47 protein-coding genes, 7 tRNA genes and 2 rRNA genes (2 of these 56 only partly in view) are annotated in these 57,671 nt (G+C 37.1%); 20 read left to right on the top strand and 36 right to left on the bottom strand.

Going from position 1 to position 57,671, the window contains the following annotated elements:
- From PK943_05270 to gmk, 5 genes are all read right to left on the bottom strand, one after another.
- Nucleotides 1–1,044: ribosomal RNA gene (locus PK943_05270) — 23S ribosomal RNA — on the bottom strand; its annotated part reaches 142 nt to the left of the window's first position; the annotation flags it as partial.
- 117 nt (nt 1,045–1,161) lie between these two features.
- A tRNA-Ala gene (locus PK943_05265) sits at nt 1,162–1,237 on the bottom strand.
- 58 nt (nt 1,238–1,295) lie between these two features.
- Nucleotides 1,296–1,372 (bottom strand) — tRNA-Ile (locus PK943_05260).
- A gap of 144 nt (nt 1,373–1,516) precedes the next feature.
- Nucleotides 1,517–3,061, bottom strand: a 16S ribosomal RNA gene (locus PK943_05255).
- A 297-nt stretch (nt 3,062–3,358) separates the two neighbouring features.
- A complete protein-coding gene (gene gmk / locus PK943_05250) occupies nt 3,359–3,937 on the bottom strand; it encodes a guanylate kinase (protein HRN78620.1) in 579 nt (192 codons plus the stop codon).
- A gap of 159 nt (nt 3,938–4,096) precedes the next feature.
- Here gmk and prfB point away from each other — a divergent pair, with 159 nt between their 5' ends.
- Nucleotides 4,097–5,188: a peptide chain release factor 2 gene (gene prfB / locus PK943_05245; GenBank protein ID HRN78619.1), complete on the top strand. Its 1,092-nt coding sequence runs from the start codon at nt 4,097–4,099 to the stop codon at nt 5,186–5,188.
- Nucleotides 5,189–5,303: 115 nt separating this feature from the next.
- On the opposite strand, the gene PK943_05240 is transcribed toward prfB, so the two are convergent.
- Nucleotides 5,304–6,902, bottom strand: coding sequence for an OPT/YSL family transporter (locus tag PK943_05240; GenBank protein ID HRN78618.1), 1,599 nt, complete (start codon nt 6,900–6,902; stop codon nt 5,304–5,306).
- Nucleotides 6,903–7,091: 189 nt separating this feature from the next.
- Here PK943_05240 and PK943_05235 point away from each other — a divergent pair, with 189 nt between their 5' ends.
- Nucleotides 7,092–8,030, top strand: a complete 939-nt coding sequence (locus PK943_05235; protein HRN78617.1) for a DMT family transporter — start codon at nt 7,092–7,094, stop codon at nt 8,028–8,030.
- Here PK943_05235 and PK943_05230 read toward each other — a convergent pair.
- From PK943_05230 to PK943_05215, 4 genes are all read right to left on the bottom strand, one after another.
- Nucleotides 7,988–8,782 (bottom strand): glycerophosphodiester phosphodiesterase family protein, encoded by a 795-nt coding sequence (locus PK943_05230; protein HRN78616.1) that lies wholly within the window; start codon nt 8,780–8,782, stop codon nt 7,988–7,990. The genes PK943_05235 and PK943_05230 overlap by 43 nt on opposite strands.
- Before the next feature lie 8 nt (nt 8,783–8,790).
- Nucleotides 8,791–9,132, bottom strand: coding sequence for an HIT domain-containing protein (locus tag PK943_05225; protein HRN78615.1), 342 nt, complete (start codon nt 9,130–9,132; stop codon nt 8,791–8,793).
- A 161-nt stretch (nt 9,133–9,293) separates the two neighbouring features.
- Nucleotides 9,294–9,380: transfer RNA gene (locus PK943_05220), tRNA-Leu, on the bottom strand.
- A gap of 102 nt (nt 9,381–9,482) precedes the next feature.
- Nucleotides 9,483–11,534, bottom strand: a complete 2,052-nt coding sequence (locus PK943_05215) for a hypothetical protein (GenBank protein ID HRN78614.1) — start codon at nt 11,532–11,534, stop codon at nt 9,483–9,485.
- 362 nt (nt 11,535–11,896) lie between these two features.
- Between PK943_05215 and PK943_05210 the strand changes: the two genes are divergently transcribed.
- Complete coding sequence (locus PK943_05210) at nt 11,897–14,359, top strand: leucine-rich repeat protein (GenBank protein HRN78613.1); 2,463 nt, start codon at nt 11,897–11,899, stop codon at nt 14,357–14,359.
- 26 nt (nt 14,360–14,385) lie between these two features.
- Here the strand turns inward: PK943_05210 and PK943_05205 are convergent, their stop codons facing one another.
- From PK943_05205 to PK943_05195, 3 genes are all read right to left on the bottom strand, one after another.
- Nucleotides 14,386–16,650, bottom strand: a complete 2,265-nt coding sequence (locus tag PK943_05205) for a hypothetical protein (protein ID HRN78612.1) — start codon at nt 16,648–16,650, stop codon at nt 14,386–14,388.
- Between the two features lie 121 nt (nt 16,651–16,771).
- Nucleotides 16,772–17,974, bottom strand: a complete 1,203-nt coding sequence (locus PK943_05200; protein HRN78611.1) for a type II secretion system F family protein — start codon at nt 17,972–17,974, stop codon at nt 16,772–16,774.
- Nucleotides 17,974–18,276, bottom strand: a complete 303-nt coding sequence (locus PK943_05195; GenBank protein HRN78610.1) for a DUF167 domain-containing protein — start codon at nt 18,274–18,276, stop codon at nt 17,974–17,976. Before PK943_05195 ends, PK943_05200 begins: the two co-directional genes overlap by 1 nt.
- Before the next feature lie 143 nt (nt 18,277–18,419).
- On the opposite strand from PK943_05195, the gene PK943_05190 reads away from it, so the two are divergent.
- The 3 genes from PK943_05190 (at nt 18,420) to PK943_05180 (ending at nt 18,829) form a co-directional block, all read left to right on the top strand.
- Nucleotides 18,420–18,511: transfer RNA gene (locus tag PK943_05190), tRNA-Ser, on the top strand.
- A 61-nt stretch (nt 18,512–18,572) separates the two neighbouring features.
- Nucleotides 18,573–18,649: transfer RNA gene (locus tag PK943_05185), tRNA-Arg, on the top strand.
- A gap of 88 nt (nt 18,650–18,737) precedes the next feature.
- A tRNA-Ser gene (locus PK943_05180) sits at nt 18,738–18,829 on the top strand.
- 80 nt (nt 18,830–18,909) lie between these two features.
- On the opposite strand, the gene PK943_05175 is transcribed toward PK943_05180, so the two are convergent.
- Entirely contained in the window at nt 18,910–20,631 is a 1,722-nt protein-coding gene (locus PK943_05175) for a cache domain-containing protein (GenBank protein ID HRN78609.1), read from the bottom strand.
- Nucleotides 20,632–20,645: 14 nt separating this feature from the next.
- Nucleotides 20,646–21,347 (bottom strand): Bax inhibitor-1/YccA family protein, encoded by a 702-nt coding sequence (locus tag PK943_05170; GenBank protein HRN78608.1) that lies wholly within the window; start codon nt 21,345–21,347, stop codon nt 20,646–20,648.
- A gap of 144 nt (nt 21,348–21,491) precedes the next feature.
- Between PK943_05170 and PK943_05165 the strand changes: the two genes are divergently transcribed.
- The gene (locus tag PK943_05165) at nt 21,492–22,163 is read left to right on the top strand and encodes a hypothetical protein (GenBank protein ID HRN78607.1); all 672 of its coding nucleotides are present in this window, start codon (nt 21,492–21,494) and stop codon (nt 22,161–22,163) included.
- Between the two features lie 73 nt (nt 22,164–22,236).
- The gene (gene trxA / locus PK943_05160) at nt 22,237–22,557 is read left to right on the top strand and encodes a thioredoxin (protein ID HRN78606.1); all 321 of its coding nucleotides are present in this window, start codon (nt 22,237–22,239) and stop codon (nt 22,555–22,557) included.
- 38 nt (nt 22,558–22,595) lie between these two features.
- Here trxA and PK943_05155 read toward each other — a convergent pair whose 3' ends face one another.
- Together PK943_05155 and cysS are read right to left on the bottom strand one after the other, a co-directional pair.
- Entirely contained in the window at nt 22,596–23,168 is a 573-nt protein-coding gene (locus tag PK943_05155; protein HRN78605.1) for a hypothetical protein, read from the bottom strand.
- Between the two features lie 23 nt (nt 23,169–23,191).
- Nucleotides 23,192–24,526 (bottom strand): cysteine--tRNA ligase, encoded by a 1,335-nt coding sequence (gene cysS, locus PK943_05150; GenBank protein HRN78604.1) that lies wholly within the window; start codon nt 24,524–24,526, stop codon nt 23,192–23,194.
- A 179-nt stretch (nt 24,527–24,705) separates the two neighbouring features.
- On the opposite strand from cysS, the gene bamA reads away from it, so the two are divergent.
- The 6 genes from bamA to PK943_05120 all read left to right on the top strand — a co-directional run bounded on the left by bamA (nt 24,706) and on the right by PK943_05120 (nt 33,795).
- Nucleotides 24,706–27,252, top strand: coding sequence for an outer membrane protein assembly factor BamA (bamA, locus tag PK943_05145; protein HRN78603.1), 2,547 nt, complete (start codon nt 24,706–24,708; stop codon nt 27,250–27,252).
- 57 nt (nt 27,253–27,309) lie between these two features.
- On the top strand, nt 27,310–29,634 hold the full coding sequence (locus PK943_05140) for a DnaJ domain-containing protein (GenBank protein ID HRN78602.1): 2,325 nt from the start codon (nt 27,310–27,312) through the stop codon (nt 29,632–29,634).
- A gap of 25 nt (nt 29,635–29,659) precedes the next feature.
- Nucleotides 29,660–30,883 (top strand): J domain-containing protein, encoded by a 1,224-nt coding sequence (locus PK943_05135; protein HRN78601.1) that lies wholly within the window; start codon nt 29,660–29,662, stop codon nt 30,881–30,883.
- A 104-nt stretch (nt 30,884–30,987) separates the two neighbouring features.
- Nucleotides 30,988–31,275: a hypothetical protein gene (locus tag PK943_05130; GenBank protein ID HRN78600.1), complete on the top strand. Its 288-nt coding sequence runs from the start codon at nt 30,988–30,990 to the stop codon at nt 31,273–31,275.
- Nucleotides 31,250–32,887: a penicillin-binding protein 2 gene (locus PK943_05125; GenBank protein HRN78599.1), complete on the top strand. Its 1,638-nt coding sequence runs from the start codon at nt 31,250–31,252 to the stop codon at nt 32,885–32,887. The genes PK943_05130 and PK943_05125 overlap by 26 nt, the downstream gene beginning before the upstream one ends.
- Before the next feature lie 11 nt (nt 32,888–32,898).
- Nucleotides 32,899–33,795, top strand: coding sequence for an aldolase (locus PK943_05120; GenBank protein ID HRN78598.1), 897 nt, complete (start codon nt 32,899–32,901; stop codon nt 33,793–33,795).
- An 81-nt stretch (nt 33,796–33,876) separates the two neighbouring features.
- Here the strand turns inward: PK943_05120 and PK943_05115 are convergent, their stop codons facing one another.
- Nucleotides 33,877–34,518 (bottom strand): hypothetical protein, encoded by a 642-nt coding sequence (locus tag PK943_05115; GenBank protein ID HRN78597.1) that lies wholly within the window; start codon nt 34,516–34,518, stop codon nt 33,877–33,879.
- A gap of 142 nt (nt 34,519–34,660) precedes the next feature.
- Here PK943_05115 and PK943_05110 point away from each other — a divergent pair, with 142 nt between their 5' ends.
- Nucleotides 34,661–36,133, top strand: coding sequence for a hypothetical protein (locus PK943_05110; protein ID HRN78596.1), 1,473 nt, complete (start codon nt 34,661–34,663; stop codon nt 36,131–36,133).
- Between the two features lie 75 nt (nt 36,134–36,208).
- On the opposite strand, the gene PK943_05105 is transcribed toward PK943_05110, so the two are convergent.
- The 4 genes from PK943_05105 to PK943_05090 all read right to left on the bottom strand — a co-directional run bounded on the left by PK943_05105 (nt 36,209) and on the right by PK943_05090 (nt 39,096).
- Nucleotides 36,209–36,382, bottom strand: coding sequence for a hypothetical protein (locus PK943_05105; GenBank protein HRN78595.1), 174 nt, complete (start codon nt 36,380–36,382; stop codon nt 36,209–36,211).
- A gap of 141 nt (nt 36,383–36,523) precedes the next feature.
- Nucleotides 36,524–38,164: a chaperonin GroEL gene (gene groL / locus PK943_05100; protein HRN78594.1), complete on the bottom strand. Its 1,641-nt coding sequence runs from the start codon at nt 38,162–38,164 to the stop codon at nt 36,524–36,526.
- 45 nt (nt 38,165–38,209) lie between these two features.
- Nucleotides 38,210–38,497 carry a co-chaperone GroES gene (locus PK943_05095; GenBank protein HRN78593.1) on the bottom strand — a complete coding sequence of 96 codons (288 nt, stop codon included), beginning with the start codon at nt 38,495–38,497 and terminating at the stop codon, nt 38,210–38,212.
- A 152-nt stretch (nt 38,498–38,649) separates the two neighbouring features.
- Nucleotides 38,650–39,096: a hypothetical protein gene (locus tag PK943_05090; protein HRN78592.1), complete on the bottom strand. Its 447-nt coding sequence runs from the start codon at nt 39,094–39,096 to the stop codon at nt 38,650–38,652.
- A gap of 100 nt (nt 39,097–39,196) precedes the next feature.
- Between PK943_05090 and PK943_05085 the strand changes: the two genes are divergently transcribed.
- Nucleotides 39,197–39,850 (top strand): ribulose-phosphate 3-epimerase, encoded by a 654-nt coding sequence (locus PK943_05085; GenBank protein ID HRN78591.1) that lies wholly within the window; start codon nt 39,197–39,199, stop codon nt 39,848–39,850.
- 58 nt (nt 39,851–39,908) lie between these two features.
- On the opposite strand, the gene PK943_05080 is transcribed toward PK943_05085, so the two are convergent.
- The 3 genes from PK943_05080 to PK943_05070 all read right to left on the bottom strand — a co-directional run bounded on the left by PK943_05080 (nt 39,909) and on the right by PK943_05070 (nt 43,058).
- Nucleotides 39,909–40,910, bottom strand: coding sequence for a hypothetical protein (locus tag PK943_05080; GenBank protein ID HRN78590.1), 1,002 nt, complete (start codon nt 40,908–40,910; stop codon nt 39,909–39,911).
- Between the two features lie 257 nt (nt 40,911–41,167).
- Nucleotides 41,168–42,400: a hypothetical protein gene (locus tag PK943_05075; GenBank protein HRN78589.1), complete on the bottom strand. Its 1,233-nt coding sequence runs from the start codon at nt 42,398–42,400 to the stop codon at nt 41,168–41,170.
- A 298-nt stretch (nt 42,401–42,698) separates the two neighbouring features.
- Nucleotides 42,699–43,058, bottom strand: coding sequence for an FKBP-type peptidyl-prolyl cis-trans isomerase (locus PK943_05070; protein ID HRN78588.1), 360 nt, complete (start codon nt 43,056–43,058; stop codon nt 42,699–42,701).
- Between the two features lie 295 nt (nt 43,059–43,353).
- Here PK943_05070 and PK943_05065 point away from each other — a divergent pair, with 295 nt between their 5' ends.
- The gene (locus PK943_05065; protein HRN78587.1) at nt 43,354–45,420 is read left to right on the top strand and encodes a hypothetical protein; all 2,067 of its coding nucleotides are present in this window, start codon (nt 43,354–43,356) and stop codon (nt 45,418–45,420) included.
- Here PK943_05065 and PK943_05060 read toward each other — a convergent pair.
- Complete coding sequence (locus PK943_05060) at nt 45,413–46,663, bottom strand: DEAD/DEAH box helicase (GenBank protein HRN78586.1); 1,251 nt, start codon at nt 46,661–46,663, stop codon at nt 45,413–45,415. The two genes, PK943_05065 and PK943_05060, sit on opposite strands and share 8 nt — an antisense overlap.
- Before the next feature lie 173 nt (nt 46,664–46,836).
- Between PK943_05060 and PK943_05055 the strand changes: the two genes are divergently transcribed.
- Nucleotides 46,837–46,913, top strand: a tRNA-Arg gene (locus tag PK943_05055).
- A 1,455-nt stretch (nt 46,914–48,368) separates the two neighbouring features.
- On the opposite strand, the gene PK943_05050 is transcribed toward PK943_05055, so the two are convergent.
- From PK943_05050 to PK943_05035, 4 genes are all read right to left on the bottom strand, one after another.
- A complete protein-coding gene (locus PK943_05050) occupies nt 48,369–48,548 on the bottom strand; it encodes a hypothetical protein (protein ID HRN78585.1) in 180 nt (59 codons plus the stop codon).
- A gap of 272 nt (nt 48,549–48,820) precedes the next feature.
- Nucleotides 48,821–49,462, bottom strand: coding sequence for a hypothetical protein (locus PK943_05045; protein HRN78584.1), 642 nt, complete (start codon nt 49,460–49,462; stop codon nt 48,821–48,823).
- A gap of 57 nt (nt 49,463–49,519) precedes the next feature.
- Nucleotides 49,520–50,212, bottom strand: a complete 693-nt coding sequence (locus PK943_05040) for a hypothetical protein (GenBank protein ID HRN78583.1) — start codon at nt 50,210–50,212, stop codon at nt 49,520–49,522.
- Nucleotides 50,213–50,232: 20 nt separating this feature from the next.
- The gene (locus tag PK943_05035; GenBank protein HRN78582.1) at nt 50,233–50,787 is read right to left on the bottom strand and encodes a hypothetical protein; all 555 of its coding nucleotides are present in this window, start codon (nt 50,785–50,787) and stop codon (nt 50,233–50,235) included.
- Between the two features lie 188 nt (nt 50,788–50,975).
- Here PK943_05035 and PK943_05030 point away from each other — a divergent pair, with 188 nt between their 5' ends.
- Nucleotides 50,976–51,656, top strand: a complete 681-nt coding sequence (locus tag PK943_05030) for a hypothetical protein (GenBank protein ID HRN78581.1) — start codon at nt 50,976–50,978, stop codon at nt 51,654–51,656.
- A 242-nt stretch (nt 51,657–51,898) separates the two neighbouring features.
- Here the strand turns inward: PK943_05030 and PK943_05025 are convergent, their stop codons facing one another.
- The 6 genes from PK943_05025 to PK943_05000 form a co-directional block, all read right to left on the bottom strand.
- Nucleotides 51,899–53,089, bottom strand: coding sequence for a toprim domain-containing protein (locus tag PK943_05025; GenBank protein ID HRN78580.1), 1,191 nt, complete (start codon nt 53,087–53,089; stop codon nt 51,899–51,901).
- Nucleotides 53,090–53,351: 262 nt separating this feature from the next.
- On the bottom strand, nt 53,352–54,926 hold the full coding sequence (locus PK943_05020; GenBank protein HRN78579.1) for a DUF5906 domain-containing protein: 1,575 nt from the start codon (nt 54,924–54,926) through the stop codon (nt 53,352–53,354).
- Nucleotides 54,927–54,984: 58 nt separating this feature from the next.
- On the bottom strand, nt 54,985–55,338 hold the full coding sequence (locus tag PK943_05015; protein ID HRN78578.1) for a hypothetical protein: 354 nt from the start codon (nt 55,336–55,338) through the stop codon (nt 54,985–54,987).
- Between the two features lie 66 nt (nt 55,339–55,404).
- A complete protein-coding gene (locus PK943_05010; GenBank protein HRN78577.1) occupies nt 55,405–55,539 on the bottom strand; it encodes a hypothetical protein in 135 nt (44 codons plus the stop codon).
- A 21-nt stretch (nt 55,540–55,560) separates the two neighbouring features.
- Nucleotides 55,561–55,830 (bottom strand): septation protein SpoVG family protein, encoded by a 270-nt coding sequence (locus tag PK943_05005; GenBank protein ID HRN78576.1) that lies wholly within the window; start codon nt 55,828–55,830, stop codon nt 55,561–55,563.
- A 102-nt stretch (nt 55,831–55,932) separates the two neighbouring features.
- Entirely contained in the window at nt 55,933–56,967 is a 1,035-nt protein-coding gene (locus PK943_05000) for a hypothetical protein (protein HRN78575.1), read from the bottom strand.
- A gap of 125 nt (nt 56,968–57,092) precedes the next feature.
- On the opposite strand from PK943_05000, the gene PK943_04995 reads away from it, so the two are divergent.
- Nucleotides 57,093–57,671 carry the 5' portion of a Bro-N domain-containing protein gene (locus tag PK943_04995; protein HRN78574.1) on the top strand. Its footprint extends 258 nt past the window's final position, so only the first 579 of its 837 coding nucleotides appear in the window; the start codon lies at nt 57,093–57,095; the stop codon falls past the right edge of the window.

The following is a 57,671-nucleotide window of genomic DNA, read 5'->3' as shown; positions in this document are numbered from 1 at the left end:
TTATCCCTCACAGTCTGTCTCCTGTCTTCAAATGTTATGGCATTCAGAGTTAGTAAGAATCCAGTAAGCTTGCGCCCCCGCAATTCCAACTGTGCTTTACCACCACAACAAATCCAACAAGGCTATACCTAAATGCATTTCGGGGAGAACCAGCTATTTCCGAGTTTGATTGGCCTTTCACCCCTATCCACACCTCATCCGAGCAGTTTTCAACCTACACCGGTTCGGACCTCCATCTCGTTTTACCGAAACTTCATCCTAGACATGGATAGCTCACTAGGTTTCGGGTCTATCACTTGTTACTAACGCCCTATTCAGACTCGCTTTCGCTACGGCTCCGTTCTTTCAAAACTTAACCTTGCAACAAAAGATAACTCGTTGGCTCATTATGCAAAAGGTACGTGGTTGCGCATACGTATATAGCGCTTCCACCGATTGTAGACATTTGGTTTCAGTTTCTATTTCACTCCCCTTCCGGGGTTCTTTTCACCTTTCCCTCACGGTACTTGTTCACTATCGATCATCAAGAAGTATTTAGCCTTACCCGATGGTCCGGGCAGATTCCCACGAAATTTCACGTGCTTCATGGTACTCGAGAATATAAATTATTGCTTAAATTAGATTTTTATTTACGAGGCTGTCACTCTCTTTGGCTGACCTTTCCAGATCAATTCAATTAAAATAATTTAATACAACTCAGAGACTGTACTCTCTGAACATTTATATCTCACAACCCCCATATCACAACGCGCACAGGCTTACATGATACAGGTTTAGGCTCTTCCCAGTTCGCTCACCACTACTTAGGGAATCACTTTGTTTTCTTTTCCTGACACTACTGAGATGTTTCAGTTCGCATCGTTTGCTTTTTTGCCCTATATATTCAGACAAAAATACCTTGGGTTTACCAAGGTGGGTTTCCCCATTCGGAAATCCTCGGATCAAAGCTTGATTGACAGCTCCCCGAGGCTTATGGCAGCCTTCCGCCTCCTTCATCGCCTCTTGATGTCAAGGCATCCACCAAACGCCCTTTTAAATTAATCACAAATTTATAGGCTACCCTTGACAATTGGTATAATTTACAAATATTTCAAAGATCACAAGTAATTTTTTTATCACTACTCAACATCATGAATTATATATGAGAATTTTCTTGGTTATTGGTGGAGGTGAGCGGATTCGAACCGCTGACCTTCCGCGTGCAAAACGGACGCTCTGCCAACTGAGCTACACCCCCTTCACAATATAACCTGGGAGAATCTAGCGCTCTTTTTTCTTAGGCCATCCAATTTTACTGGTGGGCCTAAGTCGACTCGAACGACTGACCTCCCCGTTATCAGCGGGGTGCTCTAACCAACTGAGCTATAGGCCCCCACTTCGCCAAATTGGCCTTTTTATATTAAATATAAGATATAAAACAATATAAAAAGGCGCGCCGCCTTTATGAAACCTTCATTTTCACACCTATAATGCAAAGATATACAGAAGCATATCTCGCATGTTAATATCTCCCTCGAAAGGAGGTGATCCAGCCGCAGGTTCTCCTACGGCTACCTTGTTACGACTTCACCCCAATCACTCCTCATACCTTAGGTGCCCGCCTCCCTTACGGGTTAGCTAAGACAATTTTGGGTACAAACAGCTCTCGTGGTGTGACGGGCGGTGTGTACAAGGTCCGAGAACGTATTCACCGCGTCGTTGCTGATACGCGATTACTAGCGATTTCAACTTCATGAGGTCGAATTGCAGACCTCAATCCGAACTTAGACCAGTTTTATGGGATTCGCTCCACCTTGCGGTATTGCAGCCCTTTGTGCTGGCCATTGTAACACGTGTGTAGCCCTGGACATAAGGACCATGATGACTTGACGTCATCCCCACCTTCCTCCTGGTTTCCCAGGCAGTCCCACCAGAGTGCCTTGCAAAGCAAGTAGCAACTGGCAGTAGGGGTTGCGCTCGTTAGAGGACTTAACCTAACATCTCACGACACGAGCTGACGACAGCCATGCAGCACCTGTGAATTTGTCTAAACCGAAGTTTAGAAAGCCATATCTCTATGGCGGTCAAATACATGTCAAGTCCAGGTAAGGTTCCTCGCGTAGTGTCGAATTAAACCACATGTTCCACCGCTTGTGCGGACCCCCGTCAATTCCTTTAAGTTTTAATCTTGCGATCGTATTCCCCAGGCGAATCACTTATCGCGTTAGCTACGATACTAACCTAGCTAGGCTAGGCTAACATCTAGTGATCATCGTTTACGGCGTGGACTACCAGGGTATCTAATCCTGTTTGCTCCCCACGCTTTCGTGCCTCAACGTCAGGAATGAGCCAAGAAGCTGCCTTCGCCATCGGTGTTCCTCTTGAGATCTACGCATTTTACCGCTACTCCAAGAATTCCACTTCTCTCTCTCATCCTCTAGCGCATCAGTTTCCGCCGCGAATCTCTGGTTAAGCCAGAGAATTTAACAACAGACTTGATACACCGTTTGCGCACCCTTTACGCCCAATAATTCCGAATAACGCTTGCACCCCTCGTATTACCGCGGCTGCTGGCACGAAGTTAGCCGGTGCTTTCTCTAGCGGTACCGTCATAACCCCTCAGTATTATTGAAAGGTCTTTCTTCCCGCTTAACAGGAGTTTACAATCCGAAGACCGTCATCCTCCACGCGGCGTCGCTGCGTCAGGCTTTCGCCCATTGCGCAATATTCCCCACTGCTGCCTCCCGTAGGAGTCTGGACCGTGTCTCAGTTCCAGTGTGACCGTACACCCTCTCAGGCCGGTTAGCCGTCATAGCCTTGGTGAGCCATTACCTCACCAACTAGCTGATAGCACGTAAGCTCATCCTTTAGCGACAGCATAAAAGCCGCCTTTCTCCCCGAAGGGACGTATGCAGTATTAACCTCGATTTCTCGAGGGTATTCTTCACTAAAGGGCAGATTCTCACGTATTACTCACCCGTCCGCCGCTGTACTCATCCCCGAAGGGACTTTCTCGCTCGACTTGCATGTGTTAGGCACGCCGCCAGCGTTCATTCTGAGCCAGGATCAAACTCTCCATCACAGAATTTAAAAAATTCTATTTCAGAATTAAAAAATAAAGGTCGCCATAAAGGCGGTTGGCGCGTTAACCTTTTCTCATATATTTCAAAGAATTTTCTCTTTTTTTGTTTATCTTTTCGTGTTTTTCAACTTTGAAGATAGGTAAATTATAACTGTTCAAACTATACTGTCAACATTTTTTAAAAAATTTTTTAAATTAAATCAAAAATAACCTGAATCCCCCATCACTCTTGGGCACTTTTTACCCTCACAATTTCATGACAGAAGTGCCATTTTTCCCTTTATTTACGGGCTTTTCTTACTGTTTTAGCTTTTTAAGAAACAGTTGAGTCAGTTGATTGGCCGCTAATTCAAAATTATCATTTAAAAGATGATAATCATAAAGAGGATTTTGTATTTCGAGATTAATTTCTTGTCGAGCGCGTTGCATTCTATAAGAAATTTGTTCAGGAGTTTCGGTCTGACGTCCTCCCAGGCGTTCTTCAAGAGTATTAATATCTGAGGTGTAGATCCAAACAGTAATTACCCCCGAGACCTGTTCCACAACTTTTTGAGCCCCAACCCTATCTAGAATCAGAACGTGAGACGTATTTTGTTCATTAACAGTTTCAAAGATACATCGTGGAGACCCATAATATGCATTATATGCTGTACTCCACTCTATAAAAAAACCTTGCTCTATCTTAGCGCGGAATTCATCAAGTGAAATAAAATGATAATCTTTACCAGGTACTTCCCCTGGGCGAGGCGCTCGAGAGGTATATGTTTTTGTAAGTTGTATATTATAGGGAGGATTAATACGCTGCAGAACTGTCGTTACTAAGGAAGTTTTACCCGCTCCCGAGGGCGCTGAAATAATAAATATTTTACCGGCCACCTGAGTTCCCTAACTATGGTTTGTTTTCCTTATATATTATACTAGCATATTTTATAAGGCATTCAAAGTGCCCCTTCCTATAGCAAAACTGTCTTTTCTAAATATCCTGATATATACTGAATTTTATAATTTTTTACCCTTTGGATGGAATACATTATTATGCTTATAGACGAACTCAAAGAACAGCTCAAGCAAATAGAGCCTGATATTAATACCATTAAAACCTATTGGCAAAATGCCGGCCTTGAACAACAGTTTACAAATCTTGAAACTCAAAGTACTCAAGAAAATTTTTGGCAACACCCCGAGCAAGCAGCAATATCCAAAGAATTACAAAAAATAAGAACACTACGTGAGCACTACCAATACATTATAAGTACCCATGCTGAATTATATGAGTTACTTGACCTGTTTGCTCAAGATGAACAAGAACTACAAAAAATCACTTACGATATCAAAAAATTATGCAAAGATATTGGAAAGCTTAAAATTGAACTACTTTTGAACAAATCAGAAGATAACTCCAATTGTTTTTTAAGTATCAACGCGGGAGCTGGTGGAACTGAATCGCAAGATTGGGCACATATCTTATTGCGTATGTACTCTCGGTTCTGTGAACGAGAAAAGCTAGCAGTCCAAGTAGTAGATTATCAACCAGCAGATGAAGCCGGCATCAAATCTGCTACTTTATATATACAAGGAAAAAGCGCTTATGGCTTTCTCAAAAGCGAGCATGGCGTCCATCGCCTTGTACGCATCTCTCCATTTGATGCTAATAAACGCAGGCACACCTCTTTTGCAAGTATTACAGTCACGCCTGAAGTTCCTGACATTGAATTAAACATCGACCCTAACGACCTACGCATAGATACATATCGTGCAGGTGGAGCCGGCGGTCAACATGTCAATAAAACAGAATCGGCAGTACGCATTACTCATATGCCTACCGGTCTTGTGGCACAATGCCAGAACGAACGTTCTCAAGGCCAAAACAAAGCAAATGCTATGAAAATGTTAACTGCTAAAGTGGCTCAAAAACTAAAAGATGATCAAGAGGCAAAACTCTCTGCAGGTGTAGTAAAGAAAAAAATTGAATGGGGATCACAAATACGTTCGTATGTATTACATCCATATAAAATGGTCAAAGACCATCGCACAGATATTGAATCACCACAACCAGATCTAGTTCTCGATGGAGATATCATGGATTTTATTGAAGGGTTTCTCATCTGGCAAAATAAAGCTTCATAACTACTATCGATGCAAATAGCTCGGGATAATATTTCTACTACTAAAATATAACGCGGACCAAATTCACGCCCATCATAATAACAATATATTTTATCTAATTATCTAACAAAGTACTTTATATAAGAGCTTGCAGAATCATCCAGATGGAATTCGCCGCAAATACTCCCGACCAGAATGGGTACCAAGCTTCTTTATCTTTAGTCAACCAGGTCGAAAGTCCACCCACAACCAGACCTAGAACCAAGTTAACTGGCATTAATAAACCACCGAATACAAGAGTTGAACTGACTTTGATTGTATCAAGCAAGTAGCCAAACAATGCTCCTAACAATAAAACCCAATAGTCAAATTGCTTTGCTTGTACCAATAATTGGCGTGCCTGCGCTTTGGGTGCAAATAACTGGTCAGATCCCAGATGAAAATGATTAATCAACAGCCACATTGCAATCCCCGCTGCTACAGAACTGACTAAAAGTCCAAGATACTGATATTTTTTGAGAGTAACGTGATCCATGTGAGCCAACTGTCCAATTTTACGTCCAAATAATACGTCGGTTGCAACTCCACCTGCAATTTGGACAAATGTAGAAACTATCATGATTTGTATTGCATCATAACCAAAAACTAACATACCCGGCACTAACACAAAAGTTGCATAGCGACCAAGTAATGCAAGACCAATTTTACCCGCAATCGCCGCAATCTGATACGCACAAATCCCTGTAAATACAAGTAAATACGCTTGAGAAATATATGAAAAGTTAAAATATGTCAAAACACCTACACAAAAAATAATTACTAAAAAAAATTCAAGTAATTTATTATACATTCCATTAGTACCTTGCATATACCGAGTACCCATACTGGTACGTAATGTAATTAATCCTTGCCACAGCTGTTTGGGTAACTTTGAAAAACCAGTAAATGCACCAGAAAGTACCATACCACTACAAAAAGCCAAGACAAATTCAACTGACGTCAAATGAGCAAACCATATTTTATTTAATGGCTCTAGCAAAAAAATTTTTGCAAGTACACCTACCACCAGTGGAATAACTACCATATGCCCAGTCACAAACCCTACTGCCCAAAATAAGGGAAATAAATCAAGCCGTACGATCGGGATACACACATACCCCAAGCTCACCGGACCAAATATGGTGCAGGTTTTTGGAATCAAACTTTGAAATAAGCCAATGCCATGTTGCAAAATACAAAAAACAAAAGTACTCACAAATCCTACCCCAAGCTCATATGCCTTGCGAATTTGATTGCTAGCAGCAGTAATCATACTATATGCAAGCTCACCTACTGGAAATGATAATTTTTCTTCATCAATCAATTTTTGCTCTGCTACATTAGCAATCCACATGCCAAGCCAGCCACTGCTCAATGAAAGCACAACCGTAACTGTCACAAAGTAATATGGTGCTGCTAACCATGTATCAAAAAGTAAAGGATCAAGAAAGTACAATGTCGGTAATGAAAATCCAAGTGCGGTAGCCAAAATGCCACCAATAGAACTTGCTACTGTTACAAAACCAATATTTTGTATACACAAACTACCTGGCACTAAAGATAATAACAAAATTGCACACAGTACCACCGTAGGTGTAATCCATGGGCCTATAGCAGTAGCCATGGCTATATAGCTCATAACAGCCGTAGAAAAAATAGATAAGATACAACTGACAATTAATGTAGATATATTCATGGATAGGCCCTCAAAAAAGTGTGGGTAGTCGTGAGCTGAATGTACCATAAGAGCCGCAAAGTGCAAGAATACAGACAAAACTACTCTAAACTCTTTATGTCTTGTTGTATTTTGTGTATAACTAAATATAATTAAAAATTTACTATAATAATAAAATATTTGACAAAGTTCAGGCAGATAGGTGGTCCTATGCTTTTAATCGTGCTTCTTTATGCACTATTTGCAAGTTCATTTTCTTTAAGCAAAGCAATTTTACAATATACAACACCGACATTTTTAGTCGGTACCCGCATGGTGATTGCCGGTATAATTTTACTTGCTTATCAATATTTCAGTCCTAGAGAAAAGTTCAAAGTCAAAAAGAAACATCTCTGGTTATTTTTACAAATAATTTTGTTTGGTATTTACATTTCTTACCTATTGCGATTCTGGGGCCTCAAGCATATGCCGTCATTTAAGGCAGCATTTATTTATAATTTGTCTCCCTTCCTTTCTTCATATTATTCATACTTATTTTTTAATGAACGCATTACAAAAAAACAATGGCTCGGCCTTATGATTGGATTTATTGGACTTCTTCCTGTAATTATGAGCAGCTCAGCATCAGAACAAGTTTTGGGTGAATTTGCATTTATTTCTTGGCCAGAACTTGCCATTATCGGTGCTGTAATATTACATAGTTATAGTTGGATTGTTGTGCGTAAATTAGTTAAAGATAAAAGCTACTCACCTATGATGGTTAATGGCATTTCTATGACATGTGGCGGCATGCTTGCGCTAGGCACTTCTTTTGCCACTGAAACTATCACTGCCACTCCTTTGGTCACCCATATAAAACCATTTCTGATTTTACTTACCGCTGTCATTTTAATTAGCAACATCATTTGTCATAATTTATATGGCTTTTTACTCAAGAAATATTCTGCAACATTCCTATCATTTGCAGGATTTTTATCACCATTGTTTACTGCATTGTACGGTTGGCTATTTTTGGGTGAAATCATTACCTGGCACTTTTATGTTTCAGCTGCCATAGTGTTTATTGGGCTTGCACTGTTTTATCAAGATGAATTCAAGCAGCGCGATCAATTTCCTCCAGAATCTGGATTTGAACCTGACGCAGTATAACTTTCTGCAATCTCACTGAATGTCCTGTCTGGGTAATCAGAAAATATAGCATCTACTCCCAGCAACTTCTGATAAACTATTTGATTTTCTTCATTAGTAAAAACATAAATTTTCTTACCACAAGCATGAATGTAATTAACTAATTGTGCATGAACTTCATTTGCTTGAATAATAACAATATCTGCAGAAAGGCGTGCAATTGCACGGTTGCAATCCGCAAATTTAAGTGTGTAAAATAACGGACCTATAGGAACTTGTGGACAAATAATATTAAACCGACCAACATCTAAATGATCAAAAGAACTAATTAAGAAATCATCATATTGCCAACCTTTATTGCTCACATAGTCTTGAATAATGGCTGCAACTTTTTCAACCGTACCTTTGCCCTTTAATTCAATATTTACTTTGACTCTTCGATTCACCATATCAAGAACTTCTTGGAGCGTAGGAATGTGCTCATCATTTCCAGCATTCAATTGTTGTAATGCATACAGCGTCATGTCTTGCACTAATCCAGTACCATTAGTAGTACGATCAACTTCTTGATCATGAATAACTACAACCTCACCCGAAGCACACACGTGCACATCAAGCTCAATCATATCGACACCAAGTTGTATAGCATACTCAAATGATGCCAAAGTATTTTCTGGTTGATATCCTGCGGCACCACGATGGCCTATGACGAGTAGTGTATGAACATTTATATTTGTAAAAAGTAAACACAAAAAAAGGAATAATACGTGCATAGTATTTCTTAAAAATCGCTCATATGTTTGCCTGAAATAAAATGGCAATGCATATGAAACACACTTTGTCCAACATCAGCGCCATTGTTCATAATCAATCGGAATGCACCAGATCCTGGTAATTTTTTACTGAGCTCTTTTGCCATTAATAATATCTTACCAGCAAGAATTGTATCTGCATCTTGTAGCGATTGAACATCAGAAATATGTTTTTTAGGAATAATTAAATAATGAATGGGCGCCTTTGGCGCGATATCTTGAATCACCAAAATATCATCTGTTTCTGCAATGATTTTAGAAGGAATTTGCTTTACAATTATTTTGCAAAAGACACAGTTTTGATCTGACATGGTACTACTCTTTTGACTACGTCAATTTTAAAGCCTTTTTTTATTTTATAGTCCCTAGTTCAGGATGAACAGACTATGGCCTGCCAGTCCCTTCAATACGCTGTCGTTACTCAGGACAAACTCCGCCTCGTCAAAGTCTATAGATCCGGATAAGCGTAGACTGGTGCCGAGGGCCGGACTCGAACCGGCACAGTATTACTACCGCGAGATTTTGAGTCTCGTGCGTCTACCAATTCCGCCACCCCGGCACACCAATTTTTCAAAGACTACATGATTGATAAAGATAGCCAAAATACAGGCATTAGTCAATCTTAAAAGCATTGATTATCCCCCTCCACTCATCCTGTGAACTAATCACAGGACTCCTGCAACATAGCCTGCTTTCTCATTTGAATATCCAACCAATCTACAAACCTACTTGCACACGCTTGGTCATCAAACCACCACATGGCAGGACCATGGGCAAGCTTAAACGTACGTATAAATTCACCCTGTTCAGGCTCTTCAATAATAACGTTATAATTTGCAAAAATTGCTGGATATTCTTGTGCCAACTCAATTGGTTTGCGTACATGAGTTGCTATGCATACAATTGCATGATCAAAATTCGTAACATCCTTTCCAAATGCATAAATCCGTTGTGCTGATTGATAATCAGTCGTACCACGAAATGGTTCATCCAACATGGCCAAAATTTTGTCATTTGTATGTGTATTTGTCAGATAATCATATAATTCTTTTATTCGTTTTTTCTGTGCCATAAAGGTTGAAATACCTTGTGATAAATCCTCTTTAGGATCTAAACTTGTACGTATGCCATGGAACATTGTCATGCGTGCGGATTGTGCAGGTACTATACCCCAGGATTGTGCCATAATAACGGCATGGCCAAGAGATTTTAAGAATGTTGATTTTCCGCCGCCATTAGGACCGGTAATCACCATACACATTGGTATACCATGTACACCAAGCTGAATATCATTAGTAATTTTTGCATGTCCCGGTACTAAAGGTTCCCAACATGCTTCTATATCAACATACGGAGTTGGGTGTTCTACAAATTGTACAAAACAAAATCCAGTTTCTTGACCTTGATGTTCTTTAAACAATTGTGCAATTGAAAAATACGCATCATATTGTGCTACTGCTTGGAGCGCAGGAACAAGCTCTTGTCGAATCTCCAGCAACAACTTATGCGCACACAACACTTTGCCACGAGAATAAGTCCATGAGCCTGACGCATCAAATGTAGATGAGTATAATAATGCCATTAATTGCTTAAATTTGTTTGACCAATTACGCATATTCATAATATCTTGCAAATGACGATGCACCTTACAATCACGCAGAACTCCATTACTCGCAACTACTGCTTCTAGCTCCTTGAGCCCTTGCATCAGTCTGGCAACACTGGATAATGTTCTTTGTGTAGCATTAATAATCGTAGAACGCTCTTTCACTTCATCCCACGCATATTCAAGCAATAAATACCAAAAAACATCATAAGACAACGCAGAAAATGCAGCCGATGACCAACCCAATATGCTGCCTATTGTACGTTGCCCAAACAAATCATATAGTACACCATGTCGATCTTTTGCCGTACCATTGATGGAAACATGTAATAATCTTTTCCAATTAATAGATCCATCTGAATTATGAACACTAGCAGGCCCAGTATATAATTTATTCATTACACAATTATGTATATCAAGCGGGGCTCCTAATCCCCGCTTTAATCCACGCATGAGATCTATATCTTGCTGTTCAAAATCGCTAAACTCTTGGTAAATTCCCCCCAGACAAAGTTCATGCACCAACATACGTGCAGCAACACATACCGTATACAAAAAACCAAAATCTAATGCATACCTATTATTGTTTAACACGTTATTAATTTTTTTAGGCAATAACCGATAAAAAAATTTTTTTACTTGTTCATGGTATGGATTTTTTTGATCCCAATACAACAGCAATGCATCTTCCCCCTGCTTGACATGACGCAAAGCTATATCAAGACGCGAAAAAAACGTAGTATCTTCTACCAGTGTTTTGATGATAGTTTGGCGCCGTTCGATTTCTGCACTATCTGTTATAGGGCATAACAACCATTTAAGGCCCTGTTGGCCAAATGCAGTCACGGTTTTGTTGAGTTTATTCACTAGATTATCAACTTGCAATTCCCGCCATTCAAATGATGTTATAATAGGCTGAATATGCTCAAATTCATTAGGAACACTCAACAATACATCATTAGCTATCTGCTGTCTTGTTTGCTCATACCGCTGCTGAATAGTGGCTATTAATGTCTCTGTATGGTGATCATACGTATAAAGATTAAAAGGTAATATCATCAAACAACAAATAACATAAACTAGCCATTGTCTACGCAAAGAAATCATAAAGCCCCTAAATTTAAAGGATATTACCAATATTTGTTATTTTAATCGCATATTACTGTAACAAAACCTTTTCAATAAAACAAAAGAGCATAAAAAAATCTCCTCTTTCTAAGTGTTATTGATTAAAAACAGGGAGAAAATACCTTATCTGAGTTTGACTTCTCCCTTGTATTCAGGAATTATAGTTAAATTCAATCGTAATAGTTCAGATTTCCCGGTTTTTAAATAGATTGATATGCATAAGATTTCTCCAAACCCCAACCAACCCAATTAATCCCTATAAAAACAGGATTTTTCATTTCATATATTGCTATCTGTAAATCTAAATAGCTATAATAAATATAAATTAAGGAGATAAAATTATGAAAAAATTAGGGTTAATACTTGGGTTATTAGCTACCACATCTGTAGCTACTGCCATGGAAGAACTCAAGTGGCTTGAAAAAGAGATGACCAAGCAAGAAGCGGTTGAAATAGAAAAAGAGCTCAAACAGGAACGGCCTCAACAACCAGTCACCATACAAACCAAAAATGGTAAAAAAATAACGATTGCCTATACAACGGCACAAAAAATCCCAACAATCAAAGGCATGATTGAACTTGCACAAGATATTGCAAAAACCAAAGGTATAATACCGATTGATGAAACAATACAATTACAATTGATAGATTTTTTCACTCTCGTTACCATAATCAAAGTGGTAGAACAAACCTATAATCATGCACCTGTACTTAAACAAGATCCTCAGTTTTTTGCAACATATTCACCAACAGACATTCCGGCTCAAGTTAAAAAAATAGTAGAACAACAATTGCAAGTCCAAGCAGAAGAACCGGTGCAAATAAGTACTTTTATGAACGCAGCACACTTCCTTGGTTTGCAGTGGGTTGTAATAGCCACGGCCAAAGTATGGATACAAAAAAAATATACGTTGGAAAATGCACAAAAATTGGGGGTTATTGCGGATGTTAGAGAAATAATACAACTATATCTCGAGAAAAAAAACATAGATGAGTACAGTGTAGCTGACTTAGTCGTATTAAATTTGTTACCACCACTGGTTAATAATAATGCACTTAACCTTTCAAAGCAACATATAATAAACCTTGTTGGTTTCCATTTGATACCATCGCATGTACGTCAAAATATAATAGCTCTAACCCTAGCTGGCAACCAGATATCTTCAATCCAAGATAATACATTCGCGGGTCTTGATAACTTACAAGCACTTGTTTTGGATGACAACCAGATATCTTCAATCCAAGATAATACATTCGCGGGTCTTGATAACTTACAAGCACTTAGTCTTGATAATAATCAACTATCAGAACTAAAACGTACTATGTTTGCAGGTCTTAATAACTTACAAGCACTTGGTTTGAATAGTAATAGTATATCTTCAATCCAAAATAACACATTTGCCGATCTTGATAACTTACAAGCACTTGTTTTGGATAACAACCAGATATCTTCAATCCAAGATAATACATTCGCGGGTCTTGATAACTTACAAGCACTTAGTCTTGATAATAATCAACTATCAGAACTAAAACGTACTATGTTTGCCGGTCTTGATAACTTACAAGCACTTGGTTTGAATAGTAATAGTATATCTTCAATCCAAGATAACACATTTGCCGATCTTAATAACTTACAAGTACTTGGCCTCAATAACAACCAACTTTCAGAACTAAAACGCACTATGTTTGCGGGTTTTAATAATCTACAACAACTTGGTCTTGATAACAACCATATATCTTCAATTCAAGATAACACATTTGCCGATCTTAATAATTTACAAGCACTTGCATTAAGCAGCAACCAACTTTCAGAACTAAAACGCACTATGTTTGCCGGTCTTAATAATCTACAACAACTTGGTTTGAATAGTAATAGTATATCTTCAATCCAAGATAACACATTTGCCGATCTTAATAACTTACAAGTACTTGGCCTCAATAACAACCAACTTTCAGAACTAAAACGCACTATGTTTGCGGGTTTTAATAATCTACAACAACTTGGTCTTGATAACAACCATATATCTTCAATTCAAGATAACACATTTGCCGATCTTAATAATTTACAAGCACTTGCATTAAGCAGCAACCAACTTTCAGAACTAAAACGCACTATGTTTGCCGGTCTTAATAATCTACAACAACTTGGTTTGAATAGTAATAGTATATCTTCAATCCAAGATAACACATTTGCCGATCTTAATAACTTACAAGTACTTGGTCTTGATAACAACCATATATCTTCAATTCAAGATAACACATTTGCCGATCTTAATAATTTACAAGCACTTGCATTAAGCAGCAACCAACTTTCAGAACTAAAACGCACTATGTTTGCCGGTCTTAATAATCTACAACAACTTGGTTTGAATAGTAATAGTATATCTTCAATCCAAGATAACACATTTGCCGATCTTAATAACTTACAAGTACTTGGCCTCAATAACAACCAACTTTCAGAACTAAAACGCACTATGTTTGCGGGTTTTAATAATCTACAACAACTTGGTCTTGATAACAACCATATATCTTCAATTCAAGATAACACATTTGCCGATCTTAATAATTTACAAGCACTTGCATTAAGCAGCAACCAACTTTCAGAACTAAAACCTACTATGTTTGCAGGGCTTAATAATCTACAAGGACTTGGATTAAACAACAACCATATATCTTCAATCCAAGATAATACTTTTATGGGCCTTAATAATTTGGAAGCTTTATTTTTGAAAAACAATTCTCTTGACCAAGCAACCAAGGATCGTATACGCCAAGCATTACCAAATGTAAGGGTTGAGTTTTAAGAAATTTATTGCTTTATTCTTGATTATTATGATGCAGCAATTTGTTGTTTTGATGCTTTTTCTCGAATTTCGTTATCTAACCAATCAACAAACCGACTAGCCCATTTCTGGTTATTCAGCCATTGCGTTGCAATACCCGGCTTTATGGTAAACAGACGTTTAAATTTACCATTACCAAGATCTTGGATCTCTACATGATAATTTGCAAAGCTTTTATCTTGCGCAAGCTCCACTGGTTTTTTCACGTGTGTTGCAATACATACTACCGTATGCGGCAAACGTGCAACATGATTACCAAAATCACAAATACGCTCTTCAGTTTGCGCATCAGTTGTACCACGGAATGGTTCATCAAGCATTACTAACATCTTTTTCTGTGCATTACTCTGACGTACATATTCTTTCAAAAGCCCAATGCGTTCTTTTTGCGCCATGAAAGTTGAAATACCTCGCGATAGATCTTCTCGCGGATCCAAACTTGTACGCAATCCACTAAAAATTGTCAGCTTTGCCTCTTGTGCCGGTACGATACCCCACGATTGTGCCATCATAACTGCATGTCCAAGTGACTTTAGAAATGTGGACTTACCACCACCGTTTGGCCCGGTAATCATCATGCGTAACGGCTGATTACCTACTCCCAAACGAACATTATTTGCAACTGCTTGATCTGCAGCAACAAGCGGTGTCCAACAGCCATTAATAGAAATCTGTGGTGTATTATTTTCTACAAATTCTACAAATGCAAAGCTATTCTTTTTACCTTGATGCGATTTGTACAATTGTGCTACGGTAAAATACGCATCAAACTCAGCAATTGCTTGCAATGCAGGAACCAATTCATCTTTAACTTTTAACAATAAGTTATGTGCTTTGAGTGTACGACCACGTGAATACATCCATGAATCAGGATTATCAAATGTACCGGTAGCAAGCACATCCATTAATTCTTGCAAGTCTACTGACCAGCTTGTTTTATCAAGCAACTTGTGCAAGTTTTGTTGTGCTGCAGAATTCTGTAACGCTGGAATTGCAGACACGATCTGTTCTAATTGATCAAGCGAGCGCATTAAGTGTGCAATTTCTGACATTGATCTGTGCAATTTTTGCATTTTAGCCAAAACTTGGTTACCATCTTTCATTAACCTGATAATTCTAAACCAACCCCATCCAAACTTATAATATGTTCCTGCATAGCCGGCTAATAATGCTGCACCAAGTGCATAGCCATGATATGGATTATTTGTATATGTATTTGTCATATCGCAACCTAATCTGAATCTATCCATTGCAGAACCATCAATCCATGCTTGAGCAAAATGATTTACTCCCATTTGATCAATATTTTTTGGTACCCGTATCGGCGTACCACTTGCATCGGTCACCAACTCGCCTGTTGTCTCATCTAAATCATAAACTCTATAGGTAGGAGAATTTTGCTCACGTAATTTATGATGCCAATCAAAAGGATATACTAGATCTTCAATAGTAGAATATGCGATATTTTTTACAGTTCGAACAAAGTTTTCTTTTGTAGGAATCGAGACTTTTGCTAACGTTGCTAAATTCCATTGAGAATATGGACGCCAAAACATCTCACCTAAGCAATGCATTGCATATGTATAAAGAGAAAATGATACCACTACATTCAATAATCGTATTGCTGCCGAACCTTCAAGTGCAACAGAACTATTATTACATAAATTAGCACCTATGACAGGTATTTTAGGCATTTTTTTACTGATACTCACACTTTTTTTGTAACAGAAGTTATCCGCAATATATTTATTGAATTTGCTTTCTTCATCCCAATAGCGTAGCAATGCTAATTCACCTTTTTTAATATCTTTAAGTGTATTTTGTAACTTATCAAATGCTGATGAATTTTGTACTAATGCACGTATCACCATCTGACGACGTTGAATTTCTTGCTTATCAGTAACCGGTATTGAAAGCCATTCAAGTCCCGTATGACCAAACATGGTCACTGGCTCGCCTAGACTTTTGATCAAGTTACCAAGTTGTAATTCTTGTGCTTCAAATTGACTAATAATGGGAGTAATGTGAGAAAATGCGTAATCTTTACTATTGAGCACCTCACGTGATTGTTCAGCACGCTTAGTTAATTTTTTGTGTCTTTTTTCTATTTTTTTTATAAGTTCATTTGCCTGCTGCGCCATTGCATTGTTTTGTAAGTCTGCTGGCTGATAATTGATTGCACTCGCAACAAATGGTACACATAAACCAACTAATATAATACGAGCAAAATAGGTACGATATAAAGAAAACATACGATAAACCTCCATTTATCTCTTTACATAGATAAGGGTAAAATAGGTACTAAACCTATATTTTACTATAGCTTATAAGGGCAAAAGCTGCAAATGGTAGCCTTTTTTGGGCAAGACGCCCTCAGAACCCCACCGCATTGGCTAGGTTAAAAATAGGGCCATAAACAGCAAAAATAAGGGTTGTCACCAATAACCCCAGCAAAAGCATAAATAATGGCTGTAAAAGGACGGTAGTCGCTGCCAGCTGCTGTTTAACCTTCTGATGATATGCCTGCGCTACTCGGTCAAGCATATTGGCCAACTGGCCCGATTCTTCACCCACCATAACCATGGCTATGATATCTTGGCCAAAAAGGCCATTAGGAACCTGGACAAGGGCATTACTCAGAGAACTGCCACCTTCTACCGCTTGCTCAACAAAGGTAACCTGCTTGGCAAACAATTGTCCTTCTGTTGAGCTCTGTACCACGTGCAAGGCTGGCACTAAGCGCATGCCACCCTTGAGCAACATAGCAAGTCCATGTAAAAAAGAAGCCAAAAAACGATAGATAAATATCGTCTTGATCCCAGGAATTTTCATGCACAAAGCGAGTAGTTTATATTTGCCTGCATCACGCTTGGTATACCAGCGCATAAGCATGAATAAACCAAATAACAGAATAATACTACAAACCATATACCAACTACGCATAAACATACTCATACGTAATAACATTTTAGTGAGCTGAGGAATCTCCTGCTGTGTTGATGCAAAAAAATCCGCAAATCGCGGAATAATCATTGTAAAAATAATCCCAGCAATACATACAAAAAAACCAAGCGTTATGAGTGGTAATAGCAATACTGAACGTAATTGTGTATAAAAGTCATGCGTCATTTCCAGGGAGGTAGTTAATGCATCTAGTGCGAGTACTAGCTCACCAGACTCCTCTCCAACTTTAACATGCTGGATCATATCGGTCGTAAATATAGTAGGATAATTTTGCATTACCGTACTCAATGCAATACCTGCATGCACATGATCCGCCAAGGTATGAATTACTTCCTGCAAACGCGGATTATTAATTTGATCTGCAACAAGAGATAGTGCTTGTGGAAGCAGAACTCCCGCATCAAGCAATACGGCCAATTGTCTGAAAATTTGTATAGTATCTTGCAATGAAATAGCTCGAGCAAAAAAAGATAATTTGGATGGTTGTGATTTGAGTAACGCAATTCCTCGTTGCAATAACAAATTGTCCAAATGAGTAATTGATGGTGCAAACAATCTCCCTTTATGCCATACCCCAAGAATATTAACTCCTGACCATTTAAAATAAGGCATCACTTATCCTTAATATCAAACAAACAAACTTGTTGATCGAGATGCAAGATGCGTAATATATCAGTTTGAGAAATATCAGCATCAATCTTTACTCGTTTCTTACGTGATGTTTCACCAAATACAATGCGTACTTGCCCCTGTTGTAGCCCTAATGATTGCGCTATTAATTTAATCAGTTCGCGATTAGCTTTCCCATGTTCCGGTGGGCTTTTGAGAAAGCATTTTATTTGCCCTGAACGGTCAATTGCCCAGGCAATACGGCCAGAACTAGGCACTACTTTGATTTCTAACAATAAAGACATAACATCTCCTACTCATGCAAACTTGACTTAAGCTATATACACATACCGCTAAAAAAGCTACACTTTTATATAAAAATAACAGATAATTACTTGCATAAATAACTATTTCCTTTTATTATTTGTAGATATCATTGAAATAGCTTGGAGAGATGGCTGAGTGGTCTAAAGCGCTTGCCTGCTAAGCAAGAGTCTGGGAAAACCGGGCGCGAGGGTTCGAATCCCTCTCTCTCCACCAGGCTTCGCCTCAAGGGCGGCCTGGCACGACTGCTAAGCTAGTTAAGGCTAAAAATTATAATGCGCCCGTAGCTCAATTGGATAGAGCGTCAGACTACGGATCTGAAGGTTAGAGGTTCGACTCCTCTCGGGCGCACCAGTCTACATGCATCCGGGCCTTCCGGCTCGGCAAACTACGACTGGCAGGCCATTTTTTACTGGCTATATTTTATAGATTGAAATTATACGGAGAGATGGCAGAGCGGTTGAATGCGGCGGTCTTGAAAACCGTTATTCCGAGCGATCGGAATCGAGGGTTCGAATCCCTCTCTCTCCTCCAGTTTTTCAAAAAAGTTAATAAAAAAAAAGGCTCCACTAAGTTGTGGAGCCTTTTTTTTTGCTAGCGTGTGTTTAAACAATTTACAGATAATAACTTGATCCAACTACATATCTAATGCCATCTTTTTCTACCGGTGCCAAATCTGCCACTTTTCTGCTGCCATTTAATTTGAAACTCACTTTTGAGTCACCACCACGGACCGCATTAATAAATAGCTTTATGAATGGTTTGCCATCATCGTCTTTTAAACCAACCAAATTACGCCAAATTAAGTCATGCTCTGTGCCATACGCATAACATAGACCTGTATCATCAAATACAAAAATATCTAAGTCGCCGCTTACAAATGCACCATCACGTTTTACAAATGCACCAAGTGCCTCTTCACGTTTACGCATCTTTAATGAACTTGCCGCCGTGTCGACTAACAACTCAACAGTTTCTTTTTTAGACACAGGATATAAACCGCATGTTAATACAAACCTACCTATGCCTAAGTCTATTGGCTCAAAGTAAACTGATTGGAATGATCTATTACGCTTAAAGGTTAACCATCCACGATCGGCTTTTTTTGCTTCTTCAATTATTTCTCGTACATAATAGCGACCGTCTTCATCACGAGCATCCCATAAATTCTGGCCAACTAACTCAGGATTACCACCATGTGCAAAACATACGCCATTCATGTCATACCCAACAATATATAAATCACCGTATCTAAAATCATCATTTTGTTTATCAGTAAACTCATCCGAAGCTGCTGATTTACCAGACCGTTTCATAAAAGTGTACCCTTTACGTAATAAATCTACTGCAGAGTCTCTCGTTTCTTCGGGATAATACCCACATATAATAAAATACAAACGGCCATCTTTATCTTTTACTTTTTCTGCATACGAACGCTTGAGAGCACGTTTTGAAGTATATTCAACCCAAATACCTTCTAGTGACTCGGTCGCCTTTTTAATAATTTCTTGGTTGACTAATACACCATTAGTATCTTTGTAATCCCATACATTCGTACCAATCAAATTTGGTCGATCACCTTGCGCCATAAGCTCGCCTTTTTCATTCAGTACAAAAAGATATAAGTCTGCAAAAACAAAGTTACCCAATGGATAACTCATATCACTGAATGCCTCTATGGCAGGCTGACCTCGTTCAAGTACTTTGTCAAACAATGCAACAGCACCTTTAACCAAGCTGACAACCGTACTCTCTTTTGAATGTGGATAATAACCTGCTCCAATCACATAATCAACACCATCTTTAGTCACCGGCTGGACCCACGAATGCTTAGTTGCATTCCGCCATTGATAAGTAACCCAACCGCCACCTTTTTTACCGGTATCAATAATTTCTTGCACCATAGGTGATCCAAAATTATCACGTAGATTAATCAAGTTTTGCCAAATCAAATCTTCATCCTGTCCATGTGCAAATACAACACCATCAGCATTAAACACATATACGTATAATTCTGCATCAATAAATTCTTTGGTATGACTGAACTTACTACACGCATCCTCTAATGTATGTTCATTAATATATTCTTTGGCTCGTTGCACAAGCGTCTGTGTTGACTTGCGTTTTTTTTCTAGATCAATGTTCAGTGATTCAAGATCTTTTTCAACCACCTGTTGCGTATCAGGCTCTTCCTGATTTACATCTGCTTCTTCATCGACATCTGCATCAGTTTCCATATAATAATTTAGTGACTGATTTGCGTTTTTTTTAGTATTAAACATCCACAAACCAACACCCATTGCTAATAAACTTAACACCAATAAACGATTTTTCACGTTACCACTCCTTTTTATTCTTCTTTTTGTTGTCCAAAAAATCGCAATAAATATAAAAATAAATTAATAAAATCTAAGTACAAGGTAAGCGCACCCATGATGGCAATTTTGGGCGAAAGGTCTTCATTCACAATCATTTTCTTAGCTATCTGTTTAATTTTTTGCACATCGTATGCTACAAGCAACGTAAATACAAGTACGCCAATTGCAGATAACACATAATCAAGCATAGGACTTCTTAAAAAGAAATTAACCACTAGTCCCAAAATTAAACCAAATAAAGCCATCAAGCTTATGTTGCCCATTGTTGTCAAATCAGTTCGTGTAAAATACCCATACACCGCCATAGTACCAAAGGTCCCTGCAGTAATTACAAAAGCAATAATAATTGAGCCAATTTCATATACAAAAAAAATAGAAGATAAGGTAACCCCTAATAAAGCTGCATATACAAAAAACATGATAAGAGCACCAGTAGTACTCATGCGATTTAAAAACATAGTAAGCACAACTACTAATGATATTTGTCCTATTACTAATGCTAGCATTAACCATCTATGTTCTAACAAAAGAGTAGATAACGTTGGAGTCTGTGCAACAAGGTATGCTACGCCTGCTGTAAGTAATAATGCAGTCGTCATCCAGCCGTATACTGCATACATAATTGAACGTACATCATCTTCATATTGATATGGCGGATATTGTCCAGTAAACATATACAACCCTTTCTTTTAATTTTCTAAAGTCCGACAATCAACTTAATTATCTGAAGCAAACTACAACTACTTGCAGAATAATCACCAGTTGTAGTACAACATAGTAAGTATGTTTATCAAACCTACTAAAAAAAGGATACTATTATGAAGCGTATGCATACACTTTCTTTTTTAATGGTATGTTTTACTACTATTATATGGCTTGCAAATTGGGGATCACAAGAATCTTCTATTGAAGGACCAGAAAAACAAAGTGTTAATTTTTATGGCACACTCAAAACACGTTTGAGTAAAAAACCTATCTCGATAGATAATATTTCAATTGGTAGAAAATATAAACAAATTCCAATGTATGAAAAACCAACCATAGAAAATCTAGAAAAAAAAGAAATCCTCGACAAACAAGGTAAAGTTAAAAAAATCGAATATATCCTGACCGCTGACCCACAAACAGAACTTGTGACTACCAGAATTGATTTAAGTGAAACTGCAGAAATACAAATCCCCCACCCGGATGTTGTATGGACATATCAAAAAGAAAATGGCTATCGCAAAATTGAATTTATAGAAATTATAGTAATTTCTAACAATGAGAAAAAAACAAAAGCACATTATTTATTCGATTTAAAAACAAAAGTATATTGTGATCAAATCAATCTAGCCGGACCTATAGAAAAAGAAGTACCACTCCAAGCTATTGATACATTAACCATCGGTGGATACAAATATCGTACACCTGCAAAACAAACTAATTGCCCAGCATGTCCTGTATGCCCAACGACACCTGAGCAAGCGGCTACGGAACCTGCTCAATAAGACCCCTAGAAGTTTTTTGTCTTATTGTTATAGTAGATAATCTATTCACTCAATTTATTTATAAGGAATTATCATGGTTGTAACCATTACTTCAGAAAATTTTGAATCAGAAGTACTCAACTCTCCAAATCCTGTCGTACTTGATATTTATGCAACTTGGTGTGGCCCTTGCCAACAAATGGCTCCTGTGTTTGAAGAATTAGCAACAGAATTAGGCAACATCTACAAATTTGCAAAATTAAATGTTGATGAATCTCGTGATGTTGCAATTAGACTTGGCGCAACCTCAATCCCTACTTTTGTCTTTGTTAAAAATGGTACTATCAAAGGCAAAGAAGTCGGTTATATGAGCAAAGAAGATTTACAAGTAAAAATCGAGAAACATCTCAAGTAAATTATTAGCCATCTACTAATCGATTAAAGATACAGAATTTAAAACTGTATCACGTAATCTTCTTCATCACTTGATGATTTTTTACGTGGTGAAAGGTGAGAAGAAATCTTGCGTAAAATTGTTTTACGTGGTGATTCTTCTGTAGATTCACTCCTATGTAATTCTCTTTTTTGCAAACGCTCTTTTTCACTCTTAATCCGTAAATCAAGTTGGTCTGCATAATATTCAAGTTGTATTTGAGCATCTTTATCTACTTCTTTGAGCACTTGATTTTGCGCAAATACAAGAAGGCTTCCGATTTGGTTCAAATATTTTTGATTATACGGAATATTTTCTTGGTTTATTAGTTTGATCAACTCATTTACCATCTTCAAGCCAACACCTTCTTGATCAAGTAACTCTTCTGCAAGAATACGTAATTCATTTGCTCCTTGAATAAGCGCTCCTTTGCCAACAAGTATCGGCTCATATGTCTCTTCATATGAACGAGCAGTAACTAATCCAATACGTTTATGTTTTTTTGACTTTTCAATAAGATTTTGTAATTTTTGCATGCCACACAATGGGCTAACGATACTGCACAAAACTCCTACCATAAGCATAGAGCGCATAGTACTCTCCGTTGTTAGAAAAATTAATTTTTTCTATCTTGCACTACTACGCCAAGTTTTTGCAACTGATCACGAATTTGATCTGCTCGGTCCCAGTTCTTAGTGCTACGCGCTGCTTCACGTTCATCAAGAAGTTTTTGAATTTCTGGTGTAATTTCTACTACTTTTTGAGTAAGTGGTACCAAGGTAAGTCCAAGCACTTGTTGTAACAATAACTTAGTAGCTGCGGCTTGTTGATCATCTTCTTTCAGATCGGATAAATGTTCAAAGATTACCCCAAACATCCCCGGAGTATTTAAATCATCACACAAAAAATCTAACATTTTACTCACGATAGGCATCGTGCGCATAGTAGCATAATCACCTGCTGCATCAATGTTTTCAAATGCCGTTATTAATTTTTGATAACTTTTTTGCGCTTGTTGCACAAGTTCAAATGAAAATTCCATAGGCGCTCGATAGTGATGGCTCAAGTAATAATAACGCACTACCATAGGATCAACTTTTTGTAATAAATCATCAAGAGCTACAATATTACCGAGTGACTTGGACATTTTTTCTACACCCATATTCACAAATCCATTATGCATCCAATAGCGTGCAAACGGAGCACCATGTAAGCTTTCGGATTGTGCAATTTCATTTTCATGGTGAGGAAACACTAAATCAAGACCTCCAGCATGAATATCTATGTGATCACCCAAATAATAAGAAGCAAGTGCTGAACATTCTATATGCCATCCAGGACGCCCATATCCCCACGGACTCTTCCAAAATTGTCCCTCTGGTTCAGACTTCCATAATGCAAAATCAAGCGGATCTTTTTTTTCTTCTTTTACATCAACACGAGCGCCTGCCCGTAATTCATCAATATTGCGTTTTGATAATTTGCCATACTCTTTAAAGCTACGAACATCAAAATACACATCACCATTTGCCGCCACATATGCATGACCTTTATCAATCAGGCCCTGAATAAAATCTATAATCAAATCAATATTTTGCGTCACACGCGGTTCTGTATGCGGCTTGACTGTATCGAGTGCGAACATATCATCGTGATAACTTTTGATAAAGGTGTTTGCGATTTCTTGATAGCGAAATTTATCACCGAGTTGTTGTTCAGCACGTTTGAGTAATTTGTCATCAATATCAGTAAAATTACGTACATATTTTACTTGGTACCCTAAAAACGTTAATAATCTATACAAAACATCAAATGAAGTGTAACACCGACCATGGCCTATGTGTGCACGATCATATGGCGTAATACCACACACATACATAAGAACTTTATCTGGGTGAATTGGAACAAATTTTTCTTTTTTACCAGTTAATGTATTGGTCACTTTGAGCATAGTATTACCTCATAACTCTGAATGGATCAGCTCTTTATAAATAAAACTCATAAAATGAGTGTAACTAAAAAATATGGCTTGCTCTAGTCAATTTCGAAAAAAATAGTAATATAGGTGACTAACCTCTTAAATGAAATCATGTTGCTAGAACGCTACAGCGAGAACAGCAGGAGCCAGTAATGATCTTGACACGCGCACACTTTGCAAAAATATCTTTTGCTATCCTTATATTTTTAACTTATTCGAGTAGCATTAGACCAGAAGTACCAGTAACAGATGAATCCGTAGAATTCCAAACGACAGACGAACTCTTGGCAGAAGAATCTGTACTTGATGATCAAGAAATTGTCGGAGAAGAAGAAGAAATTGTTGCTCCTGCACGCATCCGTCGGGTTAACCAAATTATTATTGCCGGCAATAAACTAACACCATCATCTGCTATTTTAAAATATGTACCATATAAAGTTGGTGAAATTTTTGATCCACGTAAATCACGTGAACTCATACGCAATTTGTACTTTGGACTCAAAAGATTTCGTAATATCACCGTAGAAGTTGAACCTATTGGGCAAAATTTTGTTGATGTATACGTTATAACAGAAGAAAAACATATCATTAAAGAAGTAGAATTTACTGGTAATAAACAGTTATCTAACAAAGAATTAATGAAAGCAATTGAAATTTCTGAGCTTCCTGCACTGGACGAAGAAGAACTCAAAATTCTTGCACAAAAAATTAAAAAACAATACGTAGAAAAAGGCTATCATCTAATCCAAATAGATACCAGATTAGATATTGATGACGATGGCAAGGCAATTGCTATTTTTAGTATTAATGAAGGCCCTCGTTCAGTCGTTAAAGAAATCCAATTTGTTGGTAATAAACACATTACAAGCAAAGAACTACGTAGCATCATGATTACCAAAGAAGAATGGGTCTTAAGCTTTTTAGATAAATCTGGCATGTATCAGGATGAACGTATTGAGGCGGACAAACATTTTCTGAGTCGCTACTACCAAAATAAAGGTTTTTTACAGGCTAAGGTAGTGGATGTTCAAATGAAAATGGACAAACAAAAACGTATCAGTTTGATCTATGAAATTGAAGAAGGCGAACGTTACACTATTGGCAAAGTAAAAGTACCTGGCAATGAACTATTAGAGGAAAAAGTTTTACTTGCCAATATTCCAGTCCAAAGCGGTCAATTATATTCACCGGATAGAATTTCCAACACAATCAAGGCATTAGAACGTATTTGGGGCAACCACGGATATATTTTTGCACATATTGAGCCATCTATTGAACCAAATGAAGATACCAAAACAGTAGATCTCGCATTCTATTCAGAACTTGGTAACAAAATTAAATTAAACAAAGTAAATATCAAAGGTAATAAAAAGACACGCGACAAAATTATTCGCCGTAAAATTTCACTTGAAGAAGGTGAATTAATTACGCAGCGCCACATGGATATTTCAAAACATAACGTTGAATCCATTGGCTACTTTGAATCACGTGATGGAGTCAACTGGAAAATTACGCGAATTGGTAATGACCTTGCCGATCTCGATTTATTTGTCAAAGAAGCAAAAACCGGTAATTTTAATGTTCAAATGGGCTTTGGTGGTGTTGACTTCAACTCTCCTGCTTCTGGTTTTTCAGTCAAGGGAAATCTATCTGACACGAACTTGTTTGGTAGTGGCATACAGCTGAATGCGGATGCAAGTTGGGCAAAAGGCGAACAAACAGCTGCATTCCGTTTGGCACAACCATGGTTGTTTGATAAGCCAATTTCAGCAGCTATTGATTTATATCATCGCAGGCCAAGTTACGATAACTTCAGAAACGTACAACGTGCAGTTAATGCAAAATTAACTGGCGGTGCTGCTTCTGCCGGTTGGATCACTAGATCAACTTACCAAATTCTTCATGATACCCAGGTATTATTCAGTGTTGGTGTTGATTCGGTCAAATATGAACAACCACCTATTGCTAATGTTATTATTGGTACTCCACCGTCAATTACTGCAATACTCAACGCAGAATACCAGTGCATTTTAAATAAAGAATTTAATCCAGGAACATTTGCATGGATTGCAAATTATTTAGAACAAAACACCATGAATCACCCAATTCATACCAGCCGTGGGTACATGTGGCGTATTGCCAATAAAATCGCTTTCCCGACGTTTGATGATAGCATGGGCTTTTATAAATTCACTGCAGAAACACATTGGTTCACGCCACTTATTAATGAGTATGATTTGATATTCCACTTGCATGCATTTGCCGGCATAGTACACGTTTTTAATAATCACACAACACCATTTGCAGAATTATTCCACGTTGGTGGTCAAAATAGCGTACGTGGTTACTTGTTCGGACAGATTGGTCCACGCTTTGTAGGAGACTCTATTGGTGCATCACGTGCATTATTCTGGAACGCTGAACTCGTATTTCCAATCACGGGTGATATGACTATGAAAGGGGTGGTATTCTACGATGGCGGCGCCGGATTCAATAACCCGTTTGTTGACCAATGCGTTGATCGTTGCCGAGTGCCTGATTATGTCACTGGTAATAATTTTGATTATCGGCATGCAGTTGGTGTTGGTGTTCGTTTACTACAACCAATGCCACTCAAAGTCGACTGGGGCTTTAAAATCGACCCACGTAAAGATGAAAGCGCATCTGAAGTACATTTTGGCATGAACGTTGATTGGTAAAATCATTGCAGATTAAACTAACTTTATATTATTATCCTAAAAAAAGGGGATATTAATATGAAAAATTTATTATATATATCATGCTTACTTGGTATTGCCTCGGTAACCCAATGTATGGATCCTAAACAAACCAAAGACCTTCATCGAGCTATAGGGAATAATTCACCATCTAAGGTAACAGAGTATCTTGAAAATGGTGCTGATCCTGATATATTAATCAAATATTTAAATATTAATCAAGATCTAACCGCCCTCCATCTAGTTGCTAAAGCTTTGGCAAAATACGTAGATCAACAAGAAAAGGACTTAGCTCAGAGCCATAATCATGGATTAACACAGAACCGATATGATACTCTCTTGGCAAACCTATCTATTATAGTACAATCATTACTTCAATATGGGGCAAATGCATCTATAGTTAACCCTCAAGGGCAAACGGCACTAGATATAATACACAATATTAAACGAGAAAGCCTAAGCTCTAGGCAAAATACTTATTTAAACGATATAATAGAGCAATTGCAAAACACACCATCTCCAGTACAACGATTGTTTGATGCTATTTTAAGTCATGATGTATTTTCCGTATCACGCCTGATAAAAAATGCTGCTATCAATCCGATAAATCAGCAAGGTAATACGCCCTTACATATAGCTACTAATGAGTACATAAATATATTAACAACAAGCAAACAAGCCTATAATGATAATGCCTTACAAGATATAAAACAAATCATTAATCTATTATTAAATAAGAATGCCAATCCATCAATAAAAAACAGAGCCGGTGACACGCCATGGGATATATTGAATCGATATGCACAAAATCCCAATCAACAATCATTATCAGAAAAATATAAAAAGGATATTACAAATATTTTGAGCTTATTGATGCCAAACGCATCCTTGCATAAAGCCATAGAGCAATTAGATGTAGATACCGTTCTACAATTACTCGCCAATAATATGAACGCTAATGCCACAGATCCATATGGCAATACCCCTTTAAACACTGCTGCCAATATGATTATCGTCACATACACAACCGAAAAATATAGATATACTATACTTCCTGTTTTTAACAAACTAAATACTATTATTCGAGCATTACTCAATAACAAAGCCGATAAATCAATAAAAAACAATTTCGGCAGAAATCCTTGGGATCAATTGAATAGGTTTAATCAAGAAAAAGGCAGATCTTTATCTTCTGATCAACAAACAACATTAAAAGAATTTTTAATGTTGTTAGATCCTGCAGCACAACAAAAACCACAATCTGAATCACAACCATCACCATCGCCAGCACATCCAATAAATCAAGAGGCTTTGTTCGATGCTATAAAACAAATAAATACAAACTTAGTATCGCAATTACTCAAAAGAGTTAATGTAAATAGTGTAGATCAAAATGGCAATACGCCTTTAAATGTTGCCGCAAGCATGATTATCACCATATGTACAAGCGAACAACATAAAAACACTCTATCCTCTGACTTAAACGAATTAGGCATTATTATTCGAACCTTACTCAACAACAAGGCTGACAAATCAATTAAGAATAATGCCGGTAAAAATCCTTGGGATAAATTGAATAGATTTAATCAAGAAGAAGGCGGATCTTTACCTCTTGATCAACAAACAAAACTAAAAGAATTATTAATCTTACTAGATCCTGCAGCGCAACAAAAACCACAATCTGAATCTCAATCATCACCATCGCCAGCACGTCCAATAAATCAAGAGACTTTGTATGATGCCATAAAACAACTCAATACAAACTTAGTATCACAATTACTTAAAAGAGTTAATGTAAATAGTGTAGATCAAAATGGCAATACGCCCTTAAATGTTGCTGCAAGCATGATTATCACTATATGTACAAGTGAACAACATAAAAACACTATATCGTCTGACCTAAACAAATTAGATACTATTATTCGAGCCTTACTCAACAATAAGGCTGACAAATCTATTAAGAACAATGCCGGCAAAAATCCTTGGGATAAATTGAATAGATTTAATCAAGAAGAAGGCCAGTCTTTACCTGCTGATCAACAAGCAACATTAAAAGAATTTTTAATCTTACTAGACCCTGCACCACAACCACAGCCATCACCATCAAAATCTACTGAAAGTATCTCCGAACAAGCATGGTCACAGTTTCCTGAAGCTAAAAAATTACGAAATCAGTATAAACATATGCAAGAAGTATACCGAGCACTCCTTGGTGTAGGACCTCGCGCAAGTAAAACAGAAATTAATAAAGCATACCGACAATTATCACGCAAATGGCATCCGGATAAATATGAAGGCGATAAAGAACTAGCTAACGCAGTTCAAACCCTTCTGAATACTGCAAAAAAAGCGTTAGATAACTAGGCAAAAATGAAAGGTTATTATTAAGATGAAAAAACTATTATATATATCAAGCTTATTGAGCATCACATCAATCAGTTATAGTATGGAATATTCTCAAGCAAATTTTATGGCTAAACAGTTGAATATGGCCATATATCGGCTAGATCTATCTGCCATAAAAACAATCCTACAAGAAGGCGCTAATCCCAATATTATGATTACAGATCCATATACTGATGAACCTATTACCGCACTTCTTAAAGTAGCTCAAATGGCAGATTTATATGTTAATCTTCAAAAAACTGATATCGAACATGGGTTACCTCAATCGAATGCTGCTACCAGATATCTTGTAAATATGAAAACATTATTAAAAATTACTAAAAATTTGCTCGCAGACGGAGCAGATCCATCTATAAAAAATAACAAAGGACAAACTGTACGAGATCTATTGAATAATATAGATCAAAAATATTTCTCTAAGGAACAACGTAAAACTTTTTCTGATATATTAAAAAGTTTATCAAAAGCTGAAACCAGTAAAGCGAAAAAAAAGCAGAAAAAAAATATCAACACAACAGAACAATTACATGATGCCATAAAAACATTAAATAAAGCTAAAGTTTTTCAATTGGCCAATAACATTAATGTAAATGACATGGATCAGAATGGTAATACGTCTTTAAATGTAGCTGCTAGTACCGTTATAAATATATATTCAACAAAAAACAAAAATACTAGATCTACTGACCTAGAAAAGATAAGTCTAATCATTCAAGGACTATTAAATGAGGGAGCTAACCCAACAATAAAAAATAAAGCCAGTAAAACAGCTTGGGATAAACTTAAACAATTCGAGCAAGAAGAGGCGAAATTTTTATCACCAGAAGAGCAACAAACATTTAATGTAATCTTATCTTTACTAAAACCAATAAGCCCTCAGCCGCAACCAAAACCTAAGAACGACCAAACACAGCCTCGTACACCAAGCCCATCACCATCTCCATCAAAACCTGCTGAAAGTATCTCCGAACAAGCATGGTCACAGTTTCCTGAGGCTAAAAAATTACGCGATCAATATAAGCATATGAAAGAAGTTTATGGCGCAGTTCTTGGCGTAACACCTCAGGCAAGTAGAGCAGAAATCAATAAAGCATATCGAGAACTGTCACTCAAATGGCATCCGGATAAGTATGAAGGCAATAAAGAATTAGCTACTGAGGTCCAAAGTATTCTTAATAATGCAAGAAATACCTTGATTGGCAATTAAACCAATAAAAAGTGTATTTTTTGTATAAGCGTTGATTGGTAATCCTATAAAAGATTGCTACCAACTGTTTCTTCATGATATGTTCCTAAAAAAAGGAGCATGCTATGAAGCGCATATTTTTTGTATCAACGTTTATTGTTGCCCATGTAGGTTTTATTTTTCTACAAATTCATAAACATGCACAATTCATACAAGCCTCATACCGGAAGCAAAAAAACGAACAATTATTGGCTAAATTAAATCATGAAAAAGAACAACGTGTACAGAAGCTATATGCCCTACAAAATAAAGATCAGATAAAACAATATGCCCAACATCATCTTGCCATGTCATCGGTCAAATTAAACCAAATAAAAAAGATAAGCGATGATAAATCAGAAATACAAAATTAGATCATCTATTATATTTTTATTTTTTTGCATCTTGTATACGATGATTATTTTTAATCTCTATCTGATACAAATTAGACACGCAAATTTTTATATTCAACTGGGTAATCAACAATACCTTGTCACTATTAGCAAATTACCACCACGGGCACCTATCTATGACCGTACCGGCACACATCCATTAGCTATAAATCAAGATTGTGTCTCAGCGTTCATTTTACCTGCAAAACTTGAATCACCCAACATGCTCAAACCATTCTTGCAAGAACATTTTCCTGAAACATATACACAACTTGAGCAACATCCTCATAAACAATTTATGTATATCAAGCGCAAACTTACTCCTGATCAACAAAAACTACTTGCAGATCATGCTATTCCTGATATTCGTCTCCTGAATGAACCACATCGATTCTATCCACTTGATGCAGCTGCATCACTGGTAGGTATTACCGACATAGATAACAACGGTCTTATGGGTATAGAATATATATGCAATAAAACATTGGCCGGTACACCTGATACATTTTGTCTAGAAAAAGATGCACGCTCTGGGTTATTTTATTTTAAAAAAGAAACAAAAATAACTGGAGAACACGGCACACCGGTACGTTTAACAATCAATAATGATTTACAATTTCTTGTACATGAAGCAGTTAAAAATACCGTGCAGCACTATGAGTCAGTAGAAGGTGCCGCTATTGTTATGGATCCGGACAATGGTGAAATTCTTGCCATGGTGTCATACCCACATTTTGATCCTAATAATACTGAACAACTAAATTTAGAGTTTACTAAAAACCGTGTAATTACCGAAGCATATGAACTTGGTTCTGTATTTAAAATATTTGCCGCACTCGCCGCATTGGAAGAAAATGTGACCTCTCCCGATGAAATCATTGATTGCAAAAATACCCGTACCACCTATGTGGATGGTCGTAAAATAAACACACCACGAGAACATGGCGAAATTCCATTTAAAGACGTTGTTGGATTCTCTAACAATATTGGTATTGCTATTGTTGCAAAACGTTTGAATGAAAAGTTATATGATCATTACACAAAACTTGGCTTTGGTAATAAAACTGGCATCCAATTGCCCGGTGAACATAAAGGGTTTGTGAATCCTCCAGGCAATTGGTCAAAACAATCAATAATTTCTTTATCATATGGGTATGAAGTATCTGCTACGCTGCTACAACTGGCTACGGCAATGTGCGTTATTGCAAACGGTGGCTATAAAATAATACCGCAGATTATATTACCGTATGACAAAGTAACAAAAGAGCATCCACTGTATAGTCCAGAAAATCTTGTTACCATAAAAAATATTCTTGAACATACGGCGCAAAAAGGAACTACCAAACGTACACAAATTCCAGGCTATCGTATTATGAGTAAAACCGGTACTGCTAATATGCTAATCAATGGTGAATATGATACCAATAAAAATTTATTTACGTGTGCGGGCATTATAGACCAAGGTACCTACAAACGAGTAATTGTCACATTCATAAAACAAGCAAATCGAACCAATATATTCGCTTCTACGGTAGCTGCACCATTGTTTAAAACTATTGCACAACATACAATCATTCAAGATCGTATTATTTGATAAGGAACATAATGAATAAAAATTCTATACTTATTCCCGCTGACGTACCACGTACCATAGAAAATACATTTGTAGATAATTATAATGCAATCACCCAGAACACACATCGATTATTTTTATTTGCATGTGATCAAAAAATTGAACATGTAAATGATGATTTTTACGGAAATGCTATTAGCCCTCATGCATTATATCCAGAACATTTGTTCAAAATCGCTTCACAGGGACGCATTGGTGCTATGGCTACACATTTAGGGCTTATTGCGCGGTATGGCAAACAATATCCTACTATTAACTATATCGTAAAACTGAATGCAAAAACTGACCTAGTACCTACACACGAAAAAGATTCGGTAAGCACATCACTCTGGCATATTGAGCATGTTATACATTTGAAAGAAACCACAGGGCTCAACATCCGCGGTATTGGGTATACCATTTATCTAGGAAGTGAATATGAGGGAGCTATGCTCGCTAAAGCCGCACAAACTATTTACATCGCACATCAACATGGTCTAGTCGCTACGTTATGGATTTACCCACGTGGTAAATATATGAAAGAAAAAACAGATGCTCAGCTAGCTGCGGATGCCACCGGTGTTGGTCATGCACTTGGTGCAGATTTTGTAAAAATTAAACCAGTTAACCCAGAATATCTGCGCATAGCCACCGCTGCTGCAGGAAATACAGGCATCATTTGTGCTGGCGGCACCAAAGAAAATCCGCGTGAATTCTTACGTGAAGTATATGATCAAATTCACATTGGTAATGCTGCGGGTACTGCTACTGGGCGTAATATTTTTCAGTATGATTTACCACAAGCAATCGCTATGACTCATGCTATTTCTGCTATCGTATATGATGATAAAGATGCTACAAGTGCTACAAAAATATTCGAAACAACATAATTTTACCCTTCTCTTCGACAAAGCTCCCAACCTTTGCATAAAGCTTCGGCAAGCACAGCAGAGTGAGCGGGTTGAGACATTTTATTTCTTGTATACATCAATAAAAATCAACATGCTGAGTAATGCAACAAAAAAACACCATACAGAAACCAATGTAACTGTCCATACAAAATAAGTGAGCACCAACGAGCCTGCAAGTAAGCCTCCGAATACTTTATGTATTTTTTTGCTTGAAATAAAAAATGGCAAAATAGTAGCAAGTACATAATCAAATAAATATACTATCCACACATATTCTGTAGAAATTTTATGCCCAAATACATATTCAATACTATGATTCGTGATCTGCACCGTAATGGGATATGTTATTAGAATATATGCACCATATACGGCAACCAACATACCCCATAGCACATTATAAAATAATAACTTTCTACGCCGTTTATTATGTTCACTTGCAAATACAGCTGCAGGAATCCACATAGGCCATATAACAAACGCAAACAAAAGAAATATGTACATCATTATTTGCATGTATGTACTTGATTTCAGACCATATTGTTGCCATATGAACCCTTCAGTCAATTGTTGTAATGCAAAACCAAATGGAATACCGGCCATCAGGTATTGTTCTTTTTTTCGTACATGTATAAGAGATAATACACCAATACCAGCCAACATACCCGCAGCCGCAAAGCTACTTGTCGCAGAAAAACACATCACATACTCCTTTTGAAAAAATAATAAATTTTAAGTATATAATATGTTAACATACCAAAAACATAAAGATGAAAAGCTTGTCTTTATAAAAAAGCTGTCTTAAGCTAAACATTGGAATTTGCTGATCAGAAAAAAGGACGTTCTAATGAAGAAATATGCTCTCAGCATACTCGTTATTTTGTCTTGTTTTATGTGCAAACTATACGCAAGAAAACAAGAAGTTTTTTCTCATTCATTTATGTATACACGCCCTGTGCTATACAATGTAGCTATGTATGATGCCATATGGCACAATTTTGTTTATAACAAAACGGGTAACCACGGTAGCAGTTTTCAAATGATTGGCTTTGCACAAAAGTCACGTGAAAAAAATGCAATAAAACAATATTTTTTGCCTCAAAATGGAAAAACAAATGTACTTGTTGCAGGTGATGCAATTAGCGAAACATTCTTCACGCGCGATGTCCGTGCTGAATGGCTTGGATTGCCTGATACATTCAGCGGAGTTTTGACTATCAACCCAGAACAAAAGCAAGCCGGTTTTATTTTTCAGTATCATCAAAATTTTAAAAGTATGTTTGCTGAAAGTTCATTGTGGGAAAATACTTGGTTTAGCATCAGCGTCCCACTTGTGTCAGTACGCAATAATTTTGGACCAGAACAATCTATGGTTATGACCGGCACTAATGAACCTACACAACCACCATTTGATTTAATCCAAGCATTTAATCAACCAGACTGGCAATACGGTAAGTTTTGTCCCAATACGTTACATTCATTCAGTATTGCAGAATTACGTATTGATGGCGGTAGAGACTACGTAACTCAAAACAAACTTAACCAATTTAGATACTATGCTATTCTGTCTATTCCGTTTGCACCTAAGCAAGATGCTAGCTATATTTTTGATCCCTTTGCCGGTAATAACAAACATTTTGGTACCGGTTTTGGACTCAATATGAATTTTTTACTCAACAAGGATATTGAACAATTTAAATTATTTTATTTTATAGATCTTGAAGCAGTCTATTTGTGGCGTAACAAACAAAAACGTACTTTTGATTTGAGAAACAAACCATGGAGCCGATTTCTACCTATGAATCGACAAAATGGGCCACCTGATCAAAATATTCCCGGTGTAAACGTACTCACCTTTGATGTAAAAGTTAGCCCATTTGGTATATTTGATTTTGCAACAGGATGGCGCGTGCAAACCGGACCATTTGAATTTGAACTAAGCTACAGTGTATGGGGACGCGATTACGAGCATATAAAACTATGGGATACGATTCCGGAAACCTTCTGCTATGGTGTATATGGTATTGCGGGAACAGGAAGCATGATAGAAAAAGGGCAAGTAGTTGCTACATCATCTAGTATGAGCACCATTAACTGCCAAGCACCCAATGATGCTGAATTTACTCCGATTACCATAGAAGACATCGATTTTGATTCTGGAGCTGCTAGTAGTGCTATCATACAAAAATTACAAGTTGCTGCTGGTATTATGCATGATGAATATGTATTTTTTGGTATTGGTGGCTATTTTGAATTTGCACAGAAAAATTCTGCATTACAAAACAGTGGCGTATGGGTTAAATGGGGCATGTCTTTTTAATAATTTGATAGAACATGAAAAGGCTTAGTACCAATCAAGCACCAAGCCTTTTCATGTTAAAATAATTTTTTTTACTTATTGGCCATTACCATTTTGAGGTATAACTTCTTCTTCTATTATTACCGTAGATTCTTGAATTGATTTTGCAACCATAGCTTTTTGTACTTCACGCCACACATAACGGCCAATAAAGAACAATACTACGATTACTATTATACCAATAATAATTGAACGTATTCCTTTTTCCATGAGACTCCTTTTTTTTAAATTAAGCAGAATGCTTCTTTGCTGATACTACGTAATTGTAGATATAATTGTCAATACGTCTTATACATAAAAAAAAGCCTCGACTAAAAAAATCGAGGCTTTTAATTCTTATGCAAAAGTTAATTAAAACATGCCTGGCATACCCATGCCACCGCCCATTCCTGGAACTTGTGCAGCTTTATCTTTTGCTTGTGGCATTTCAAAAATAGATGCCTCTGTTGTCAATAATAAACCTGCTATTGATGCTGCATATTGAATTGCTGAACGTGTTACTTTTGCTGGATCAATAATCCCTGCTGCAACCATGTCAACATATTCATCGTTTCTTGCATCAAAGCCTCTGCTACCTGTTTCTGTTTTAACTTGGTTCACAACAACCGCAGCATCGTGTCCTGCATTGCTTGCAATAATACGCAATGGTTCTTCGATAGCGCGACGTACAATTTGAACTCCTAGTTGCTCATCGCCATCTAGCTTAAGCATATCAACAGCTTTTTGAGCACGAATCAATGCAACACCACCACCGGCAACAATACCTTCTTCTACTGCTGCACGAGTTGCATGCAATGCATCTTCTATACGATCTTTCTTTTCTTTTAATTCAGTTTCAGTCGCTGCACCAACCTTAATAACAGCTACACCGCCAGCAAGTTTTGCCAAGCGTTCTTGCAATTTTTCTTTGTCATAATCAGATGTGCTGTTTGCAATCTGTGCTTTAATTTGTGCAACACGACCTTTAATAGTTGCTGAATCACCAGCGCCTTCAATAATAGTGCAGTTATCTTTGGTAATAATAACTTTTTTAGCAGAACCAAGATCATGCATTTGTACATTTTCTAATTTGAGACCCAGGTCTTCAGTAATTAATTTACCGCCAGTCAAAATCGCAATATCTTCAAGCATTGCTTTACGACGATCACCAAAACCAGGTGCCTTAACAGCTGCAACTTTGAGATTGCCCCGTAGTTTGTTTACTACTAAGGCTGCAAGAGCATCACCTTCAACATCTTCTGCTATAATCAATAGTTGACGACCTGATTGTACTGTTTGTTCTAGAAGTGGCAACAATGGCTTCATAGCACTGATCTTTTTTTCAAAAATCAGGATCATCGGGTTATCTTGCACTGTTTCCATCTTCTCAGTGTCTGTCACAAAGTATTGAGACAAATAGCCGCGGTCAAACTGCATACCTTCAACTACATCTAATTCGTCTTGCATACCTTTTGCTTCTTCAACGGTAATAACACCATCGCGCCCTACGCGTTCCATAGCATCGGCAATTTGTTTACCAATAACGGTATCCGAATTGGCAGAAATAGTTGCAACTTGCTCAATTTCTTTTTTACTATCAACTGGTTTTGCACTTGCCTTGATGCTTTCCACAACTGCTTGAGTTGCTTTATCAATACCACGTTTGAGTTCCATTGGGTTAGCACCGGCAGTAACATATTTGTTACCTTCGCGGAATATTGCTTGCGCCAAAACGGTTGCGGTAGTTGTACCATCACCAGCAACATCTGCTGTTTTACTTGCAACTTCACGCACCATTTGTGCGCCCATATTTTCTAATTTGTCTTCGAGTTCAATTTCTTTTGCTACGGTTACACCGTCTTTAGTAATTGATGGTGCACCAAATGAACGTTCAAAAACTACATTGCGACCTTTTGGCCCAAGAGTAACTTTAACGGTATCTGCTAGAATATCGACACCTTTGCGAATGCGCTCACGTGCATCGCTACCAAATATAATTTTTTTAACTGCCATAATTGTTTCCTCGTATGTTTAGATATGGATGAGAATAAGAAAGGATTACTTTTCAACAATTCCTAAGATTTCATCTTCACGAATAATCAGATGGTTGTCTCCCGCTTGTGTTCCGGCATATTTACCGAAATACACAATGTCACCCACTTTTACTTCCATAGCAATTGGATTACCATGCTCATCCTTACGACCAGTACCTACTGATACAACAGCACCAGTCTGAGCTTTTTCTTTTGCTGCATCCGGGATAATGATACCTCCTGCAGTTTTTTCTTGATCTTCTATGCATTTAACAAGCACTCGATCTCCGAGCGGACGAAGTTTTTGGAACATAGGTATTCTCCTTATACTGGAATATTACTTTATTCTGTCTTAATGTGAGAAAATGCCTAATTTCAAGGATTCCCTACCTTTAAAAGTATAGGTCAAAATCTAAAAAATTCAATGCTACTTTCTTGATACTATTAGACTCAGATTTTTATGTACTATGCCCTAGGAATGTGGCTTGATTTGCATATACACTTATCTGATTGCCCTTGACAACATCCACCTTGTTCTTTCACTTTTTTAACCAATTCCTGGACTTTGTCTGGCGTTGGTTGATATAGATCTAAAATATTGTTCCCCGGATCTTTGATGCTCACCATAATGCCATGTACTTTTTCTACTGGTTCACTCATAAAGGTCACCGTATCTTTATGTTTTTGATAAAAAGCACGCAAGTCATCTACATATAGCACAATCCCTGGACGACGGTCCGGCAATTCTTGCTGTACAGGTGATAAGCCAATTTTCACATCACCAAGCATCATTTCTGCCCATTGATCTTTGAGTTGAAACTTTAATGACAATCCAAGATCTTGATAAAATTTAACAGCAGCAGGTAGATTATTTTGCAATAAAATAAGCATATGAACTTTTTGTATAGACATATGGTTATATCCTTTCCGGCAATTTTGTTAAGCTATACAACACTATTTGAGTGTACCCGAAAAACCCACATAATTCACCCCTTCAAAAGGAGATTTTTCTATGCCTACCATATATCCGTCACTTCTGGGCATAAATCCAGACACCATAGAAGATACTATCAAAAAGCTTAACCCTCACTGCCATGGCTTTCATATCGACGTTATGGATCATAAATTTGTACCAAATGAGGCATTCTTTGACCCCGAATGGGTTAATGCAATCGACCATGCAAGCACACACCCTTCTTGGGTGCATCTGATGATTCAACAACCACAACAATTTATTAATAGCCTGAATCTAACTCCAGGCAGTATGATCAGCTTCCATTATGAAGTCATCGGAGATAGCACGTCATTGATTAATCAGATACATGGCGAAAATTGGAAAGCAAGTGTGGCTATTAATCCACAAACACCCATAGAAAAAATTTTCCCTGTATTGGGATTAGTTGATCAAGTACTCATCATGTCAGTCCAACCAGGCTTTGCAGGGCAAGATTTTATAAAATCAACGATAGATAAAATTATCCCACTTGCTACCTACCGCAGATTAAATAAATTCAAATTCTCAATTGCTATGGATGGCGGAATAGACGAGCATAATATTGCCATGCTTGCACAAAAAGGAGTAGAAGACTTTGCAGTAGCATCAGCAATTTTTAAAACACAAGATCCGATAGCAGCACTGCAAAAATTAGCAACATTAATTACATAAAAAAATGAGCGGTCTGAAAACCGCTCATTTTTATTTTTCTTACGATATTATCGTGTAATTAGCTATTTGTTGTTGACGCTGATGTCCCAAAGCCAAATACTCTACCTAAAAAACTTTGCTGTGCTCGTTGTTGAATTGCACGATCAACAACACTATTCAACTGAGTAGCTATCCAGCTTTGAAGGTCTGAACCTGCACTTGTTAATTTGCTGAATATACTAGTATTGTGCTCAAGTATATTTGCAAACATTATGGCACCAGCAAGTACAACACCTGCAGTAAGCCATGTACGTAACTTAGAACCACCATAAATGATTTCAGCTGCTGGATCAGTATTTATCGCGCGTTGTTTTTTAGCTTCTAATTCACCTTTAGTAGTATCAATCGTGCTTCTTGCTTTATCAGCTGCAGTAACTAATTGATTTTTGTCTCTTTCTTGTCTGCCATTAGTTATATATTTTGCAACTGCCGCGTTAAAGTTCGCTAGATCTGTTTGAAGTACTTTAGTCACATCTTGTGTTTCTACTTTGGCAACATTTCTTGCTATTGTACGTTTACCTTGGCGAACTTGTGTTTGTGCCGTAGTACGTATTTGTTTTTTAGCAACATGATTATCTACGCCATTAAGATTCGCTACTACTTGAACAGCATCCACAGAACCAATAGTCCCATTGTCAATCGCATTTTTTTGTATGTTTTCCAATTGTTCGCGCGATTCATCTAGAGTGCGAATCCATGTATTGTAGGTTGGGTAATCAGCTAAGTAATTTGCACAACCTTCTGTTGTTTCAAACGTAGCTCGTACAAAGTCTCGAGTATCTTTAGCAGCACCCTTAACTTCTTTACCAAACTCTACTGGGTTGCTTGCTTGAGCTGTAGCTTGAGTAGCCGCTACATTTTGCTTAACGCTGTTTACCGCCCCATTAAAACTAGTGCGTACCGCTTGGAACATATTAGTCAATCCACTAAATAGTCCACCGGTATTCTGAGCTCCTGCCATACCAAACATACTATTTGATAGAACTAGAGCCGATAAAATAACTATAGAAAGTTTCTTCATGATTAGACCTCCATCTATAAACCTCTATTTTAAAACTTGAGATACCTGTTTTTTACCTGTAATTCAGGTTAAAACCCATTTATTAGTATCTAATACTTAAGTTATCAGATACCCATCCATTGTCAAAAGGGGTCCATTTTAAGGTGTTTTTAGGTAATATAGCTAAAGGGCCAAAGTAATAAGCTCTTCAGCTGAAAGCATAAAAAAGGCGAGGGGGATCCCCCTCGCCTTCAAATTGCTTATAGTAGCTTTGCTGATTAGCTATTAAACATTACATCCATATCAGCATACTCATCTCTTGCAAAATAATTCATAGCAGAATCTTTTGCTTTTTTGATTCGTTTTGCTGTTTTTTTAGCGTAAATTTTAGCGTTTTTTACTGTCATTTGATCCCAGCTTGCTTTTGCAGTATCTGTAGTCCAGTTTTTAGCTATTTTTGCTGCTTCAGTTGTTTTTTCAAAACCTGTTACAACACCATTTTTAGCCTTTACTACACCTGTTTTTGCCCATGGTGATAGTGCGTATTTTTGAGTCCAGCCATAGTATGCATTCAAAGCTTCATAACCTGCTACTGCAACTACTGCTGCCGCTGCTGCTACTTCTTTAGAATTTTCTTTTGTAAGTTCCCATGCAAGGTTTGCATATTCTGCTACAGTATCTCTTGCTGCTGAAGCTTTAGCTGCTAACGTGTTACCATCAACTACTTCTGCTACTTGTTCTACGTGCGCAGTTTCAATAGCTTTTTGCAATTGTGCATGCGCTGCTGCAACACGTTGTTGAGCTGCTTGTTCACGTTGAATAGTACGTTTAGTTTTTCTTGCTTTGTTGCTGTAGGTTGCATTGAATGAATTCACTGCTTGTTCAAATGCTTGTGCATGAGTTGCTACGGTAGTATCAACATTTTCTGATTGAGCAACAAAAGTCGCTTTTTGACCTTGTGCTACCGTATCAGCCGCATCTTTAGCTTGTGCTGCAAGAATAGCCAATTGAGAGTTATTTTCTTTATTTTCTTCAATAGCTGCTGCTTGAGTCAGGTATGAGTATGCTTTTTTAGCAGTTAATCCTAAACCAGTTGCTGCTACTGCTGCTAAACCTACCTTAGTAACTTTAGGATATGCAAATGGAAAATTAAACATTTTTCCAACATATACGCCCGCTGTTTCATTTTTACTATGTACAGCTTGAGAAACTTTAACAGCACCACTTAGATATTTCTTTTGAACAAACTTTTCTGCTGATGCCGCACTATCTACTACTGCGCCTTTAGCTTTTCTCGCTACTGTAGCTGTTGCTTCCAAACCATCTTTTGCTTGACCAGCAACCCAAGAACCAGCTTTACCAGCTTGTGTAGTTATTGTTTCATAACTAGCTTTTACTGTGCCAGCTACACGGTCACCTGCATTACGCAATGTTTCCATCGCAGGAGCAGATGCTACTGAAATAAGAAGCGCTAATGACAACGCTTTATTTACCTGAGTTAGTGTCTTCATGAGAACACCTCCATAAAAAAATTAAATAGAACCTTTCTATTTTATGCTTTTAATCGTAATAAAAATAACTCAATTGTCAATCAGGCCCCCACCCATTAAGCTTATATTTTCTACATGAATCAACATTTGGTAAAAAATCATCTATTTTTCATTCTATTTGAAAAATCAGCATTATTTAGCCCTTACAACAAATTAAATTTATTTATATCAAATGTGAGATGCTATTGATCTGATCACTTACAAAAAAACCCCACTCCCAAAAAGAGAGCGGGGTAATAAAATAGATAGTCTTAAAAATCTATAATATTTCAATTAACTCTACATCAAAAATCAACGTTGCATGTGGTGGAATAATGCTTCCCACACCATGTGCGCCATATGCCAAGTCTGACGGAATAATTAAGCGGCGTTTTTCGCCTTTTTTCATAAGCAACAACCCTTCATCCCATCCTTTGATAACCTGCCCTACACCCACGGTAAATACCAATGGTTGACCACGATCTACGCTGCTATCAAATTTTCTTCCCGGTTGTCCATCTTCTTCTAACCAACCAGTGTAGTGTACCGAAATACGTTGTCCTTTGTGCGGAGTTGCACCAGTACCTTCTTGCAAAACTTCATACTCTAATCCTGAATCAGTTTTTTGACGTGTTGTCATGCGTATATCCTCTGTTTGCTCTATCGGTATAGTTATATCAACTGTATTATCTGAATTTTTATCACATCCGGTCAGTACCATTGCAGAAGCCACCAATATAGAAGAAGTAAGTACCCTTTTCATGGCATATCCTTTTTTTATGGAAGGTTAAAAATAAAAATCCAGTGTAGCATCAAATATACCAAACCGGAACACCCTCCCATACGTGCTTAACCTATTTTTATACCTTTTGAGCATTTTAACAAAAAATGATAGATTAATAATACAAATATAGAATTAATAAGGGGGTTAAGGCATGCATATTCGTTTGCCTTGGTACATAACACTGGTACCAGTAGCATTTCTTACAATTGCTTCATTATTCATATTTCGCCCAAAACAACCTTTGATGCCAACGGTAGAACAAGCGTGGGTCACCAAACTACATGCGTATGATATGACTGACGTCATTCATAAGCTTGGGTATGATCCAGAAATTACCGTATACCCCGGCACAAGTACGCACAACAGTGATCAAATTACCGTTTATGTGCATGGATGGGGCGACAGTCAAAAAAGCATCTCATATTTCCGCCGTAATTCAGATATGTTACCAGGCACTATGGTAGGTTTTAACTTTAAAGATGCCAATTATGGCGGATTTTTACCGCCATACAAAACTTCAAATTTCTGCCAAAAAGGTGATATCGCACCTTTAGTACTCACACTCAAAGTACTTGATGATTGTGGACTTGAGACCATTCATCTGTTTGGTCATTCACGTGGCGGCGGAACCATTATAACTACACTTGCACGCCTACACCATTATCATGCATACAAAAAATTCTTCCGTACGCTTGGCATTTCCAAGGAGCAAGCACAACGGATTGTTGATAAGGTACGCGCAGGTACCATTGTACTTAACTGCCCGCTGGTAGATATCCACACCGTAGTCCGTGAAAAGTTAAATTACCTAAAACTTGGGTTTTTAGCTCCTTTAGTCAGACGTACTGTGCTGCCGACCATTACCAACTATCGCGCAAATGGTGACAGCCCACTCAATTCTGCAAAAATCATACAAGATCTAAATTTGAATATATTAGTCCACTTTCAAAAAGATGATTTGATTGTGGGTAATGCAACTGATGCACATTTTTATAAAAAAATTATGGGCCCAAACACCTACTTAGTACTAGGTAATGATGGTGGCCACACGCACCGCAGTAATATACTTGGTGCAGCCATACATGCATTCCACAAAAAACATGGTGGCGCATATAATAATGACAGTGAACTGCTGCACGAGGGGCAGCGAATACTCGATGATGCCCAACCAGCAACTGATACCGTTGAAGAATACATAGCATATTTTTGTGCAGCACCCGCACCAGCAATAACTGACTATTGCCCGAGCCGTACGCAAGCATGGCATAAAAATTTACATCGCTATGATATGAGTTCAGTTATGCAAAGACTTGGTTACAACCCAAATATCAAAGTATACCCTACCGATACTGCCGTACAAGGCGAAAGCACAACTATATATGTGCATGGTTATGGCTCAAACCAAAGTGCTGTTGTTCCGTTTTTACAACTTAATACCTACACGCTGCCTGGAACTATTATTGGCTTTGATTTCCAAGATGTAATTCCCGGCTCATTCATGGTTGATTTGCAAAAATCAAACGTTGGTCAAGAAGGGGATATTGCCACGTTAGCAAGTATACTCAAAATATTAGATGATTGTGGCCTTAATGCCATGCACTTAGCTGGTACCTCGCGCGGTGGCGCCACTACCGTCAACACGTTGGCACGTTTGTGCGAGTATGACAAGTACACACAATTTTTTACCAAATTAGATATTTCCAAAAAACAGGCAACAACTATCTTGAATAAAATTAGTTCTGTTGTACTCAATTGTTCACTTGTTGATTCACGTGCAGCCGCAGACAGTATGTTTGGCAAACTCGGCGCTTGGGTTGTTAACACAGTTATTCCCGCAATTACACAACACAATCCTAACAGTGATCAAGCTATTGATGGTGCGCGCATTATACGTGATAGAAATTTCCCTATCCTTATTCACTTTGAGCACAATGACAAAGTAGTGGGCAACACACGCGATGCAGACTTTTATAAAAATATATATGGCCCACATACCTACTTGGTACTTGCAGATGAAGGGGGTCATATGCATGAAGCAAAAACACTTGGGTACGCGGTACAAGCATTTATGCAAAAATACGGTGGTGCATACTACCCCAACACAAAAATACTCAAAAAAGGTAAACAATTACTGGCTAACGGACAACCATCTTTGAAAGATATAGACCGTTATGTTTCCACTACCTATGCGCGATTTGCCGTAGGAAAAACTACTTAACCAATGTAATTGCTTGGCCAACTTTATCAGCACGACCAGTTCGGCCAATACGATGAATATAATCTTCATATGTTTGAGGTAGATCAAAATTGATCACATGAGTAATGTCATCAATGTCAATTCCTCGAGCAACAACATCGGTAGCCAACAATATATTAACTTTACCTGTTTTAAATAATAATAAGGCTTTGTTTCTTTGTGATTGCGTTCTATTGCCATGAATTAATGCAACGGTAAATCCACGATTTATCAAATCTTTTGCTAATTTATCTACCGCACGTTTTGTGTGCAAGAAAATAAGAACTTTCTTGAATTCTGGTTTAATTAACAAATCATGCAGCAGGTCTATTTTGTTCTGCTGCCCAACTTGTATTACTTCTTGATTAACATTTTCAGCTGATTGTCTTGTTTTTACATTTACTGCAACAGGATCACTCAAAAAACTATTCATGATGCCTTGTAATTCTTTAGACAATGTAGCCGAGAAGAATAGTGAATGACGTTTTTTAGGTAATTTATCAATGATATATTTTATGTCTTTGATAAACCCCATATCAAGCATTCTATCAACTTCATCTAAAACAATTGATGTATAGTTACCAAAGTTTATAGCTCTGCTTTTTTCTAAATCTATTAACCGACCCGGTGTTCCAATAACAAATGCAGGATTATTTTTTAACGATTTTATCTGCAAATCAATATTTGCTCCACCAATACATAATGTAGAACCTATACCCATATCAGTTGTGAAGCTTTTAAGTTCAGTACGGATCTGATTTGCCAACTCTCTAGTTGGTGCAATAATCAAAACACGAGAAGTTTTTTTTGTCAGAACATTGTTAACAAGAGGAATTAAAAAGGCAGCTGTTTTACCAGTACCCGTATGTGCTGTACCTATAAGGTCACGCCCTTCTAGAATATAAGGAATCGCTTGGTCTTGTATAGGTGTTGGTGCAATGTATCCCTTTGTTGCAATATTGCGTTTTAACTGATCTTCTATAGCAAAGTCAGAAAAGGTATTTTTAGGAATATAAGCCGGCGTTGCTGTTTGTTCTTCAACTTTTTTTATAAATAAAGAAGGATCGAACTTTGGTATATTTCTCTTACCACGAGAACTAGATTTGCCAGCAGATTTAGTGCCCTTACGGCTTGGAAATGGCCGTGCCCCTCTTTTTTTGTTATCTCTCGCTTTATAGCGAGTACTCTTACCTGGTTTTTTTCGTGAATTAGAATAATTTGACATAGAACCCCATTATTTTTAATTTTTTACTAGTGGGAAACAGATTTTCATTTGTATCACTTTTTCTATTAAATCTCTAATTTTATATGATACCTTATTATGCCTTTTTTTGCAGCTATTATATAGACTTATGGCTCTTTTTGGCTATACTACAAATATCTTGCCTTTCTTTTTATGTGCCCGTAGCTCAGTAGGATAGAGCGACGGACTTCTAATCCGTAGGTCGCAGGTTCGAATCCTGCCGGGCACACCAGGTATTCCCTGATCGGGCTTTTAGCACCTCATTGAACACCGGTTGCAGCTCCAGATCGAGCTTTCCGTCTTTATATGAGCAGTTCGAAACTAAAATATTAAAAAGCTTACGTTTTTCTTGCTGATTTTGGGTTTTGTACAATTCCACCGCCTTTTTAGAAAGTTCTAAAATCATGTTGGCATTTTTGAGGTAATTTTGGTCAGCTTTTTGCAAGTTAAACAACTTGGTGGATAAACCCTCTTTTTCTACCATCCAACGTGAGCTATGGATGCGCCAAAATTCTTCAGTTATTTTTCCATCAAGCTTATCCATATATGCCTGATCGATGCGATTTTGTAGCGCCTTGATTTGTCTTTCTATCTGAGCAACAGTTTTATTATGGTATTCAATCTTATCTTGAAGACTAGAGCGTAGTGCTTGCATGATAAGGTCATGTATCTCATCGGTAATGCAAATGCTGTGTAGTAAATTCTCAAATGTTTTTTCTAATGTTTCTTTTTTCAAATATGGTTGTTTGCAGTTACCTTTGTACCCAGTGCAACGATAATAAATATATTTTTCTTTTTTAATTTCAGCTGTCAGTGAACACCCACATACACCACAAGTGATTAGGTTTGTATACGCAAACAGACCTTTACGGGACTTACCTTTACGTGGACTAGCTAGGCGTGCTTGTACTCGTTGAAATAATTCTCTACTGACTATTGGTTCATGTGAAGCATTATCGTATCTTTTGTTTTTCCAATAAAATACACCCGTGTAAAATTCATTTTTCAAAATCGCTTCTATTTTGCTTTTGTAGAGCTTTTTTCCACCCCTGTATACCATACCATCGGCAAGCATTTTGTTTTTGAGTGTTGATAGGGAGTAAGATCCAGATGCAAAAAGAAAAAACATCTGCTTGATATAAGCTGCAGCATCAGGATCAATTACAATCAATTTTTTACCGTCTACTTTTGCATTTAAATAACCATAGGGTGCAATAGAGGGGTATATGCCTTGTGATGCTTTTTCAAGCATTCCTTTGCGGACTTCCTCAGATAAGTTATCGCTATAGTTCTTAGCCATCAATGCTTTGATACCAAAGATAAACTTTTCATTAGAGCGAGAATCTTTGCTCAGTATTACATTTTCTTTCACCAGATGAATGGTGATATTAAAATCCTCAATCAGCTGGTCTACCAATGCATAGTCAGTTATATTTCTGAGCAAACGGTCAGTCTTTTCAACCAATATATGTTGAACAGTGTTATTTTCTTTGAGATAAGCAAGCATGCGATTAAATTCTGTTCGGCCAGCTTTTTTCGCCGTTTCAACGTCTTTAAAGCTTTCTGCTATTCGGATATTATTTTGAGAAGCATAAGCATGCAGTAACTTAAGTTGTGCTGGTATAGAAAATTGTAAATCTTGATCTTTAGATGAAACTCTGGCGTAGATGATTGCTTTGTTCATGTCTTATTTTCTTAATGTTCTATGACTTGCAAATATTGGGCTTTGTTCTAAACGTTGTTGGATTGATTCGACCACAAGCTCACGCATACTTTTGCCCAAGAATGCAGCTAATGCTTTGAATTTTTTATGATCTTCTTCAGGGATGTCGATTGTGATACGAGACTGATTATTTGGTTTATTCATATAGATAGAGCCTTATTTATTTGGTATTTATGATATTTCATAATATAGCAAAGAAATGAAGAAATAAGGATCACAAGTGAGAATTGCTAGATATTTCGATAAATAAAAAAGGATCAACATAATGGCACAAAATTGGTGAAAGATGCTGTATACACTTCGCACTTTTGACTGGAAAAAACTAAGAGAAAAATTACCCTTGAACTTATTGGACCAAAAAAATGGCCATAGAGATAATATTCTATGGCCACAGCTTATTGATTATTAGCTAAATATTAAACAATACCATAAGACTTTCTATAATCAGCCAACTTTATTCCATGATCACCACGAATCCACTCTTCCAGTACGCGTCGAGCAGCAGGAGAATTTTCACTAATTAGATATTGATAAATTGAATGATGCCACCCGCTTGAGCGAAGACTCCCTGAAGCAAATTGCTGAAGAATAGCGGTACAATTAGACTTAATACGAATATAGTCAGCCTGATCATTACTCACCAAAGGTCTTCCAATGGGTGCTGGAGGAGTATTATTTACTGCGATATTAGCTTGAGCAACCGGCCGTATATTACGTGATGGTGTTGGAGTAGCTGGATTATGTGATGGATTAATATTAGTTTTATGGGCGGTATAGTTATTAATGTTGGATAAATCTTTAAGAACAACATATGCTCCAATAACTACTGCAGATGGAATTAGGATATTCCATGCATCATCACTAGATAATTTTCCCCATTTAAGAGTTAATAACCTTTGCCAAGATTTTACAACGGTTGGCTTTCTGCTTTTTTTATTTTTCCTCTGGTTATTAGCTTTTTTATATGATGCAGATGGGTTATTATCTGCCAAGATACTTGCTGTAGAACCTATAAGTACTGAAAAAGCAATTGTTGTTTTTAAAAATAACTTAAACATTAAATCCTCTCTTTTATAAATTTGAAAAATTAACCTATAGATATAAACAATTCAAAATTAGTATCTGAGCACATCAGGAAAAAAACCACCTCTACCTAATGCTAAACAATCTCTTACGCACTGCTCTTCTAACTCCGCACGAAGAGTATCCATTTTTCTTTGGTGTACTTCCATTTTTCTTTGATGTTCTAATTGTGGCTGCAAAGTTGCCGTCACGACAATAGCCGTTATTATAGCAATAGCTATTCTACGCCACGGGATTATACTTGAATTATTATCAAAATTTGCATTGTCATTAGAAAGTAAAAATCCCTTTTCTGTAGCTGTTTTTAGAAAAATGGCTGACATTTTTTCGTCACCCAGGACTGAATAGATACGCGCTTTAGTATAATAAGCTACACCATTATCTTTATCAATAATTAGAGCAGTATCACAATCACTCAACGCTTGCGTATAATTTTTCAAAGTGCAATGACCATCGCCCTTTATTGCCCATAGGAAAGACATAAATTTATCTCTTAATTTATTTTCTTTTAATTCACTTTTTGTAAGAGTAATAAGTTCATCAATTGCTTTTATACATTTTGCAATCTGATTTTTCTGACTTAAGGAATTAATATCTTTAAAGCTACTATCAATTTTTTTGCTACTTTTACAAATTTCGCACAACATTTCCTGAGTCATAGTTGGATAGATAATGGTTGGAACCAACAGTAACATATTTATAATCAATAAAAATCGTTTAAACATGGGAACTTCCTCTTATTAATTTATGCAAGATTTATTTGATGTATGTGAGAACCAATAGGCAATGAAAATATTGGTTGAAAATCGGCTTTTTTCACAAACATAATTTTGTTGAATGTACTTTGTGGGTGGACTTCTTTTGGACCAATAAATGCATCTTGAGATATTTCATTAGAAATTCTATCGTTCTTTTTTGCATTGGATATACCAAAACCGGCACCGAATGCTGCTGCACCAATAGGACCGGCAAGTAAAAAACCACCTATCGTAGAAGCGGTCGAGATACCTGCAACATTTTTTGCAACTTTTTCATAAATAACCTGAGAATCAGTGATAGCCATAGTGGCTGGCTTTACTGTAATAGAATGATTACTTCTATTGTCCACTATTACCCGTACAGGGATAATTTTATCTTTGCCTGACATTAAATTACGCCCTTGACCCTCAAACAAGCTCTTAGCTTCAGATCGAGACAGCTGAGACACCTTTACAGATACATTGTTTTCATCTTGTTGGCACGCTGGCAATAGCACCAATAAAGCTATTAATGCAGAAATAGAATACTTAAATACTTTCATAAAAACCCCTTAAAATAAACCTCTATTATCTCTCATAGTGCCCTATTTTAGGCCTTTTGCAACGGCTTTTCTGTTATTTATACCTATATGGCTAAAAATAGTTAGATAACAGGCGTACAATATTTTCATATAGTAACAATTTAGGATGCCTAAAAATAAAACATTTTTCAGGTTCAAAGGAGGGGAGCATGGCCCAACATTGGTGGTGGTATTGGAAGATCAAAAAGCAGCATGAATCAAAAGCTGTATGTTCAAATAGGGAATTATTAGAGCTTGATTCATTCCAGATGTATAACAACTATGAACAAGCATTGGGTGTTCGGCAGAGTACTGATAAGTGTTCATTTTGGATACCCCTATATGAATTAAAAGCGTATCTGCAGGATGATGACAGCCTCTTGGTTATATACCGCGATGGGACTTATACCATCCCAATTGAGCGCATGTCATGTAATTTTGGTGGTTATTATTATTTCTTTAGATGCCCAAAGTGCAATAAACGTATGCGTAAGCTATATTGCTTGAAAGGCCAGTATCAATGCCGTAAATGTGGTGATCTTTGTTATTACAGCCAATTACTAAGGCCTACTGAGCGCTTTAGCCGTGGTGAAAGAAAGGTTAAAGAATATATTAAAGCTCGGGGTGGAAACTTAGAATGGTTCGACAAAAAACCACCCAGAATGCATCATAAAACTTTTCAAAAACTAAAAGACCGTGCAGAATACTATGAAGCCAAGTCAGGTATGGAGCTATTTAAAGAACTTAGGGAATGGTATGGTGAGAGAGCAGAACCAGCCATTGATAAAGGTTTTGAGGATATGTGGCAATACAGAATAGACGAATACAAAAAAACATATAAAAAACTATAAAAAATTACTTTTTTCTGGGTCATCATGAATAAAAGAGAATACACCGAAGAAGAAACACGAAGGCTTTGCCAGTTCGTTTCACTTTTGTATGAAATAAATAAAAGAGTAAAAACGGTTCCAATACCTACCAAAAAAAAAGATACAGACCTAACTATTTATCTATTTGGATCACCGACTGTGATTCCTAAAAAACAACTCTTCTTTGATGACATAACATACAAAGATTATACGCAGTATCTTTTTTAGTTTGTTTTGGATTGAGTAGTTAGTTGTTGAATCAATTTTAAACCTTTTTGAAGTTCACCAATTTTAGCACGTGGTGAATCAGGACCCAGAAAGATTTCTTTTTCCCAGGCATCATATGTTCTTTTAGTAACCGTTCTATCATCGATATACTTGAGTACATAATCGATTAATTCCTGATCTGTTGTTTTGTCCCATCTGAATTGTAAAAGCCAGGGTCTAATCCTAAGCCCTTGTTCAACAGCCTCCCCAATATCCTTTCCTAGAGGCGTGGAATAGCTTTGAGCATGAGCATACAATTGTTTCCATTTTTTGAGCATTAGTTGGCCAGCATCATCATTATCATGGCAGATTAATATTGTTTTCTTAGGAGCCAAAAAATGAACTATATTGTCAGGATTTTTACTGTTACTGCCAACAGCTATAACAAAAGCATAATCTGACACAGCAAAATGTAAGGCATATGCATCAAGTTCTGATTCGACCACAATCATGAGATCATGCTTAGTATTGCCTATAATACTCAAGCCATTCATACTTCCTGAAAGTATAATGTATTTGCCTATGGTATCTTGTTTATTCCATTCCACCCGTCTTATTTTAATGCGTTGTATATTGCCGCTATTGTCTAAAGAGGGGATAACAATACCCCTAGGAATCCACAGCTTTTTATTATCAGGTGTAATACCCCAATCACTTTTATCAATCCAAAGTTCCTGTGGATTCCACCCAATCTTATATTTATGTATTGCTTCAATGGGAAGGCCTCTTTGTTTTAACTGTTCTAAAATTTTTGGTTGGTTAAGAATATTATTGTGCACCCATGCTATAAATTCCTGAGCTTTGATTTGCCACAAATCGGAAGTTGCATTAATTACAGTTGCTTTGAATGTTTTTTTTAGATATTGCTTTCTGAAGATTGGTTGATGAGAGAGGGTTGCATTAACCCGTTCAGCTGCCTGTTGGAAATCCATGCCAAGATCTTGAGCAAATTGAATAGCATCTCCGTGGTAATCACACTGTCTACATCGATAGTACCCAACACATAGTTTCATCTGCTTGTAGGGTTGGATATAAAAACGATCTTTGCCGCCACATTTAGGGCATGCCGATTTATATTCTCCACCCTGTGTATTGGATGCTTTATATGGTTTAAGGCCTGCTTGCTGTGCGAGTTCTATCAAGATCATAAGGTTTCCTGCGTCCAGGTTGTCCTAAAAGGTGTCCAGGTAGATTGTTGCTTAAAACTCACTAAAATAAAGGGATGTCCAGATCGTCCATATAGTCCAGGCAGTTTATTTGCGCAGACAGTGTTCACTCTATTTTTATGCACTGAATTATTGTGGGGAATAAAAGTGCCTAGACATCTTAGACAACTTGGACATGCGGCTCTGAATGCTTTAATAGGCAATATGTCAGCATAGACACGATGCAGGACAGCATAGACGGATCTCATGGTATTTCCTCAAATATATATGTGATATCGGTTTTAAATGCTTTTGCGAATTCTTCTTTAGCTTGCTCAAGAGAGGGAATCTTATAAGCCCAAGATCGCTTGCCATCAATTGAAGGACGATGATCTTTTATTGAAGGAATATGCTTTTTAATTGATTCGCCAAATTTGTTTTTTGGAATCGTTTTTTCACCGCTGTTATTGCACCAAGTATTATAGTAGCTATATAAATCTTCTCGTGAAATGCAATCCTCCCAACCATTGAGGATATTGCTTTCTGGATTAAAACTACCATCGCACAGTGATTCATACATGTATCGAATACAAGAGCTGGAACTTGTTAATTTAATGTTGAAAGACTCATTGCTATGTGGAAAGTTACGCGGATTGAATTCATGCAAATCTTCATGCAAAAGATCATAAAGTAATGCTTCATAGCCGCCATTATCTAGTTCTGTTTGTATTGCAGCAAAATAGCTATGATCTTCTTTATGTTTTTCAGAGACACGAAGTACAAAAAAACGTCTGTCATCAGCATCAATGTGCACCGGCCAATCTTCATTGCTACTTAATATAAGATGCTTGAAATTCTTTACCATGATCCGATCTTTTCCCTTGCTTTCAATAAGGCAATTGCGCTCAGTAATCATAGCTTTAACCGTACCTATCTCTTTTTTATTTCCACCCCATAGAGCCTCGTTTGCATGGATCAATACAGCGCTTTTAAGGTGGAAATTAAAATTTGATACAAGTTCACTAATACTACTTAAAAGTACATAGTGTTGGCCTAATAATTTCCCTAATGGTTCAACAAAACTATTTTTTCCCACGCCCTGTGAACCACAAAGAACCAAAGCTGTATGTACCTCATCTGGGTGCTGGAAAATATAAGCAATCCACTTGCGTACGAATTGATAGTATTCAGGATTTTCAGAACAAATATTATCTCTTACGTGCGCCCAATACTTTGTTGTGTCTCCCTGTTTTGGTTCAACCGCAAAACCGCGCCAAATATTATAATGATTTTTTGTATGTCCAACAGTGGTAGGATCAAAAATTATTCCAGTAAATTTTCTCCTTTTGGGAGGAATAGATCTCGTCAGCCAGATATTTGCTTTTTTTCGTATACTTCCATTCGCGCACTTGATTACTTCATCTTCATAAAATGCTTTGAATGATGCAGGGCTTTCTAATGAAAAGCTTTTGCCTCCAAAACTATTATCTTTCTCGGTAAGAATGTATGTTTGGTCGACGTGGACTACGGCATGCTTTTGATTGAATTCTTTTATGGCATATTCTTCAGGCCAAAGAATTTTATACTTTTCAACAAGCTCTTGGTACTGATCTCTTATATTGAGTAATGCAGACAGAATGGTATCTGTAATTTGATTGTTTCTTAAGTTTTCAATGAACTGATCGTTGAGTAATTCAGTTAAAGGGACATGCTCATATCCCAAACTTTTCATGGTACTTTTTAATGAATGCATATCATCATGCCATTGCACCCGTTCTTGCGATATCCACTTTTTAAACTCTTTTTGTTTATCATTTGAAATGTTATCATTAGCTTGCATAAAACATTCTCCTTGCCACGAACGCACCGGACAATGCGTTCATGGCGTTTTTTTATTATTACTTTTTCTTTTTTATTTCAGGCACTAAGATAGATATGATGTCTTCTTCTCCAATTTGCATAAATCCTGCACTGCATTTTAAATATGTGTTCCCATCATTATCTTTCTGATACCAGGCAATATAGGACCATTCATGAGGTTTTCCTTTTTGTTGGATGTTGCGTGATCTATTAATAGACAATGGACTTTCAATGGTGTAACAAAGTTTTGAAAGCTCGTAATGTAATTGCTGTTTCGTGTTATTGAGCTCCGCATTTAAGTCACGATTTGCCTTGGCATATTCAAATGTCGCGTATTGGGGGTAATCTTGCTTTTCTTCTTTGTAATCTATGGACTTTCTGTTAATATTCATTTGTAAATTCCCTATTTTATTAAGCCATCAATGTTCAAGGCTGATGGCTTAATTGCTTTAAATTACTTACTCTTGATTTTTTGCGGCTTCTTTAGCTCGCATATCCCACTCAAGCAATAGCTCAAACAACTCGATTAATGGACGATAGTATTCGTCGTTTTTAATCGGTTGTTGTGCATTGCTATTGGATTTTTCTTTCATCATTAACCACTCAATCGATTATCAGGCCGCTGTGCCAATAAGTTGTTCATACTTACTGACTACAGCGGCCTCAATCATGTCTGTGGTTTCTTTATTGATTGGGTGAAATATAGAAAGGCTTGCGGTTGGTGCCTTACGAGTGGGATAGCTGAGCCGAAAGCCACCTTGAGGGCGAGTGTATATGCCTATAGATGAACAATAAAGACTATCGTCATATATAAAGCTGGCAAACCCTACATGCCCGTTGTTTGGCTTGATAGGAATGATTTGGATGTCTGTTATTTTCTGCATAATTTATCCTTACATTTTAGATAATTATTTGAATGTCATTATGCAGAATAGCGAATAGAGGGTCGGGCTAAGTTGACCCGACTAACCCGACAGTCATAACGGTTAGACAAAATCTAGTTGTAAGTTTTCCCTTTTTAGTAGTTTTTTGCCAGATCGAATATTTATACCTCGGTAAAGATCATCAATAGTTTTCTTTATTTTTTTTCGTGCCTTTGGATCAAGATCATCCCAACACGGATCCGTCGGTGTTCGTATTGCTTTATCATATATCTCATCAAAGCAAAGGGGGCTTTTTCGAGGGGTTCCATTAGGGTAAAATAAACAAAGAAATTTCCCTCTTAAACTATAAGGGTTATACTTCGTATCTTTTCCATCTATGGTATGAATTCCCGTTTTTTTATCGTAACCATCAGGTTTTTGTTGTTGATTTAATAATATAAGTTTTGTTTGATTATGAAGTATATTGACACAATTTTTGTAGTATTGCATAACGTTATACGGATTGTTCAAGAACCCTCTTGCTAGAAGTATTTGCATCGTAAGATGTTGATTATCATCTGTAAAAGGATATTCTTCTACAAAAATAAAATCTGACGTATTATTACGCAAATATAGAAGTTGGTCATAGCTGTACCAAGCGCTTTCTTTTACATCATCTTTTACTTGATGCCATTCGAAATATGAAGGAGAAAAAGTATATGTATCTATGTTACCCTTAGCATTCAAAGTAACGAACCTTTTGATTACCGACAACTCTTGTTTTGCCTTTAACAAAAGTATTAAATCTCGCACAGCATCGAATTTGCTTACAGTATAGCCAGCACTTGAGATGTTTATCTGATAATCATTAATTATGCTTTGGGGAATGTCGATTTGCTTGTGAGCACACTTTTTGGTTAACACATCAAATGCGCGCTGAATTTCCTTGAGAGCCTTTTTTTCAAGTATACTAAGACTTTTCTTCTTGTCTTTTCGACTAATTTCTAATGAGGAAATTACCGTTGTTAGGCTGGGGTATGTTTCATATATTTCAATAAATTCTTCGATATATTGGCGACATCTGATGATGCTAGATTCGTTTGTTATGAGATTGAGAAGTTTGCGTGATTCACTGATTAATTCTTGGGCTGATTTCATGGTGTTACCTCTTGATTACTTTTTATTTTGCATATGAGCATTGTATCTATACAGAGATTATTTTATAGTAAAACATTCGATCTTATGAGTTATTAAGCAAACAACAGCGTAATAAAGGGAATTTTATGTCAACAAATGAGCCAACAAAGATAGCAATTTTTCAAGGTAAGCAAATTAGAAGAGTGCTTGTTGATGATGAGTGGTGGTTTTCTGTAATCGATATTATTGCCTTTCTTACGGATAGTAAAAATCCACGTGATTACTGGCATAAGATGAAAATCAGGGAAAAAGATACATCTGGAAACCAGTTGTCGACAATTTGTCGACAACTGAAATTACAATCATCAGATGGTAAAAATTATGAAACAGACTGCGCTAATACTGAAGGCATTTTTCGTATTATTCAGTCCATCCCTTCCCCTAAAGCAGAGCCATTTAAGGTTTGGTTAGCACGGGTTGGAAAAGAACGCATCGATGAAATCGAAAATCCTGAACTGGGAATAGATAGAGTTAAAAAAATCTATGAACAAAAGGGATACGGCAAGGATTGGGTTGATAAAAGAATCCGCGGGATAGCAGTTCGTCAAGGATTAACTGACGAATGGTCAGCAAGAGGTGTAAAGCGCCCAATCGAATATGCAATTTTAACCAATGATATTATGCAAGGCGCTTTTGATTTAAAGGCCCATGAATATAAAAATATA

This window comes from Candidatus Dependentiae bacterium (genome assembly GCA_035445995.1).
In the GTDB taxonomy this organism is placed as follows: Bacteria; Babelota; Babeliae; order Babelales; family Vermiphilaceae; genus DAOMRS01.
This window is presented reverse-complemented; position numbering and strand designations above follow the sequence as displayed.

Excerpts from the sequence above, each read along its gene's own strand:
- PK943_05200 (HRN78611.1), bottom strand. The coding sequence starts at position 17,974 with ATGCCTTATTTTAAATGGTCAGGAGTTAATATTCTTGGGGTATGGCAT.
- PK943_05040 (HRN78583.1), bottom strand. The coding sequence starts at position 50,212 with ATGTTTAAACGATTTTTATTGATTATAAATATGTTACTGTTGGTTCCA.
- PK943_05125 (HRN78599.1), top strand. The coding sequence starts at position 31,250 with ATGATAAATCAGAAATACAAAATTAGATCATCTATTATATTTTTATTT.
- PK943_05035 (HRN78582.1), bottom strand. The coding sequence starts at position 50,787 with ATGAAAGTATTTAAGTATTCTATTTCTGCATTAATAGCTTTATTGGTG.
- PK943_05195 (HRN78610.1), bottom strand. The coding sequence starts at position 18,276 with ATGTCTTTATTGTTAGAAATCAAAGTAGTGCCTAGTTCTGGCCGTATT.
- PK943_05225 (HRN78615.1), bottom strand. The coding sequence starts at position 9,132 with ATGTCAGATCAAAACTGTGTCTTTTGCAAAATAATTGTAAAGCAAATT.
- PK943_05005 (HRN78576.1), bottom strand. The coding sequence starts at position 55,830 with ATGCAGAAAATAACAGACATCCAAATCATTCCTATCAAGCCAAACAAC.
- PK943_05135 (HRN78601.1), top strand. The coding sequence starts at position 29,660 with ATGAAAAAACTATTATATATATCAAGCTTATTGAGCATCACATCAATC.
- PK943_05130 (HRN78600.1), top strand. The coding sequence starts at position 30,988 with ATGAAGCGCATATTTTTTGTATCAACGTTTATTGTTGCCCATGTAGGT.
- PK943_05090 (HRN78592.1), bottom strand. The coding sequence starts at position 39,096 with ATGTCTATACAAAAAGTTCATATGCTTATTTTATTGCAAAATAATCTA.
- PK943_05015 (HRN78578.1), bottom strand. The coding sequence starts at position 55,338 with ATGAATATTAACAGAAAGTCCATAGATTACAAAGAAGAAAAGCAAGAT.
- PK943_05045 (HRN78584.1), bottom strand. The coding sequence starts at position 49,462 with ATGTTTAAGTTATTTTTAAAAACAACAATTGCTTTTTCAGTACTTATA.
- PK943_05025 (HRN78580.1), bottom strand. The coding sequence starts at position 53,089 with ATGATCTTGATAGAACTCGCACAGCAAGCAGGCCTTAAACCATATAAA.
- PK943_05120 (HRN78598.1), top strand. The coding sequence starts at position 32,899 with ATGAATAAAAATTCTATACTTATTCCCGCTGACGTACCACGTACCATA.
- prfB (HRN78619.1), top strand. The coding sequence starts at position 4,097 with ATGCTTATAGACGAACTCAAAGAACAGCTCAAGCAAATAGAGCCTGAT.
- PK943_05050 (HRN78585.1), bottom strand. The coding sequence starts at position 48,548 with ATGAATAAACCAAATAATCAGTCTCGTATCACAATCGACATCCCTGAA.
- PK943_05140 (HRN78602.1), top strand. The coding sequence starts at position 27,310 with ATGAAAAATTTATTATATATATCATGCTTACTTGGTATTGCCTCGGTA.
- PK943_05170 (HRN78608.1), bottom strand. The coding sequence starts at position 21,347 with ATGTTTACTGGACAATATCCGCCATATCAATATGAAGATGATGTACGT.
- trxA (HRN78606.1), top strand. The coding sequence starts at position 22,237 with ATGGTTGTAACCATTACTTCAGAAAATTTTGAATCAGAAGTACTCAAC.
- PK943_05105 (HRN78595.1), bottom strand. The coding sequence starts at position 36,382 with ATGGAAAAAGGAATACGTTCAATTATTATTGGTATAATAGTAATCGTA.
- PK943_05010 (HRN78577.1), bottom strand. The coding sequence starts at position 55,539 with ATGAAAGAAAAATCCAATAGCAATGCACAACAACCGATTAAAAACGAC.
- bamA (HRN78603.1), top strand. The coding sequence starts at position 24,706 with ATGATCTTGACACGCGCACACTTTGCAAAAATATCTTTTGCTATCCTT.
- cysS (HRN78604.1), bottom strand. The coding sequence starts at position 24,526 with ATGCTCAAAGTGACCAATACATTAACTGGTAAAAAAGAAAAATTTGTT.
- PK943_05215 (HRN78614.1), bottom strand. The coding sequence starts at position 11,534 with ATGATTTCTTTGCGTAGACAATGGCTAGTTTATGTTATTTGTTGTTTG.
- PK943_05155 (HRN78605.1), bottom strand. The coding sequence starts at position 23,168 with ATGCGCTCTATGCTTATGGTAGGAGTTTTGTGCAGTATCGTTAGCCCA.
- PK943_05000 (HRN78575.1), bottom strand. The coding sequence starts at position 56,967 with ATGAAATCAGCCCAAGAATTAATCAGTGAATCACGCAAACTTCTCAAT.
- PK943_05075 (HRN78589.1), bottom strand. The coding sequence starts at position 42,400 with ATGAAGACACTAACTCAGGTAAATAAAGCGTTGTCATTAGCGCTTCTT.
- PK943_05020 (HRN78579.1), bottom strand. The coding sequence starts at position 54,926 with ATGCAAGCTAATGATAACATTTCAAATGATAAACAAAAAGAGTTTAAA.
- PK943_05210 (HRN78613.1), top strand. The coding sequence starts at position 11,897 with ATGAAAAAATTAGGGTTAATACTTGGGTTATTAGCTACCACATCTGTA.
- PK943_05205 (HRN78612.1), bottom strand. The coding sequence starts at position 16,650 with ATGTTTTCTTTATATCGTACCTATTTTGCTCGTATTATATTAGTTGGT.
- groL (HRN78594.1), bottom strand. The coding sequence starts at position 38,164 with ATGGCAGTTAAAAAAATTATATTTGGTAGCGATGCACGTGAGCGCATT.
- PK943_05235 (HRN78617.1), top strand. The coding sequence starts at position 7,092 with ATGCTTTTAATCGTGCTTCTTTATGCACTATTTGCAAGTTCATTTTCT.
- PK943_05165 (HRN78607.1), top strand. The coding sequence starts at position 21,492 with ATGAAGCGTATGCATACACTTTCTTTTTTAATGGTATGTTTTACTACT.
- PK943_05030 (HRN78581.1), top strand. The coding sequence starts at position 50,976 with ATGGCCCAACATTGGTGGTGGTATTGGAAGATCAAAAAGCAGCATGAA.
- PK943_05080 (HRN78590.1), bottom strand. The coding sequence starts at position 40,910 with ATGAAGAAACTTTCTATAGTTATTTTATCGGCTCTAGTTCTATCAAAT.
- PK943_05110 (HRN78596.1), top strand. The coding sequence starts at position 34,661 with ATGAAGAAATATGCTCTCAGCATACTCGTTATTTTGTCTTGTTTTATG.
- PK943_05070 (HRN78588.1), bottom strand. The coding sequence starts at position 43,058 with ATGACAACACGTCAAAAAACTGATTCAGGATTAGAGTATGAAGTTTTG.
- PK943_05065 (HRN78587.1), top strand. The coding sequence starts at position 43,354 with ATGCATATTCGTTTGCCTTGGTACATAACACTGGTACCAGTAGCATTT.
- PK943_05060 (HRN78586.1), bottom strand. The coding sequence starts at position 46,663 with ATGTCAAATTATTCTAATTCACGAAAAAAACCAGGTAAGAGTACTCGC.
- PK943_05095 (HRN78593.1), bottom strand. The coding sequence starts at position 38,497 with ATGTTCCAAAAACTTCGTCCGCTCGGAGATCGAGTGCTTGTTAAATGC.
- PK943_05085 (HRN78591.1), top strand. The coding sequence starts at position 39,197 with ATGCCTACCATATATCCGTCACTTCTGGGCATAAATCCAGACACCATA.
- PK943_05230 (HRN78616.1), bottom strand. The coding sequence starts at position 8,782 with ATGCACGTATTATTCCTTTTTTTGTGTTTACTTTTTACAAATATAAAT.
- PK943_05240 (HRN78618.1), bottom strand. The coding sequence starts at position 6,902 with ATGAATATATCTACATTAATTGTCAGTTGTATCTTATCTATTTTTTCT.